The following is a 56,315-nucleotide window of genomic DNA, read 5'->3' as shown; positions in this document are numbered from 1 at the left end:
AAGGCGGCGATCAGCCAGTGGTGCCACCAGCACGGCGAGGCGGGCACCCAGCAGGCGGCGCCGGGGTACGGGAAGGCGCACACCAAGGCCGACGTGTCGGTGCAGTGGATCCCCGGTGACCACGCCTCCTGCGGCTCCGGCTCCGGCTGGGTTTCTACATGATCCTCTTCCTGGCCTCCGGCGCCCATGTCCGCGGCCGTCCCCGCGCAGTGAGCGGACGGGCCGGCATCGTCGCCCTCTGCACAGTCGCCGTCGTCGCGGCGCTGCTTCCTGGCCCCGTTCTACCTGCTGCTGATCCGCAACCGCCTGGCCACCGACACCGACATCACCGGGACGAACTGGGAGTTCTTCCTGTCCGAGCCGCTCTGGGAGAACATCCCCGAACCGTTCAACGACCCCGGGGTTCCCATGGCGGGCAGCGTGTGGAACTCCCTCGTCGTCGGGGTGCTCGGCAGCGCCGGGCAGCTGCCGGTCTGCTCCCTGGCCGCCCGGACCGAAGGTCTCGGCAGCTGGGGCACGCACTGGCGGATCGTCGTCCCCAACTCCCGTGGCTTCTTCCCGGCGATCGCGGTGATCACCTTCATCACCAACTGGAACGCCTTCCTGTGGCCGCTGGTCATCGGCCAGGACCAGTCGAGCTGGACCGTGCAGGTGGCCCTGTCGACCTTCACCACCGATCAGACCGTCAACATCCACGAGCTGTTCCTCACCGCCACCGTGTCGATCCTGCCGCTGGGGCTCGTCTTCCTCTTCCTGCAGCGATACCTGGCCGAAGGCGTCGCGCGCACCGGCATCAAGGCCTGACCGCAACGGCACCCGCCAGCCGTACAGAACGCCACTTCTCGCACCGATCCATCCCGGAGTGACCCATGCCCAGCCCCGACAGCCATCCGCCGCTTGCAGGTGCCATCCATCTGGACCCCAACTTCACCGTCGGCGAGGTGAATCCCCGGCTGTTCGGATCCTTCGTCGAGCACCTCGGCCGCTGCGTCTACACCGGCGTCTTCGAACCGGACCACCCGAGCGCCGACGAGGACGGACTGCGCACCGACGTCCTGGCCCTGGTCCGGGAACTGGGCGTCACCATGGTCCGCTACCCCGGCGGCAACTTCGTCTCCGGCTACCGCTGGGAAGACGGAGTCGGCCCGGTGGAGCAGCGGCCCCGCCGGCTCGACGGCGCCTGGCGGACCGTCGAGACGAACCGGTTCGGGCTGAACGAGTTCATGCGCTTCGCGGCCAAGGCCGACGTCGAGCCCATGCAGGCCGTCAACCTCGGCACCCGCGGCCTGCAGGAGGCACTCGACCTCCTGGAGTACACCAACCACCCCGCCGGCACGGCCTTCTCCGAGCTGCGCCGCTCGCACGGCGTGGACAAGCCGCACGGCATCCGGCTGTGGTGCCTGGGCAACGAGATGGACGGCCCCTGGCAGCTCGGCCACAAGAGCGCCGACGAGTACGGCCGCCTGGCCGCCGTCACCGCCAAGGCCATGCGCGACATCGACCCCGGCCTGGAACTGGTCGCCTGCGGAAGCTCCAACCGCTCCATGCCGACCTTCGGCGCCTGGGAGGCTACGGTCCTGGAGCACACGTACGACCTCGTCGACTTCATCTCCTGCCACGCCTACTACGAGGAGAGCGACGGCGACGTCGACAGCTTCCTCGCCTCGGCCGCCGACATGGAGGCATTCATCGACGGGGTGGTCGCCACCACCGACCACATCGGGGCCAAGCGCCGCTCAGGCAAGCGGATCAACCTCTCCTTCGACGAGTGGAACGTCTGGTACCAGAGCCGGCCGGTCAACAACACCGACACCCCGGACTGGAGCGTGGCCCCGCGCCAGCTCGAGGACGTCTACACCGTCACCGACGCCGTCGTGGTCGGTAGCCTGCTGATCACCCTGCTGCGCCACTGCGACCGCGTCACCGCGGCCTGCCTCGCACAGCTCGTGAACGTCATCGCCCCCATCATGACCGAGCCCGGCGGCCCGGCCTGGCGCCAGAGCATCTTCCACCCCTTCGCCGACGCGGCCCGCCACGGCCGCGGCCAGGTGCTCCGGCTCGCCCTGGACAGTCCCGTCCACGACACCGCCCGCTACGGCGAGGTGCCGCTGTTGCACGCGACCGCCGTCCAGCAGGAGGACGGGACGCTCACCGTCTTCGCCGTCAACCGGGGCACCACGAAGCCCCTCGAACTCACCGCCGACCTGCGGGCGTTCAACCCGGTCACCGGCCAGGTGACGCACACCGCCCTGGCCGACCCCGACCGCCACGCCGCCAACACACTCCAGCATCAGGACCGCGTGACGCCGAAGCCGGTGACCGGCACCGTCACGGACGGCGGACGGCTGAGCGCCCTGCTGCCGCCGATGTCCTGGAACACCATCACCATCCCGCTCGCCCCCTGAGCGGCCCCAGGATCCCACTGCTCGACCCGCACCCCCCGCACCATCCCCGAACCTCGACGGAGAGGTGACACCATGTCCGACACCACATCACACCGCACACCGCCACCGCGCACCATATGGCGGACCACCCTCGCCACGCTCCTGACCCTGCTCGGCAGCCTTGCCGCCCTGCTCGTGCCCGCCACGCAGGCACACGCGGCCACGGTGACCTTCACGACGGGCGCCGCGCGAACCGACCAGAACGGCAACGCCCTGCAGTTGCACGGGCTCGGCATCGTCAAGGTCGGCGACACCTGGTACGGCTTCGGCGAGGACAAGACCGGAAAGACGTCGGCGGACACGTCGTTCGAGGACATCACCTGCTACACCTCGACCGATCTGGCGAACTGGACCTACCAGCGTCAGGCCCTGAGCCGGCAGGCCAGCGGTGATCTGGGCCCCAGCCGCATCGTGGAGCGGCCGAAGGTCATCTACAACAAGTCGACGGGTACGTACGTGATGTACATGCACATCGACAGCACCAACTACGCCGAGGCCAGGGTCGGTGTGGCCACGAGCAGCACCCCGTGCGGGCCGTACTCCTACCGGGGCAGCTTCCGCCCGATGGGCAACCTCAGCCGTGACATCGGCCTGTTCCAGGACACCGACGGCACCGGCTACCTGCTGAGCGAGGACCGCAACAACGGCCTGCGCATCTACAAGCTCTCCGCCGACTACCTCTCCGTGGACAGCGCGGTGGCGGTGCTGGGCAGCAGCGGCAGCAGCGGCAGCGTCGAGTCGCCCGCCATGGTGAAGATCGACGGGATGTACTACGTCCTCGGCTCCCGCCTGACCGGCTGGAGCCTGAACGACAACGTCTACGCCACCGCCACCTCGCTGAGCGGCCCCTGGTCGGCGTTCCGGAACTTCGCCGCCCCCGGCACCAAGACCTACGGCAGCCAGACGGCGAACATCATCACGGTCCAGGGCACTTCCGGCACCACGTACATCTACGCGGGCGACCGCTGGGACACCTCCAACCTGGGCGCCTCGAAGCTGATCTGGCTGCCGCTCACCATCCGGGGCACGACGGTGAACCTCGGTCAGTACCCGACCTGGTCCCTCAACGTGGACGCGGGTACATGGACGGCCGGCAGCGGGATCCCGTCGGAAGGGGTCCACACGCTGAAGAACGTCGGCAGCTCGATGCTGATGGACGTCGCCAGCGGCTCCACCGCGACCGGCGCCAAGATCATCCAGTGGCCGTCCACCGGCGGTACCAACCAGCAGTGGACCCTCACCCGGGTGGCGGACAACATCTTCACGCTCAAGAGCGTGAAGAGCGGCCTGTGCCTGGACGTCCCGAGCCGGTCGACCACCGCCGGCGTCCAGTTGCAGCAGTGGACCTGCAACGGCGGGACGAACCAGCAGTGGGCCCTCGACCTGACCGGCAGCTACACCGGCAGCAACTACATGCTGGTGAACATCGGCAGCGGCCTGCACATCGGAGTCGCGGGCTCGACCACCCAGGGAGCGGCGGTGGACCAGGAGCTCGGCGGCAGCGCGAGCGTCAACAGCGAGACCTGGACTCTCTCCTGACCGCGTGCCCCGGCGACCCCGCCATCGAAGGGGGGCGCCGGGGCACTGCCCGTACACCGAAGTGATGCGGCGCCATTCGTGACAGGCAACGGGTGGGCAGCGGGTCGCCACGGGGTCGCCCGTTACGACCCGCCGCAGCCGGCCCCGCCGGGTACGAAGGCGCGGCCCGATTCGGACACCCCTACAGCTTTCCCGACACCTTCGAACGTCTACGACCGGTTGGTTCTATTCGATGTGTGGTCCGCTGTCATGCGGTCCTCAAGGAAGAGGCCCCACTCATGATGCGTAGTGCAGGCGAGCAGGAAGAGCCCGAAATGGGTTCCGTCGAGAACCCGGCGACCGTCTCCCGCAGGGGGATACTCAAGGGCGTGATCATCACCGCCGGAACGGCGGCGGCGGGGCTGGGGGCGACATGGCCCGCCTATGCCGCGGACGCCTCCGTCCGAGCGACCTCGCCGGACGGCAGGACGGTCCTCACCTTGTCCGTGGTGGGCGGAGCGCTCCGGTGGTCCGTCCTGCGCAGCGGCACCACGGTGATCGCCACCTCGCCCCTCGGACTCAGGCTGAGCAACGGGACGACCCTCGGCAGCAACGTGACGGTGACCCAGAACCAGCACTGGACCATCAACACCACCTGGAATCCGGTCTACGGCCGCAACTCGACCGTAACCGACCACTACCAGGAGCAGCGCTGGAACCTCCAGGACACCGTCTCCGGGGCCCGCTTCAGCGTCCAGGCCCGCGCCTACAACGCCGGCGTCGCCCTCCGCTACGTCCTGCTCGGCGCCGGGACCGCCACCATCTCCGACGAGCTGACGGCGTTCACCTTCCCGGACAAGACGCTGGTCTACAGCGCCCGTGACGAGGCCGACTACATCCCGCTCGCTCCCGGTTCCATCCCGGTCACCGGCACCTCCGGCACGGACAACGGCCCTCTGACCGACCTGCCGCTGACCGCGACTCTGCCCGGTGGGGTCATCGCGTGCGTCTGCGAGTCCTCCCGGGTGAACTTCCCCCGGATGATGCTCAGTTCCGTCTCCGGGCAGCCGGGCACCCTGTCCGCCTTCCTGATGGAGCACACCGCACGCGGCAGCGGCCCGGTCGCGACGACCTCCACCGTCACCACGCCGTTCGCGACGCCGTGGCGCGCGGTGGTGATCGGGTCGACCCACGCCGAGCTGGTCGACAACGCCGACCTGGTGCTCAACCTGGCCCCGCCCAACGCCCTCGCCGACACCTCGTGGATCAAGCCCGGCAAGGTCTTCCGCTGCGAGCTCACCACCGCCGCCGGCATCCAGGGCGTCGACTTCGCCGTCGCGCGCGGCTTGCAGTACATCGAGTACGACGGCGGATGGTACGGACCGGTCACCTCGCCCGCCAGGCAGCCGATTCCCGAGATCGATCTTCCTTCGGTCATCTCCTATGCCACCGACCGGGGCATCGGGGTCATCCTCTACGCGGACCGCGCCGCGCTGGGCGACGTGGACTCCCTGTTCGCGCTCTACAAGAGCTGGGGCGTGGCCGGCGTCAAGCTGGGTTTCGTCCTCGACGGCACCCAGGCCATGACCAACCAGATCACCGGCTGGGCGAAGACGGCCGCGAAGTACCAGCTGCTGATCGACATGCACGACAACATCCGCCCGTTCGGCTACGAGCGCACGTACCCGAACTTCCTCAGCATGGAAGGCGTCCGGGGCAACGAGCAGTTCCCGACCGCCACCCACAACGTGACCCTGCCCTTCGCCCGCAACATCGGCGGCCCGCTGGACTACACGATCTGCTACGGCCAGTCCCGCAACAAGACCACGAACGCCCACCAGATGGCGATGGCCGCGGTGTACTACCAGCCGCTGAACTTCCTCTTCTGGTATGACAAGCAGACGTCCAAGTACGCCAACACCGCCAACTGGCCGGGACTGCCCTGGTTCAACGCCGTCCCCACGACCTGGGACGCGAGCCGAACCCTGGCCGGATCGATCGGCCAGTTCGTCGCCGTGGCCCGCCGGCGGGGGAGCACCTGGTACCTGGGGGCGATGACCAACGAGACGGCGCGGACGCTGTCGCTCCCGCTGTCGTTCCTGGACAGCGGTGTCAGTTACACCGCCACCGTCTACGCCGACGGCACGCCGGGCACCAGCCCGTACCAGACGCCGGTCGTGGTCAGTACCCGGACGGTGACCTCGGCCGCCACGCTGGACGTGGCCATGGCCCCCGCGGGCGGCCAGGCGATCATCCTCAAGCCGAGCTGACAGACCGCCCCCTGAGGGAGTCGGCCTCGTCCCGCCCGCTGCCGGGCCCGGGCTTCTGCGCTCCGGCCCGGCACTTGCCTGAGGAGGTCCGCCAACTCGGGCGGTGATCGCCGGCCGGCCGCGCCTGCCGGGCACCGTGCGCCCCGATCGTGGACGGCATGCACCTGATGATCACCGTCCTCACCGGGGAGACCGCCCGAGGACACCCCTCAGCCGTCCTGTCGGGGACCGGCCTGTTCACGTCCTGAAAGTCCGCCCTGCCGCACTGCCTGGCCGGAATCGAACGACCCGACTCCGGTGAGGTCCTGCTGGACGGCGGCCTTGCTCGCGTCGCCTTGGCACTGCGGGTCGCCCGAGGGGGGAAGCGGAAGCCTTGGAGTGACGTCCGTCAGTACGCGACGGTGATACGGCGACGGATCGCCGTGCTCTTCTCGGCCTCATCGACCAGGGCGACCGCGTAGTCCTCGGCGCTGATGAAGCTGGTGCCGTCCTCGGCGATCAGCAGGTCGTCGCCCCCGAGGCGGAAGGTGCCGGTGCGCTCGCCGGGGGCGATCTCGTCGGCCGGGGAGACGTACGTCCAGTCCAGGTCGTCGCCCACCTCGGCGCGCAGCAGGCGCAGCACCTCCCGCTGGGCGAGCGACTCGGCCTTGTACATCGCGGGGAAGTCCGGGGTGTCGACCCGGTCCTGGCCGGAGGCGGTCTTCAGGCTGCCCGCCCCTCCGACCACCAGCAGGCGGTGTGCGCCCGCCGTGCGCAGCCCCTCGACCAGGGACTTGTACGCCGCCAGCAGCGGGGCGGTCGGGTCGGAGCCGTCGCGGGGCGGGGAGACGGCGGAGATGACGACGTCGTGTCCGGCGGCTGCCTGGGCGACCTTGCCCGGCGCGGTGGCGTCCAGGGCGAGGACGGTCAGCGCCTGGTGCTCCGGCAGAGCGTCCGCGCGGCCCGAGCGGGTGGCGGCGGTGACTTCGTGGCCGCGGCCGAGCGCTTCCGCGGTGATGCGGGAGCCGATCATGCCGGTGGCGCCGATCAGGAGGATCTTCACAGGTGACTCCGTTCGTCCGTGTCGTGCTTGTTCTCTGTGCGTGGGGTCAGCGCTGGATCTCGAAGGTGACCTTCGCCTGCTCCACCGTCTCCTGCAGGACGCGCACCTCTCCGGAGGCGTTCTGGTACTTGCCGGTGCCGCCGGTGATGGCGAACCGCTCATCGAAGACGGGTCCGGAAGGGGAGAGCTTCGCCGTGCCGGCCGTGGTGATCTTGCCATCGGGCAGTTCGTAGACGAAGGTCAGCAGCTCGGCGGTGCGCGGCTTGGCGTCGGTGGAGACGCCGACGAAGCTGCTGGTGCCCAGCTTGCGGCCGTCGCGGCCGGTGAGGTCGCCGGTGCCGATCAGCTGGTCGCCGAGGGCGGAGTCGGCCGGGGCGACGTCGACCATGTTGATCGCGGTGCCCTTCTCGACGGCCTCGATGGTGATCGTGCGGTGCCCGCGTGAGGCGGGGGCGGCGTCCGCCGAAGCGGGTGCCAGGGACAGGCCGAGGGTGAGGGCGCCGGCCGTGGCGGCGGCGACACCGAACGCGGGGAGGGTGCGGTTGCGCATGGTCGGGCTCCACATCTGTGAGGGCGTACAGAGCCAAGATATCTGCCGAAGCAGACAATATATCTGCGAATGCAGATATTGCAACGGCAGCTTCTTCCGCTCTCGCCTTCTGTCATCCTCATGGGGTGAACGAGCAACTGCTGAATGACGACGACGTGACGCTCTACGGACTGTTCGTGGAGGCGTTCGCTCGCCTCAAGCCCCTCGTGCACCGCGATCTGGGAGTTCCGGACACCTGGTTCGAGGTGCTGCTGCGGCTGGGCCGCACGCCCGGGCACCGGTTGCGCATGACGGACCTGGCGGAGGCCGTGTCCTTCAGCTCGGGCGGCTTCACACGTCTCGCCGACCGCATGGCGACGGAGGGGTTGATCCGCCGCGACCCCGACCCCTACGACCGACGAGCCGCACTCGCCGTACTGACCGACGAGGGCGCCGAAGCGCTCGACCGCGCTATGACCGCCCACGTCACCCATCTCCGCAGCCACGTCACCGGACTGCTCTCCTCCGAGGACCGTCGCCACCTGGAGCGCATCCTGCGCGCGCTCCGCGACGCGAACGAGTGAGATACGCGAGTGAGATACGGCGGGCGTACGGTCACGTCGGACACCGGCGGCAATTTCCGGCTGCGACTCCTCCTCGGAGGGCTGACAGCCTGCGCGGCTCACCCTCGGCGGAGGGAGGCGGGGGAGGGTCTCTCCGTCAGGGGAAGTGGTCACCGACGCCCAACTCGCCGTGCGCACCGCTGGCGATGCTGCCTCTGTGGCCTGTCTCCGTCCGCTCGCGAAGCCCATCCAGGTAGGTCACGCTCGAGCGAAGCCGGGAGTGGGTGAGCGCCTCCCATGCCATGCGCTGGGTGTCGTCCGGCGAGGAAGCCATGACCGTGGGGCGCCGGGAGTCGTCTTTGAATCGCGCCTGGCTCGGGGAGTGGGACCGCATCCTTGCAGGGTGGTGCTTGACCATGCCACGTGGTGTTGTTCTGGCTGATCAGCGCCTCGCGGCAGAGGCAGGGGCTGACGGGCGACGGCTCGTCTCACGTCGTCCGCTCGCGCGTCCGCTCAGGCGTCGTGCGCAGGTGGCCAGCGCCTCTGGCCGGAGCGGAGGTCGTGTACGAGTGCCGCGCCAGGTTCAGGCTGGTTCGGTGATGACGCGGGGCTTCCTCGTCCAGGGTGATGAGGCCATGACGTGCTGGCTGGCTGCTCGCGCGGTCACCCCGGTGTGCCGTCTTTGCGCAGGGTGACCGGTCTGCTGAGGGGGCCTGCCGGTTGCACCTCTTGTATCGCGTCGGTCACCTGATCGAGCAGCGCCTGGAGCTGGGTGGAGTCCTTGGCGCCGAGCTTCTCGGTGATCTGCTGTTCGATCTCCGCGATCACGGAGTCGGCCTTGCGCAGAGCGTCGCGGCCGGCGTCGGTGAGGTGGAGTTCCTGCACGTGACGGTGGCGCGGGTGCGGCCGGCGTTCCAGTTGGCCCCGGCCCTCCAGGCGGGCCACCAGGGAGGCCACTGCCTGCGGGGTGACGTTCAGGCGGCGGGCCAGTTCCGCTCCGGCCAGGCCGGGATCGACGTGGACGGCGATGAGCAGGGAATAGTGTGCCGCCGCCATGCCCAGCGAGCGCAGCCGTTGCTCCTTCAGGGCTGTCACGGCCAACTCGGCGCGCCGCAGTGCCCAGGTCACCCGGTCCAGTGCGTCGGCGCCGACCGGCCCTTCGTCATGCAGCGTCATACGGCGAGAATACGACACTGGTCGACTATCAAACGCTTGACATGATGCAGGCGCTTGAATCAAGCTGCCCTCATGTCTCGTACTCTTGCTCTCATCACCGGCGCTTCCTCCGGTATAGGCGCCGCCTACGCCCGCCTCCTCGCCGCCGACTACGACTTCGTCCTGGTGGCCCGAAGGGCCGACCGCCTTTCCGAGCTCGCGGACGAACTCCGCGCGGCCGGCGCCGCTGTGGAGGTCCTGCCCGCGGACCTCGCGGACCACGACGGCCTCACCGCCGTGACCAAGCGCCTGGCAACCGGCGATGTCCGGCTGCTGATCAGCAACGCGGGCGACGGCGGCTACGCTCCCCTCGCCGAGGTCGCCCCGGAGGAGATCGACCGCCTGCTCACCCTCAACGGCGTGGCGTCCGTCCAGCTCGCACGCGCCGCCCTGCCCGGCATGCTGACCGCGGGGGAGGGGACCATCGTCACGGTCGCCTCACTACTGGCCTTCAGCGCCGGGCAGAGCAACCCGCACATGCCGCCCCGCACCATCTACAACGCCGCCAAGGCCGCCACGGTCGCCTTCACCCGCACCCTCGCCCACGAACTCGCCGACACCCCCATCCGCACCCAGGTGGTCTGCCCGGGCGTGGTGGCGACGGAGTTCAGCGGCGGATACGGAAAGAACGTCCCCTCCGCCATGACCGCGGAAGGCGTGGCCCGAGCCAGCCTCGCCGGCCTGCGCCTGGGCGAGACGATCTGCGTACCGGGCCTGGAGGACCAGACCGCCGCACTGGACGCCCTCCTCGCCGCCGAGACCGCCCTGCTCATGGGCGGCAACGTCCCCCCCCCCGCCACCCGCTACAGCCAACCGCACCCCCAGCCCACACGCTGAGGACCGAGCCCCCAGGAGGCACCGCGCGCAGTATCGCTGTGACCTGCGGGGTCCCTCCTGCTCGCCGACGCCGCCAATGCTCATGAGCCAAGCGTCCGCGGCCACCAGGGCGGCCCGCTCATCCTGCGCCTGTCGCGAAGGTCTCGGGGCCCGCCCGACGGGCGGGCCCCGCAGTACCCGGTACAGGCGATCGCGCGGGTGGCGTGTCGTCCCCATGCCGGACGTCTGTGGACAGTCCTGAGGCCGCAGCGCGGGGGTCCTCGCTCGAGCGAAGCCGAGACGGTTGAGCGCCTCCTGCGCGCCGACCGCGAGCAGGTCAACCGAGACGGTTGAGCGCCTCCTGCGCGCCGACGGCGAGCAGGTCAACCACAAGCTCATGTGGTGAGCCGGCGGAAGCAGACAAGGGTGCAGGCGGCGGCAGCCGGTCAGCCGCGGCGGTGCGTTCGAGCGTCCAGCGGGACGGCCCCAGGCGGCTCAAGGACCCCATGCCCTCGCGGGTGACGCCGCGCTGCGGGGTCAACGACTCGGGTGGTCGTAGTCGTACCCCTTGGCGGAGTGGAGCTTGGCCGGCCGGTCGGCATCGGCGCGGACCGCGGCGGGAGCGGATAGGCAGGGATTCCGCAGACGCTCCAGTGCCTGGCTGTCGTGCAGGTCCGCCGGGCCGGTCATCGGTGCGCGTGTGGTGACCTTGCGCCTGTTGCCCGGGGAGGGACTCGCGCTGTGTCCGGGGGTCAACTGCGTTACGGGGTGGATGGGCTGGGGAGTTCAGCTACCGCCGATTCCGGAGATCCCCATGGTTCCTCCAGCGCGGCCCGAAGCGCGGTGACGGTATCCACACCGATGCGCCCCGCGAGTGCGGCTTCGAGTCCGGCCAGGATCTGCATCGTCTCGGCGCGGCGCCGGACACCGGCCGCCGTGAGGAGTACGAGTTTCGACCGGGCGGAGTGCGGATCGCTCTCCACGGTCACCACGCCCAGGGCGACGAGTTCATGGACCCACTGGTGTGCGGTCGGGGCGCTGACGCCCAGCCGCCGGGCCAGCTCGGCGATGCTCGCCCCCTCTGACGGGAGCTGACTGAGCAGGGTCACGTGTGCCGCGCTGATGGTCGCCCCGTCTTCCTGGGCCTCGAACGCAGTGGTCAGGGCGGCTCGGAACCAGTTGTGTGCGCGCCACAGCAGCCGGATGAGCGGCTCGGATTCCGACGGGGAGGAGGACATGTGGTTCTGCTTTCACGGTGGGGTGGTCGGTTTGGCGCGGTCTGCCGATCGTAAGCCGGTCAGGTCTGGTGGCCAACATCACCGGAGCTTCCGGGATCGCCCTTCATTAGGTAGCCTACGATTAGGTTACCTAATGCTGGACGGCGTCGGGCCCCAGTCCGACCCCATGTCCCAGAAAGGCATGACGATGACGACAGGTTCGTCTGATTCCCCCCTCGCCGCGGGCACCTCGCGGCGGCGTCTGCTGGCCGCCGCGGCCGGTGCCACCGCCGGCACAGCAGCCCTCGCGGCAGCGCCCGCCACCGCCGAGGCCGCCACCTCCACGTCGGCCGGGACCGCCGCCGACCGCCCGGGGCGCGGTATGAAGGTGATCGCGGTCGAAGAGGCGTTCTCCGTTCCGGAGCTGATCCCGTGGCCGGGCGAAGCCCGGATGCCTCCCGGCTGGGGGGAAGAGTGGGGGCGCAGGCTCGCCGACCTCACGGAGTTGCGGCTGGCGGACATGGACGAGCACGGCGTGGACATGCAGGTCCTGTCGCTCACCTCACCCGGCGTCGAGGCCATCAAGGCCCCCTCCGAGGCCGTGGCCACGGCCCGCCGGGTCAACGACCACCTGGCCGACGTGGTCGCCGCCCACCCGACACGGTTCGCCGGCTTTGCCACCCTGCCGTTGCAGGACCCGAAGGCCGCCGTGGCCGAGCTGCGCCGGGCGGTGGAACAACTGGGCCTCAAGGGAGTCCTGCACAACGACCACGTTCAGGGCCACTACCTCGACGAGCCGCAGTTCCGGCCGGTGTGGGCCGAGCTTGAACGGCTCGGGGTGACGCTCTACCTCCATCCCGCGCTCTTCCCCGCCGATCAGTGGCGGGTGTTCCAGGGCCATCCCGTGCTGAGCGGGCCGTCCTGGGGATGGACAGCGCAGGTCGGCGCCCACGCACTGCGCCTGATCTACGGCGGAGTGTTCGACGAGTTCCCCGGAGCCTCGGTGACGCTGGGGCACATGGGAGAACTGCTGCCTTTCCAGCTCGCCCGGCTCGACAGCCGCTACCACCAGGCCGACCCCAAGGGCAGGCCACGACACCTGCCCTCCCACTACCTGCGGCACAACCTCTACGCGACCACCAGCGGCGTCTTCTCCCACGCGGCCCTCCTCGGAGCCGTCCAGGCCATCGGCGCCGACCGGCTGCTGTTCGCCGTCGACTACCCCTACGAATCAACGGCAGAGGCAGTCGAGTTCCTCCGCACAGCACCGTTCTCCCGCGCCGACCTCACACGCATCGCACACCGCAACGCCGCACGCCTGCTGCACCTCTGATCAGGACAGCAGCAGGTGAGGAATAGGGCTGGGCCGACGGCACACGCAGATGCCGTCGGCCCAGCCCCGCGAGCAGCGGCACCGAATGCCCGGCCTGAGCCGACGGGACCCGTCCGCGCGTCGACGGCGTTGGTACGTCACTTGAGCAGACCTTCCAACGGTGATCCTCGTCCGGCTGGGCGCGACTTCCGTCGGGCAGGGCCTGGCCCACCACGCCGACAGCAAGAACGAATCCTCCGCACCTCGGGAAGACAGGCTCACGCCATGGCAGACGCACTCCTGACCGACACCACCACGGGAACCGTTCGCGGATGCGCCCTCCCAGACGGGGGTCGTCTCTTCGCCGGTATCCCCTTCGCCGCGCCCCCGGTGGGTGAGCTGCGGTTCCGCCCGCCCCAGCCGCCCCGGCCGTGGCAGGGGGTGCGCCGGGCCGACAGCTTCGCACCGGCGCCCGCGCAGGGCGCGTCCTCCCTGATGCCGGGGGCGAGCCAGAAGTCCTCCTTCCCCACCTTCCCCACGGCGGAGATCCGGGAGACGTCCGAGGACTGCCTGTATATCAACGTCTGGACACCCACGACGACGGCCGGGGAGGCTCTCCGCCCTGTCATCGTGTGGATCTACGGCGGCGGATACGACGCCGGCTCCGCCGCACCCCCCTACAGCGACGGGGCCGCGCTCGCCCGCCAGACCGGCGCGGTCGTCGTCACCGCCAACTACCGCCTGGGAGCCCTCGGTTTCCTGCACCTGGCCGACCTCGGCAGCCAGTGGGCCGGGTCCACCAATCTCGCCCTGCAGGACCAGATGGCCGCCCTGCGCTGGGTACGGGACAACATCGCCTCCTTCGGCGGCGACCCCGGCAACATCACCGTGGCGGGACAGTCCGCTGGCGCCTTCTCCATCGGAGCCCTCCTGGCCGCCCCCGCAGCCGCCGGCCTCTTCCACAAGGCGATCCTCCAGAGCGGCAGCACGTCCCGGATCTTCGACCGGGTCACCGCCACCACCATGGCCGAGGACCTGATCACCGCACTTGGCCTCGACGACCCAGAGGACCTGCTCACCGTCACCTGCCGGCGGATCCTGGACGCGCAGAGCACGGTCGTCACCGGCGACATCGGACAGCGCAACCTGCCCGGCGGCCGGTCCTGGGGTGCCGTACTCGACGGCAGCGTGCTGCCCGTCGCGCCGCAGCAGGCCGTCGCCGCGGGTGCCGCCGCCGGTATCCCCCTGCTCGTCGGCGCCACCCGCGACGAAGTCCGCGTCTTCCAGATGATCGGCGGCGACTCCTTTCGCCCCAAGGACGAAACAGCCCTGCACACCGAGATGCGGCGCGCCGGAGTCACGGAGCCGGAGAAGCTCCTCGACGCCTACCGCCGCCGCGCCGCCGACCCCGACGACCTCTCAGCCCTGCGCGGTGCCTTCCTCACCGACGCCCTCTACCGGATCCCGGCCACGCGTCTGGCCCGGGCCCAGGCAGAGGCGGGAGGCCGCGCCTACCACTACCTCCTCGTCGACGAACCGTGCGGACCGGCCATGAGCGCCTTCCACGGCGCCGACCTGCTCCACGTCTTCGACAAACTGTCCGACGTCGGCGCCGACACTCCCGAACACCTCGCCGCCCGCGACACCCTCGTCGGCGCCTGGGCCGCCTTCGCCGCCACCGGCTCCCCGGGCTGGCCGCCGTACGACCCGCAAGCCGAGGGCAACTCCCGGGCCATCAGCGGGTCCCCGGCCGACGCCGACCGCATGAGCACCGAACCCCCGGCCGACGACGTCACCGCCCTCTGGCCCACCCCGCCAACCTGACGCACCGGGATCCCGTGCGACCGGCCGCCTTCACGGAAGCGTCGTCGAGCCGCATGCCTCGCCGTAGGTGCACACCTATCCCGGCGGCCCCCGGCCGCGTGACGAGCTTGAAGGCGAGATGCCCGAGGTGCCGGGCGGCGGTCCGGGAGTTTCGTCGTTGATCTCAACGGAGCGATGATCGGCCAGATCCTGCCCAGGAGAGCAACGGAGCACCGTCGCCCGGCTGCCGCGGGGAAGGCCGATCTCAGCCATCTGTTCCTGCCGCGGGCGTGGGGATTCGGCATGCCGCCGAGGCGTTGCGCGGCGGCACTCGACTGGTTCGAAGGCGTCTCGAAGGCGTCTTTCCCAGCGAGCGGCGCTCAGGCGCGCCTGAGCGCTCCTGCAGGCGTGACGTGGCGGATCCCACGCATCCTTGCTGCAGCCCAGAAAGCCATGAGAGCCGCCATCCCTCAGGGTATGGGCCACTGCGGTGCCGAAGTGCCGACTGCCCCGCACCAGGGCGTGCCATCGGCTCCAGGCAGGGACCGACCCCCCGCTCTGCAGGTGCTTCCGGCGGTTCGAGGGCCACTCTCATGGGCTGTGCGGGGTCGTCCCTATGGGTGTCGCGGCTGCTCAGGCACCACAGCGACCGGACAGGCGGAATGGGTCAGCGCCGCGTGGACGACCCGGCCGAGGTGCAGCCCGAAGTGCGCAGGGCGGCGCCGCGCGCCCAGGACCAGCAGGTCGGCGTCGTGGGAGGCGTCCAGAAGCACCTGGCGGGCGGGACCCTCCACAGCACGCTTGTGCAGCCGCACACCCGCCGGGGCTTCACGGAGCGCGGCTTCCAGGGCTTGCACCGCCCGCTGCTCACGTACGTGTGCCGGTTCTCCGGCGAACAATGAGTGGTCCGTGGTCGTACGAGCCCCCGGCCCGTCCCCACGTCGACGTTCCGCCTCTCCGGGGCACCGGCCACGGCGCCACGGAGGCACCGCGCGGACTGCTCTGCCACCGCTACCGGCTGGACGCCGAGGGCACCGTCACGGACGCGTGCCTGCTGCCGCCCACCGCGCAGAACCAGGGCGCCATCGAGGACGACCTGGTCCGGATCGTCGAACGGACTGCCGCCGAGGGCGATCCGACCGACGAGGAGCTGACGCGCCTGTGCGAGCGGGCCAGCCTGACCGTGCCCGGCCTCGCCGACTGTCCGGTGATCGTGGTCCGCGGCGGCCACGAGGACGGGGACACGTCCGGCACGCATGGCCGTGTCGTGCTCGGCGTCGGCGAGGAGGCAGCAAGCGCGAGCGCCATCCGATTCGCCCTGGAGGAAGCAAAGCGGCGCGGCGCCGTACTGGAGGCCGTGCGCGCTTGGTGGCGCCCGGCGCACGAGGCGTCGATGATGTTCAGGGCCTCGTCGACCGCGTACACCACGTCCACGATCATGGCCTCGGGCCCGCGCACGTACGCCGTGGTGTTCCCCGGCACGAAACGCGCGCTGTTCAGCAGCGTGGTGACGAGACCGACGTGGCCCCACCAGGAGGGAGACGGACGATCGACCGTGACCCGGCGGTGCGGTGGGCCGTGCGACTCCGCCCAGGTGCGCATCCGGTCGGCGTGCACAAGGTCCTCCGCCGTGCGCGAGCCGACGAGCAGGTTCAGCTGCCCGCAGAACCGCCGAGCCGCCAGTGCGGCCAGGACGAGCGGGCGCAGCGGGGCGATGCCGATCCCGCCGGTCACCACCACGATGTCCTGTCCGGCCGCCCGCTCCAGCCCCCAGCCGGTACCGAAGGGGCCTCGTAGAGTCACCTGAGAGCCCGGCCGGAGCGCGCCCAGTGCGGCCGAGACCGCACGCACGGAGCGGATCGTGTGGACGAGTTCCCGGCCTCCGAGGCGGGACACCGAGACGGGGATGTCCCCGACCCCGAAGGCGTACACCATGGCGAACTGGCCCGGGGCGAAGGGCTCAGGAGCCTCCTCACCGGCGGGCGTCAGCGTGAGACTGACGGTGTCGGCCGTCTCACGCCGCACGCCGGTCACCTGGTAGGGGACGGGGACGTCGTTCATGCCGGGCTCCCGCTGCCGTAAGGGGCGTACAGGTCCAGCAGGCGGATCCGCGAGGCCTGGAGCCGGTGTGCCACGACCCGGCCGACCCAGGTCGCGACCGCCCGACCGAACTCCGGATCCTGCGCGCAAACGGCCCTCACGGCCTCCGCGTCGAACTCCCAGGCACGGACCGGGCTGAGCGTCTCGGCACCCAGTTGCCACGTGTACGGTGCGTAGTGCCAGGACCAGCCGAGCAGCTCGCCGTGGCTCAGGGACTCGATGACGGCGGCGCGACGGCCGGGCACGTGCAGGTCGAGGAGGACGGTTCCGGTCCGGATGATCCAGAACCGGTCGGCGCGGCGGCCCTCTTCGAAGAGGCGTGTTCCGGCTTCGAAGGAGACCTCACGGGCGAGGCGCATCAGCCCGTCGCGGTGCTCGACCGGAAGAGCCATGGAGAGAGTGGTCGTGGAGGTCATCGTTCCGTCTCCTTCTGCTTCTCGCGCCGCAGGCGGTCGGCACGTTCGTCGCGCAGCGCCGCGGCTTCCTCGGTGATGTCGATGCCGACCGGGCACAGGTGACAGAGCGCCCGCAGCCCACGCATCCGGAACTGCCGAACTGCTCGTACCAGGTGGAGAGTCTGTGGGTGAGCCACTGCCGGTAGCGGCTGCGCGCAGAAGCCCGTACGGGGCCGCCGTGGAGGTAGGAGAAGTCCACGTCGAAGCAGGAGTCCCAGCGCTGCCACCGCTCGGCGTGGTCGCCGGTGAGGTCGGTGACCTCCTCGGTGGTGGTCCAGAAGCAGGTGGGGCAGACCATGGTGCAGTTGCCGCACGTCAGGCAGCGGGCGGCCACGTCGTCCCAGCGGTCGGCATCCAGGCTCTCGCCCATCAGCGTCCGCAGGTCCACGGGCGGCATCTCCCGTCCCATCCGGTCCCGGGCGGCGTCGACCGCGGCGCGGGCCGCGTAGTCCGTCTGCGCGTCGACCGGGTGCCGTTCCCCGCTCCCGGTACCCCCGGTCCGAATACCGGCCGCCGGCCAGGACACGGTCCTGGACCGCGATGGCCGGCGTACTCCCAGGAAGGCGCACGACGGCTTCTCCATGTCGGCCTCGGTGACCGACAGCCGGCCGCCCGCCGCACGCTCGGCGCTCCAGTGGTTCTCCCGCTGCGGGCGCAGGAACGTCTTCCACGAGTGCGGGCCCGCCGTCTGAGCGAACACGGCACCGTCGGCACGCGGCACGAGGCGGTAACGGCCGGCCCCGACTTCTGTGCCCCAGCCGAAGGGGAGATCGTCGGCCGAGCCGATCTCGGCCAGGACGACGGCGCCGTCCCCAACCGTCGGTCCGATGACCGTGCGCCCCTGCGCGGCCAGGATCTGGACCAGGGCAGTCAGCCCGTCCTCGTCCAGGACGCCGGTTGCCGGGCTGTTCGTCATGATCGCCCTCCGCGTACCGATTCGGCCCTCTGCTGTCAGCCTGGTTCTCCAGGGGACGCGGCACCACGGGCCGCCCGGGCACCGTCATGGGGCCTTTAGGCCTTGACCGGGGCGGCACGCCGACGCGTGCTGCGGAAGCACACCACTCGAACGCGGGGCCCGGCAGGGCCGATCGGCCTCGGCCGACCCGGCTGCCCGACCCTGATGACGGGGGCCGGCTCGTCCACGTGGGCCGAACGTCCTCGGCCGGGGCCGAACCGCCCCTGCCGCCCGAGGTGCCGGGGTGCGACCGTGAAAGTAACACCCCCTGCTGCCCGAGGTGGCAGCCCGAAGGATTGGCGGTGGGGATCATGGAACTGCCCCTGGTTGTGGGCGTCGACGGGTCGGACGGCAGCATCCTGGCCGTCGACTGGGCGGTGGACGAGGCCGCCCGCCACAATCTGCCGTTGCGCCTGGTCTACGGCTCCCTGTGGGAGCAGTACGAGGGTGCGCTGCCGTCGCTGAGCCTGCAGCGACCGTCGGAGCGGGTGATGGCGCAGCACATCGTGGCCTCCGCCGAGGAACGCGTCCGGCGGCTCAACCCCGATGTCAAGGTGTCGGTCGAGGTGGTGGCCGCGGAAGCGGCGTCCGCTCTCCTGAGCGAGGGGGACAACGCCTCCGCTCTGGTGATCGGCTCGCGCGGCCGTGGAGAGCTCAAGGGAGCCCTCCTGGGCTCGGTGGGTCTCGCCGTCGCGGCCCGCGCGTACTGCCCGGTCATCGTGGTCCGGGGCGACAAGGCCGGTCTGGCCGGGACCCATCGGCGGATCCTGCTCGGTGCCGGAGACCCCGACACGAGCCATGAGGCCGTCCGGTTCGCCTTCCGGGAGGCCGAGGCGCGTGGATGCCTGCTCGACGTCGTGCGCTCCTGGCGCGTCCCCGCGCACGATAACGCAGACCAGCCTGCTCCGGTCGAGGGACCGGTGCGGCCCGAGGCACAGGCCGCCGACCTGGTCGACACGCTGGTCGCCGAGGCAACGGACGATCATCCGGCCGTGCGGGTGAACCGGGTGACGGTCGAGGGACCGGCCCGCAAGGTGCTCGTCAACCGTTCGGCCGCCGCCGACCTGGTGGTCGTCGGCGTACGGCGCCGGTCCGGTCACTTCGGCCTGCAGCTCGGCCGGGTGAGCCACACCCTGCTGCACCACGCGGCCTGCCCGGTGGCCGTCGTCCCGCAGCACGTCTGAGCGCTTGACGGCCCTGGACGCGCCGGATGAGCGCCCCGGTGTCCCACGACACGCCAGAAGCGGTGTCATGGGGACACCGGGGCGCTGTCCGCCCGGGGTGACACTGGTCAGGCAGGAGTCTCCTGCGGAGCACCCGACCTCAGCCGCGAAGGGGGCAGCCGCATGACGGCCTGGACCTGGGAGTACGAGGGATACGACCCCGCGGAGGAGCGGCTGCGGGAGTCGCTGTGCACGCTGGGCAGTGGCCGCTTCGCCACGCGCGGGGCGCTGCCCGAGTGCGCGGCCGACGACGTCCACTACCCGGGCACCTACGCGGCAGGCTGCTACAACCGGCTCACCTCCGTCGTCGCCGGCCGCCGGGTCGAGAACGAGGACATGGTCAACCTGCCGAACTGGCTGCCGCTCCGCTTCCGGCGCCCGGGCGGTGCGTGGCTCACGCCGGACACCGCGCCGGTGCTCGCCCACCGCCAGGCCCTGGACCTGGACGCGGGTCTCCTCGAACGCGTGACCAGGTACGGCCTGGATGACGGACGCGTGCTGCTGCTACGCCAGCAGCGGCTTGTACACATGGCCGATCCGCACCTGGCCGCCCTGCGCACCGAGTTCACCGTGGAGGGCGACCCGATGGAACTGGAGGTCGAGGCGGCGCTGGACGGGGGAGTGACGAACAGCGGTGTGCAGCGCTACCGCGGCCTGGAAGGACGCCATCTGACCCACGTGCATACCGACACCGCCGCCCCCGGCACGGTGTGGCTGCGCTGCCGCACCCGCACCTCGGACATCCGGATCGGCATGGCGGCCCGGCTGACCTGCGACGCACCGGTGACCGAGACGCACGAGCACCCCCGTGCCGTGCAGCGGGTGCTTCTGGTCCTGGAGCCGGGCCGCACCATCGCCGTCGACAAGACGGTGGCCCTGCACACCTCGCGCGATCCGGCGATCAGCGACCCGTTGCAGGCCGCCGTGGACCGGGTGAGCGCCGCGCCCGGTTTCGAGGCGCTCCTGAAGTCGCACCTGACGTCCTGGGGCCAGCTGTGGCGACGGGCCGAGATCGAGGTCCCGGGAGAGGCGGGGGCCATCCTGCGCCTGCACCTCTTCCACGTGCTCCAGACCCTGTCCCCGCACACCGCCGACCTGGACGTCGGCGTGCCGGCCCGCGGGCTGCACGGCGAGGCCTACCGCGGGCATGTCTTCTGGGACGAGCTCTTCGTCCTTCCCTACCTCAACCTGCACTTCCCCGAGGTGTCCCGAGCCCTGCTCCACTACCGCCACCGCCGCCTGGACCGGGCCCGTGCCGCGGCACGGGCCGTCGGCCGACGCGGCGCGCTGTACCCCTGGCAGAGCGGCAGCGACGGACGCGAGGAGACGCAGCGGCTGCATCTCAACCCGCGCTCGGGCCGCTGGCTGCCCGACCACTCCCACCTCCAGCACCACGTCGGTTCGGCGATCGCGTACAACGTCTGGGAGTACTGCGAGGCCAGCGGCGACGCCGAGTTCCTGCACACCAAGGGCGCCGAGATGCTGTTGCACATCGCGCGCTTCTGGGCCGACTCGGCGACCTGGGACGAACACCTGGGGCGGCACCGAATCCGGGGGGTGGTCGGCCCCGACGAGTACCACGAGGCCTACCCGGATGCGGAGCAGCCCGGACTGGACGACAACGCGTACACCAACGTGACGGCCGCCTGGGTGCTCGCCCGGACGCTGGACGTGCTGCGCGACCTGCCGGAGCCCCGCAGGCGCGAACTCGTGGAGCGTGCCGAGCTGGACGAGGACGAGCCGGCGAACTGGGAGGAAGTCTCCCGCACGCTTCACGTGCCCTTCCACGACCACCTCATCAGCCAGTTCGAGGGTTACGGCGAACTGGCCGAACTCGACTGGGACGGCTACCGGAAGCGCTACGACGACATCCGGCGCCTGGACCGGATCCTGGAGGCGGAGGGTGACAGCGTCAACCGCTACAAGGCGTCCAAACAGGCCGACGTGCTGATGCTCGGCTACCTCTTCTCGCCTGACGAACTCCGCGGGATCTTCCGGCGGTTGGGGTACCGGCTGGAAGAGGAGACCTGGCGGCGCACCGTCGATTACTACCTGGCCCGCACCAGCCACGGCTCCACCCTCAGCGGTCTCGTCCATGGCTGGATCCTCGCGCGCGCCCGGCGCAGCGAGGCCTGGCTCTTCTGCCAGGAGGCCCTCAGGGGTGACGTGGCCGACCTCCAGGGCGGAACCACCGGTGAGGGCATCCACCTCGGGGCGATGGCCGGCACCCTCGACCTGGTCCAGCGGGGCCTGACCGGGCTGGAGACGCGGGAAGGGGCGCTGTGGCTGGACCCCGTTCCGCTGCCGGAGCTCTCGTCGTACGGCTTCTCACTGCAGTACCAGGGCCACTGGGGTGTACGGCTGCGGCTGGAGAGCGGCCGGCTGGAGATCGCCGTCCCGTCGTCCGGCGGCCTGCCCATCGATGTGCGGCTGCCTGACCGGACCGTCTGCGTCGAGCCGGGGGAGACGAGCCGGCTGCTGCTGGCCGACGGGCACGCGTGAGTCCGTCGCAGCGGCGGACTCACGCGTGCTTGGGCTTCCATGGTGATCACTTCCGTACCCGAGCCGCTCCCTGCTCCGAACCTGCGCGCGAGCAGGTGCCCGCACCAGCGCCGAACGGCCTTGCCGATGGGCAGCGGAACCTCACGGAGCGGTCCGCGGCGTCGCGCACGGCAGCGAGCACGGCGATCAGGTCCACGCCCCGCGTCCGTGCCGCAGCGCCACCAGCACCCACCCCACCGCGGGTACGACCGCGGACGCGGTGCCGAACCCCAGAGGAAATGGTGCACCTGGACACACACCCCCGCCCCAGGGCCACCCGTCCCAAGCGAAGGCCACCACTCTGGTCAAGGATGGATCCATGGGGCATCTCCGATGCGCTCCGTGCCCGCCCCAGCGATTCATCGACGACGGAAGGGCCGGAGATCGAGGAGGAACAGCCATGAAGGGCTTCGTTTTCCACGGTCCCGGGCGGTCCGCCTGGGAGGACGTTCCGGACCCGGGTATCAAGGACCCCACCGACGCCATCGTCCGGGTCGATGCCGTCACCATCTGCGGAACGGACCTGCACATCCTCAAGGGCGACGTGCCGGAGGTGCCCTCCGGGACGGTGCTCGGTCATGAAGCGGTCGGCGAGATCGTCGAGACCGGCAGCGACGTGCGCACCGTCCGTCCGGGCGACCGGGTCCTCGCCTCCTGCATCAGCGCCTGCGGCCGCTGCCGCTTCTGCAAGGACGGGGCATACGGTCAGTGCCGGGGCGGCGGGGGCTGGATTCTCGGCCACCTGATCGACGGCACACAGGCGGAGTACGTCCGCGTGCCCCACGCCGACCTGTCCGTGCACCCGCTGCCGGGTGCGCTGGAGAGCCAGGACGCCGTGCTGTTCGCGGACATCTTCCCGACCGCCTACGAGGTGGGCGTGATCAACGGGGGAGTACGGCCCGGTGACACGGTCGTCGTCGTCGGAGCCGGGCCGATCGGACTCGCCGCGATCCTCACCGCCCGGCTGTACTCGCCTGAGCGGATCATCGCCGTGGACCTCGCCGACTCCCGGCTCGAGGCCGCCAGGCGGTTCGGTGCCGACGCCGTCGTCCCCGTGCGGGACGAGCCGGAGCAGCTCGTCGCCGATCTCACCGACGGTATCGGCGCCGACGTGGTCATCGAGGCGGTGGGAGTGCCGGAGAGCTTCGAGATGTGCACCCGCATGGTGCGGCCCGGCGGCCGGGTGGCCAATGTCGGCGTCCACGGCAAGCCCGCGACGCTGCACCTCGAAGACCTGTGGATCAAGAACGTGACCATCACCACCGGTCTGGTCGACACGTCCTCCACGCCCACGCTGCTGAGGATGGCGGCCTCCGGTCGTGTGCCGACCTCCGAACTGGTCACCCACACCTTCCCAATGGACCAGATGGAGGAGGCCTACGAGGTCTTCGCCCGTGCTGCCGACACCGGCGCGCTCAAAGTGGTGCTCGGCGAGCAGCGGCACGACGAACTGGCCGTCCCGGCGGCCTGACCCGGAGGCAAGCGCTGAAGCAGAGGGAGCGGAGGCTCTCAGGACTCCGCGGCCGTGGCCCGGCCACTGAGCAGCACACCGGTCACCAGATCCGGCCGGATGCGGACCGCGTGGTCCATGGTCCGCTCCACCCAGGGGCGAAGCATCGACTGGTAGCGCGCCAGCTCCCGCTGGTCGGTGACCAGACTGGCGTAGCCGGTGACGACGACACTCCAGCCGGCGTGTGTCTCGGGGTCGATGGCGTCGGCTTCGTACGCCACGACGACTGCGCGCTCGTCCGCGGGGTGGGTGTGCAGGGTCAGGGCGGCTTCCTCGTGGGTGCGGATGACGATGTCGCCTCCGTCCAGGACGTGGTTGACCGGACGGACCTGCGGCAGCGCGTGGCGAGTGAAGACGATCCGGCCCAGCGACACGCTGCCGAGCAGCCGCAGTGCCTCGGAGCGGTCCAGCTGCGTGCTCTGCATCGGTGCGGCCGGGGAAGGCCGGTTGTTCTCGATGGTCATGGTTGCTTCCGGATGATGAGTGCCGCGCCTACGGCTCACGATGATTACCGCGCCTACGGCTCACGTCGGCCGGTGGTCATTCCGATGGAACGCCCAGTGGCCGCTGCGGAACAGGGCCGAACGGCCCTGGAAAACCGTCTGGCTGTCCCGATGAGGTGACCCTGCTCGTATCAGGGCCGAACGGCCCTGGCCTTTCGGCCCGTGAGCGAGAAGGATCCGGTGGGAGAAGCCTGACCGCCCACTACGGACAGTGGTTTGACAACGCGGACGAGGAGTTCCTCATGGCGGACGGCGAACTGCGGCCCGGTCCGGACAACCCCATCCGGGTCTTCCTGCTGGACGACCACGAGGTCGTACGGCGGGGGGTGCACGACCTGCTGGACGACGAGCCGGACATCACCGTGGTCGGCGAGGCGGCCACCGCCGAGCAGGCTCTGGTGCGTGTCCCCGCCCTGCGGCCGCAGGTGGCGGTGCTGGACGTGCGCCTGCCGGACGGCGACGGCGTGAGTGTGTGCCGGGAGCTACGGTCACGCATGCCGGAGCTGGCCTGCCTCATGCTGACCTCCTTCGACGACGAGGAGGCGCTGCTCGACTCGATCATGGCCGGGGCATCGGGGTACGTGCTGAAACAGATCCAGGGCTCCGATCTGGTGTCGGCCGTGCGCACGGTGGCCCGCGGCCAGTCGCTGCTCGACCCGGCCGCCACGGCCAAGCTGATGGCACGGCTGCGCGAAGGCGGTGAGCAGCACGAGGACGAACCCGAGGCCCTGCCCGGTCTCACCGCGCGGGAGCGCGAGATCCTGGCCTTGATCGGTGAGGGTCTCACCAACCGCCAGATCGGCCAGCGGCTCTACCTCGCCGAGAAGACGGTGAAGAACCACATCTCCAGGCTCCTGGCCAAGCTGGGAGTGGAACGGCGCATCCAGGCCGCCGTCATCGCCACGCAGGTGCAGGACAGGCACAGGAGCGAAGGGCGCTGACTCCCGGCCGAGGGCCGCCGGGCGAGCTGGTCAACATGCACGGCCGGTACGAGAATGAAGGGTGGTGTGTCGTGGTCTCGGTCGGGCTCCCCCTGGTGGGATCGCCGCTGCGGCCTCCGGAATCATTGCCGTGGTGGACCTGGAGGATGTCCGGTGGCAAGCTCCGACGAGTCTCCCAAGGCCCGCGTCCGGCTGCCGCAGCTGAAACTGGACGAGCTGCTGGAGGAGCTCCAGGCCCGCCTGGACGCGGCTCGCGGCACCCGTGACCGCGTGCACAGCCTGCTGGAGGCGGTGCTGTCGGTCGGCCGCGAGCTCGATCTGGAGCAGGCCCTGCGCAGCATCGTGCAGGCCGCGGCGGTGCTCGTCGACGCCGAGTACGCCGCGCTGGGCGTGATCACGCCGGACGGCAAGAAACTGTCGGACTTCCTGACCGTGGGCGTCGACGACGGCAAGATCGCCGAGATCGGGCACTATCCGGAGGGCCACGGCATCCTGGGCGAGCTGATCCGCCATCCCGAACCACTGCGGCTGGCGAAGATCTCCGAGCACCCGGCATCGTACGGTTTCCCGGCCCATCACCCGCCCATGAACACCTTTCTGGGCGTCCCGATCCGGGTGCGCGACCAGGTGTTCGGCAATCTGTACCTGACCGAGAAGCGCGGCGGGGCGCAGTTCGACGAGGAGGACGAGTCGGTCCTGTCCACCCTGGCGGTCGCGGCCGGCGTCGCGATCGACAACGCCCGCCTGTACGAGGAGTCACGGCTGCGGGAGCGCTGGTTGCAGGTCAGCGCAGAGATCACCCAGAGTCTGATGTCCGGCAGCGAACGGGGCGACGTTCTGCGGCTGATCGCGGAGCGGGCCCGGGAGATCACCGCGGCGACTCTCGCCGTGGTCGCCGTGCCCGTGGACGACATCGGCGCGCTCACCGTGGAACTGGCCATCGGAGCGGGCGCCGACGCTCACCGCGGACGGGTGCTGCCGGTGGAGGGCAGCCTGATCGGCCGGGCCTTCTCCGGCGGGAGCCCCGTCACCAGTGCCGACCTTTCGAGCGACGAGAGGGTTGCGGCCGACCCGGCACGCGTCAGCGGCCTCGGCCCGGCCGTCGCCGTCCCCATCGGCACCGGCGCGGGCGTACGGGGTGTCGCGCTGCTGGTGCGTGAAGCGGGCCAGCCGGTGTTCACGGGGAAGGAGACCGCGCAGTTGCAGGCCTTCGCCGGGCAGGCGGCCGTCGCCATGGAGCTCGCCGACCGCCGCCGGGACACCGAGCAGATCGCCATGCTCCAGGACCGCGACCGCATCGCCCGCGACCTGCACGACCTCGCCATTCAAAGGCTCTTCGCCACCGGTATGACGCTGCAGAGCGCAGGCCGCTTCATCGAGCACCCCGAGGCGTCGGAACGTGTGGTGCGAGCGGTGGACGACCTCGACGAGACCATCAAGATCATCAGGTCGACGATCTTCGGCCTGCGCTCCCGCGAGAACGCCGGCGCCCCCGGCCTGCGCTCCCGCGTGGTGCGCGTGGTCGGGGAGACGGCGCCCCTGCTGGGCTTCGCGCCCAGCGTGCGGATGGAAGGGCTGCTCGACACCCAGGTGCCGAAGGGGATCGCCGACCATGTGATCGCCGTCCTCTCGGAAGCACTGACCAACGTCGCACGGCACGCCCACGCCGGACACACCGACGTGGTGCTGGAGACCGACGACAGCGAGGTGCGGCTGTCGGTGACCGACGACGGCGTGGGCATCGCGCCCGGTGGCCGCCGCAGCGGGCTGCGCAACATGGCCGAACGGGCCGAGCAGCTGAACGGAACACTGGAGGTGACCAGCCCGGCCGGCGGCGGTACGTCGCTGTTGTGGTGCGTACCGGTGAAGCAACCCTGAGCCTTGCTCCCGCCAGGGCAGATCGGCACATCTGCGAACTCACCCACACCTGTGCCGCGCGCGGCGGGCACCTGGGCCTGGGAACCGCGTCCACCATGCTCCTCCTGGTGGAGTTCGCCCTGCGCGGGGTGCGACCGGCCCTTCGGCGATGGGCCGAACGGTCCAAGGCCGGGACCTGCGCCCCCTGCACCGCGACCGCTCCTCGGGGCGAACCTGAAGACGGACGCAGGTGACTGCATGACTCCACGGTGGTGCCCGCCCGACCGCCGCTCCAGGGCCGAACGGCCCTCATCGGGGGTCTGGACCGCCCGCATGCGGCGGCGTCCGTGCCGACCGAGACTGGGCGTGGGGGCCGGTCGGCCCTCTGCGAGGACCTGGCGGCCCCTGCACGGTGTCGGCCTCGGTCCGTGGGGCCGGTGGTGAGGAGCACAACGGACTCAGGAGGTGCGCGTCAGGCCTGCGCCTGTCCTCGCCGGAGTCGACGGATCCGCGGCGCGCCTGGCCGCCGCCGAGTGGGGCGCCGGCCGTCCGCCGGGTCCGCACCCGGGCCCCGTCACCCACGTCGTCGTCCATCACGTCGGCCGCCCCGTAGCCGTCGTGCCGCACGAGTGAGAGACCCGATCCGAGATGAGCACACCCATCCGGTACGTGTACGAATTCGCCGAGGGCAGCCGGGACATGGCCACCCTGCTCGGGGGCAAGGGGGCAGGTCTGGCGGAGATGACCCGGCTCGGTCTGCCCGTGCCGCCCGGCTTCACCGTCACCACCGAGGCATGCCGCACGTATCTGGCGACCGGCCAGGAGCCGCCTGAGCTGGGCGTGCAGGTGGCCCATGCGCTGGCGAACCTGGAGCGTGCCATGGGTCGCGATCTCGGCCGGGCCGACGATCCGCTGCTGGTGTCCGTTCGTTCCGGAGCGCGCTTCTCGATGCCCGGGATGATGGAGACCATCCTCGACATCGGTCTCAACGACGACTCCGTGGCCGGGCTCGCCAAGGCCTCCGGGCAGGAGCGGTTCGCCTGGGACTCCTACCGCCGCCTGCTCCAGATGTTCGGCCACACCGTGATGGACGTGGACGCCGGCCTGTTCGAACAGGTCATGGGGGCACACAAGGCCGCGCTGTCCGCGACCGACGACCACGCCCTGGACGCCGAAGAACTGGGACGCGTCGTGGAGGAGTTCAAGGCCGTCATCCGCCGAGAGACGGGGGAGGACTTCCCGCAAGACCCCTTGGAACAGCTCTACCGCGCCGTCCGCGCGGTCTTCGGCTCCTGGAACAGCGAACGCGCCCGCGTCTACCGCCGCCGCGAGCACATCCCCGACGACCTCGGCACGGCGGTGAACATCCAGGCGATGGTCTTCGGCAACCTCGGTCCCGACTCCGGCACCGGCGTCGCCTTCACCCGCGACCCCGCCACCGGCGAGCGCGGCATGTACGGCGACTATCTGCCCGACGCCCAGGGCGAGGACGTCGTCTCGGGCGTGCGGAACGCCGTACCGCTGGCCGAGCTGGAGCATCTCGACCCCCGGGCCTACGGACAGCTCGGTGATCACCTGCGCACTCTGGAGGCCCACTACCGCGACCTGTGCGACGTCGAGTTCACAGTCGAGCGCGGACGGCTGTGGATCCTGCAGACACGGGTGGGCAAGCGCACTGCCGAGGCCGCATTCCGCATCGCGCACGAGCTCGGCACGGCGGGCACGATCACGCCCGACGAGGCTCTGGCCCGCGTCGACGGCACGGAGCTGACGCGGCTGATGTTCCCCCGCTTCGCCACCCGCGCCTCCGACGTGCCTCTCGCACACGGGGTTCCTGCCTCGCCGGGTGCTGCGGTGGGTGTCGTGGTGTTCGACTCGGACGCCGCCGTGCACCGTGCGGCCGCAGGACAGCAGACCGTCCTGGTCCGCCGCGAGACCACCCCGGAGGACCTGCCCGGCATGATCGCCGCGGAGGCGGTTCTGACCAGCCGGGGCGGCAAGACCAGCCACGCCGCCGTCGTCGCCCGCGGCATGGGCAAGGTCTGCGTCTGCGGCGCCGACGCGCTGGTCATCGACTCCGCCGCCCGTCAGTTCACGACGCCCGCCGGTGCGGTGGTGCGCGAGGGCGACACCGTCTCCGTCGACGGCACCGCCGGAACGGTGTACCCGGGCACCGTGCCGCTCACCGCCTCCGAGGTGAGCGGGACCCTGGAGACAGGCATGGCGACCGGACCCCTGACGCAGGCCGTTCTCAGCCTCCTCGACCACGCCGACTTCGTCCGGCGTCTCGAAGTCCGCGCCAACGCCGACACACCCGAGGACGCCGCACGCGCCCGAAGGCTGGGAGCCCAGGGCATCGGGCTGTGCCGCACCGAGCACATGTTCCTCGGCGACCGCAGGGCGCTGGTCGAGGCGATGATCCTGGCCCGCGACGACACCGCGCGCGAGGCGGCCCTGGCCGCCCTGCTGCCGCTCCAGCGCGAGGACTTCACCGGCATCCTGGCGGCCATGGACGGACTGCCGGTGACGATCCGGCTGCTCGACCCGCCGCTGCACGAGTTCCTGCCCGACCGCACGGACCTGGCCGTCCGCATCGCCTCCGCCGCCCGTCCCGATCCGCACGACCGCGAGCTCCTCACCGCCGTCGAGCGGATGCATGAACAGAACCCGATGCTCGGGCTGCGCGGGGTGCGCCTCGGGCTCGCCGTACCCGGTCTGGTCGCCATGCAGGTCCGGGCGGTTGCCGAAGCCGTCGCCAGGCGGCTGCGTGACGGCGGCCGGCCCCGCGCCGAGATCATGATCCCGCTGGTGGGGACGGTCGAGGAACTGCGGCTGGCGCGTGCGGAGGCGGAGCGCGTGCTCGCGGAGGTCGCGACGGAGACGGGGACCACCCCGGACTGTCCGATCGGCACCATGATCGAACTGCCCCGTGCGGCGCTCACCGCGGGCAGGATCGCCGAGGTGGCCGACTTCTTCTCGTTCGGCACCAACGACCTCACCCAGACGACCTGGGGCCTGTCCCGCGACGACGCCGAGGCGTCCTTCTTCCCCCTTTACCTGGAGAAGGGTGTCTTCGCCGCCTCCCCCTTCGAGACCCTCGACCAGGAGGGCGTGGGGCGCCTCGTGGAACTAGCCGTCAAGGCCGGCCGTGCGGTCAACTCCCGTCTGGAGACCGGCGTGTGCGGCGAGCACGGCGGTGATCCGGAGTCCATCCACTTCTTCCACCGGGCCGGGCTGGACTACGTCTCCTGCTCACCGTTCCGGATTCCGGCGGCGAGGCTGGAGGCGGGGCGCGCGGCACTCACCGGTGCCGCCGGCGGCGACAGCAGATGACATCGCGGCGTGCTCGCTCCGGACCACGCCGCCCTATACCGGTTCACCTCCAGGTTCACGCGGGCTACGGTCCGGGCGCGAGGGCCGCCCGGTGATCAAACGGCCACAGGCACGTCAGTCGCCCAGCGCGGCGAGAGTGGCGTCGAGGTCGGTCGCCCTGGGCCGGTTGTGCGGGAGTTTGGCGAGCAGGCGGGCCATGCCACAGGTGTCGGTGACGGCGGAGAAGACCAGGCCGCCGGCGACGCCCGCGGAGATCCACCGCGCCCCGGGACGGAGCCGTCCGGCCAGCAGGCCTGCCAGGACGAGGGCCCCGGCGGTGAGGCGTACCTGGCGTTCCATCGGCCAGGGCGCGCGGATGCCGGCGGGGCGGTGGACGTCGTGGCCGAGCTGCGTCCAGGTGCTGGTGCCTCCGGTGAGGGTGGCAGCCGGTACGCCCGCCTCCGCCAGCCGTCGGCAGGCCTCGGCGGAACGGGTGCCCGAGGCGCACACGACCAGGAGGTCGCCACGCTCGGCGGCCGCCTTGAGGGTGGTCAGGGCCGCGTCGAGGTGGTCGAGCGGGACGTTGTGGGCGCCGGGCAGGTGGCCGGTCGCGTATTCGCCGGGGGTGCGTACGTCGATGACGGTCAGCTCGTGAAGACGGGCGCTGGCCTGGTCGGGGGTGAGGGCGTCGTGTGCCATGGGAATTTCCTCTGCTCTCTGTGCGTCACCCCTTCGGTACGATACCCATGGGGGTATCCGAAGGAGTGTGGGTCATGGAACTGGCGATGGCGGCTGAGGAACTGAAGACGGTGGTCAACAGGTTGCGTCGGGCTCAGGGCCAGATCGCCGGTGTGATCAAGATGATCGAGGAGGGGCGGGACTGCGAGGACGTGGTCACCCAGCTCGCGGCGGCGTCCCGGGCGCTGGACAAGGCGGGCTTCGCGATCATCGCCACCGGTCTCCAGCAGTGCCTGACCGACGGGGACATGGCGGCCTCGGAGGATCGTGAGGAGATGCGGGCGCGGCTGGAGAAGCTCTTCCTGTCGCTCGCCTGACGCCAGGCGCACCGGTCCGGCCTGCCACGGTTGCCCGTTCATATCAGGGCGTCGACGAGCATGAACACGGCCACAGCCAGCAGCACGCCGGCGAACACGCGTTGCAGCAGGGTGCCGGAGACCTTGGTGGCCAGCCGCTTGCCGTCCCAGGCGCCCAGGATCGCGGCCCCGGTGAACGGCGCGATGACCGCCCAGTCGACGCCCGTCGTAGTGGCGCCCCTGGTGGCCAGAGATGCGAGCGAGTTCGCCGAGATGACCAGCAGGCTCGTGCCGATCGCGGCCTGCATCTCGAACGCCAGCACCGTGACGAGGGCCGGGACAGCCAGAAAGCCTCCGCCGACGCCGAGCAGCCCGGTCAGCGCCCCCAGCCCCGCGCCGGCTCCGGCGGCCCGGGCCGGCCGTGCGCTCTGGGGCCCTGCGGGAAGGTCCTGGGCGGGGCGGAGCATGCGGACGGCCGCGGCTGCGGCGACGGCGGCGAACGCGGCGGTCAGCAGCGGCTGCGGCAGCCGCCCCGCCAGGGCTCCGGCCACGGCGGCGGGCAGCAGCCCCGCCGCCGCGAACAGGGCACCGGTCCGCCACCGCACGTTCCCGGCGCGGGCGTGGCCGTACAGGGCGGTCAGCGAGGTGGCGACGACGATGATCAGGGCGGTCGTGGTGGCCGCCGCCGGGGTGAATCCCAGCAGATAGATCAGCGCGGGCACCGCCAGGACGCTGCCGCCGCCACCGAGCGCGCCGAGCGCCAGCCCCACCACCCCTCCGGCGATCAGGGCGAGGATCAGCTCGCTCACGCTATGACACCGCCGCTGCCGTTCACACCGGTGACCGGCAGGCCCTGCCGGGCCCAGGCGGTCATGCCCCCGGTGACGTCGGTGGCCTCCAGGCCGGCGGCGGTCAGCAGGTCCGCGGCCGTGCGGGAGCGGTTCCCGGAGCGGCAGACGGCCACCACCCGCTTGCCCTCCGCGGCGGTGGGGAGGGGGGCTCCCGCCATCAGCCGGGTGAGAGGAAGGTGCAGCGCCCCGGGCGCGTGCCCGGCGTTCCACTCCTGCGTCTCGCGGACGTCGAGGAGGACGGCCTGCCCGTCGGCGACCAGCCGGTGGGCCTGTTCCGGGGTGACGCGGCCGGAGCCGCGTCGGAAGAAGGGCGACATGGTGCGTCTCTCCGTACGGAAGGTGCGATGTGGTTCAGTCGGCGGCGACGGGCCCGGTGACCGGCAGCCCGGCTTCGCCGGCGGCGGTGAAGGCGTCGTCGACGGCGACCACCTCACGGCCGGCGGCGTCCAGCAGGGAGGCGGCGATCGCCGCGCGCATCCCGCCGGCGCAGTGCACCCACACCACACCCGCGGGCACCTCACCGAGTCGGCCGTGCAGCTCGTGGACGGGGATGTGCACCGAGCCGTCGACGAACCCGTCGGCCCGCTCGGAAGCGCGGCGCACATCCAGCACCACCACCTGGTCGTCCTTCTCGCGGGCCTCGGCGAGATCGGCGAAGCGGGCGCGACGGAACGAGGCCGGCCGCTCGCCTTCGCGAACCCAGGCGTGTGGCTCTCCGGTGGCGGCGGCCGCCGGACGGTCGATGCCCACGCGGGCCAGTTCCCGCTGCGCCGCGCTGATCTCCTCCCGCGTGGAGGCAAGCAGGGTGACGGGCTTGCCCCAGGGGATCAGCCACGCCAGGTAGGTGGCCAGTTTGCCCTCGCCCTCGAAGTTGAACGAGCCGGCCACATGGCCCTCGGCGAACGCGACACGGTTGCGCAGGTCCACCACCCACTCTCCGGCCGCCAGCCGGGAGGCGATCTCCTCGGCGTCGGCCGACCGTGGCGGGGTGAGGTCGACGGGCGTAGGGCCGGAGACGTTGGCCGGCCCCATGTGCGCGTAGTACGCGGGCACGTCGTCCAGGCCGGTGAGCAGCTGTGCGACGAAGGTGTCGACGTCCATGGTGAGGGCGTCGTTGTTCTTGCGCTCCGCGCCGATCGTCGTCGCGTCTCCCTCGGCCTGTGACGAGGAGCAGAAGCTGCCGAAGCCGTGTGTGGGCAGCACCCGCACGTCGTCGTCGAGGGTGTCGGCCAGTCGATGTGCGGAGGCGTGCTGGGCGCGGGCCAGCCGCTCGGTCAGCCGCGGCTCCACCAGGTCCGGGCGCCCGACGCTGCCGATCAGCAGTGATCCGCCGGTGAAGGCCGCCACGGGCCTGCCGTCCTCCTCAAGGACATAGGACGTGTGGTGCGGCGTGTGGCCAGGAGTGGCCATGGAGCGCAGGAGCAGACTCTCGTCCACCGCGATCGAGTCGCCGTCGGCGACGGGTGTGCGGTCGAAGGACACCGAGGCCCCGGCCGGCACCAGGTAGCGGGCCCCGGTCGTGCGGGCCAGCTCCAGGCCGCCGGTGACGTAGTCGTTGTGCACATGGGTCTCGGCCACGTACGCGATGCGTACCCCGCGGCGGGCGGCTGCCGCGATGACCTGATCGATGTCGCGCGGGGGATCCACCACGACTGCGGCCTCGGGACCTCCGGCCAGGTAGCTGCGGTTGCCCAGGCCCTCGATTTCCAGGGTGTCGACGAAGAACACGGCTACGACTCCTCTAGGGACGGTGTACCCCGGGGGGTATCTGTTCTTCACCGTAACAGAAATACCCCCGGGGGTATTTCCGGAGGGTGGCGTTCGTCAGTGGCCTCGCGAGGAGGTACCCGCCGCGCCGACCAGCGTCAGCCACCGGAGCAGCCCGCCTGGGTCGGCGGCCCCGCACTGGAAGCCGACATGCCCGTCCGGACGGACCGCCACCAGACCTCGGCCCGGACTGTTCGCCAGTCGGAGGACGGTGACCCGGGCGCCGGTCGCCGCCTGCGGCGGGGGATCGGCGTCGCGCTGCACGAGCAGGTGCACACCCGGGCCGGCCAGCAGCTGGTGCAGCCGCTGCGGGCCCCCTCCGATGCCGACGGCCGCGTCCGGCACGCGGTCGCCCGGGCGGGGGGCGCCCCGCAAGGGAGGTGTTCCCTGCACGGACAGGGGGCTGTGCCGGTAGTTCACCCGTAGCTGGGAGACGACACGGACGACCTCGGCGACCAGCCGACGCCGCTCCAGCAGGGCGGGCACGAACGGGGCCGCGTGCGGGGCGGCCACCCCGCGCAGCCAGGAGGGGATCCGCCCCGTCGACGCCTCCGCCCAGAACGCCGTGTGCGTGAGGAGGAGCCGGCGGTGGGCAGCCGGCCTGCGCTCCCCTTCGTAGGAGTCCAGCAGCACGTCGTCACCGGGCCCGGCCGCGGACCCGACCCCGGCACGTCCTGCCGCGAAGGCGAGCTTCCAGCCGAGGTTCACCGCGTCCTGGATGCCGGCGTTCATGCCCTGACCGGTGGCTGGTGAGTAGTTGTGTGCCGCGTCACCGGCGAGGAAGAGCCGTCCCCGGCGGAACCGCCGAGCGAGGCCGCAGCGCAGCGGCACCCGCGCGGACCACGCCAGGCGCTCGATCAGCGCCCGCGTCCCCGCGTCGTTCAGCAGGCGCTGGAGCTCGGCCTGCGGGACGGCGGGGCCGGGCTGGCCGAAGTCCCGCCCGGCCCCGCCACCGGCCGCCCGTGTGGCCAGCAGCCGCCAGGAGGCCTGCTCTCCGAGCCGGAAGAGGAACACCAGTCCGTCCCGCCCGGCGAACACCTGAGCACCGGAAGGACCGGGATGACCGGAGGCACTCGCCAGGTCGAGATCGGCGAGGATCACCTCCACGGCGTACGGCCTGCTGTGCCACCCGATACCGGCGCAGGCACGCACGGTACTGGCCGGGCCGTCGCAGCCCGCGACGAAGAGGCAGTCGATCTCCTCCGTGCCGTGCGGGGAGCGCAGGACGGCCGACGCGTTCTCGCCGCCGTCGCGGGCGGCGATCAGCTCGGTTCCCCGCTCCACGCGCACTCCGCGCTCGGCGAGCGCCCGCGTCAGCACGTCTTCGACGTCCGTCTGCCGCACGAGGGACAGGTGCGGAAACGCCGTCTCGGGCAGTGCGAAGCCGGCCAGCCTGGTTTCGACTGCGCGGGAGCCGAGCCGGAGAACTGCCGCCGGGGCGGTGTCCGACCGTTCCAGCACGGCGTCGGTGACCCCGAGGGGGCGCAGCACCTCCAGGGTGCGTGGATGCAGGATCAGGGCGCGGGAGGGCCGGAAGAGATCGGGCCGCCGCTCCACGAGCCGGACCCGTGCCCCGTGGTCGTGGGCCTCCAGCGCCAGGGCGAGGCCGGTCGGACCGGCCCCGACGACCAGGATGTCCACCGTCATGGCCGCGTCCCGGCCGTCACGCGCCACCAGCCCGGGGCGTCGTCCCGCGCCGCGCCCTCGACCGGTCCGGGGTCCGCGAGGACATCGTCGCGGCGCAGCCCGGGCAGCACGGTGTAGCCGATGGAGCCGGGCACACTGACCAGGGCCAGGACCCGCCACAGAGAACGGGCGTAGTGTTCGGCGCGCTGCGGGCCGTCCCACTCGTACAGGCCGCGGTACCGGCCGTCCTCGTCGTGGGCCAGCCACAACTTCGAGGTGAAGCCGGGGAAACCGACGAACAGCGGAGTGTTCAGCAGGCTCTCCGCCCGGAACAGCGCGTGCCCGGGACCGTGGACCAGGCGCAGCCGGAAGACGACCACCAGCGTGCACGGATGCCGCGCCAGTCCGCTGCCGAGTCGGGTCTCCCGGTACACCCGGGCGGAGGTGCCGTCGGCGAAGCGGAAGCGCGTGCCCACCCGTTGCGTCGGCAGGTGGACCCGGCGCCGGGCGAGCAGCGCCCAGGAGGAGAGGAAACATGCGGCCACGGCCCGCCAGGCCTCACCGGGGGCGAGCGGCTTCTGTTCGCTCATGACGGCCTCCTTGCTCTGCCGGCGCTCGCGGCCACCGGTGACACCGAGATGCCGGGCCGTGGCCGGGATCAGTGGTGAGGGACAACGGCGATCGGGCGGCGTCCGTGATGGACGGCCGTCTGCACGAGGGGACGTAGCTCTCGGCGGGTTCCGGTCCCTGTCGGACTCCGAGGCCGCTTGGAGCTGGGCGTTCTCGGCGTTGTCGGGGACCAGCGGGCCGGTGGCGCGACGTTCCGGTGAGCCGTCGGGGCCCACGGTGACGACGTGTCGCATGGCGGCCGCCTTCCTCCCGGAAGAAGCTGGGGATGCGGCGGGCGATCAACGATCTGAAAGGCGAACGATCAGAACCTCATGGCACGCCGATCGTGGTGTGTTCTCTCTTTCGAGGATCGCCCGACAGCCGCCACCGCGCATGGGCCGAGCGGCTCGCACCGGGGCCCGCTGCCGGGGACGGAAGTCCGGTCGCGCCGGGACCTTCGGCCCTGTGACCGAGACCGTCGCCGTTCGATGGTGGGACCAAGTGGTGGAGAACGATCGCCGGCAAGCGCCTCGGCCATCTCTCCGATTCCCGGCCCCAACTTCTGAATTCGGTTGGCATCAGCGGCGACCGCATGCTCTGCCGGGGGCAACCGGCCCAGGCGCGTCCGGCCGATCCGCGCCAAGCTGGAACTGCGGTGCACAACCCGCACATCGCCAGCGCCGTGAGGAGGCATCGCCATGAAGGCCTACGTCCTTCACGGTCCCGGACGCTCCGCAGGGCAGGACGTGCCGGACCCGGACGTCCAGGAGTCCTGGGCCATGATCGACGGCACCCAGGCCCAGTACGCCTGCCCACCGGGCAGCTGGTCACGCGCACCTTCCCGCTGAACCACATGGAGGAGGCGTACGACGTCTTCGCCCGGGCCGCCGACACCGGCGCGCTCAAGGCCGTGCTGGGCGAGGAGCCGCACGAGGAAGTCGTCCCCCACCGGGCGGCCTGACGAACGAGAGAGATGAGACGTCATGACCGAACGGCCTTCGTCGCACGCCGTGGAAGGCCGCCCGATGGGCGACCTCGGCCGGCGGATCGCCCAGCGGCGTACGGAACTCGGCCTGAGCCGGCAGGAGACGGCCGCACGGGCGGGCATGTCGCCGGCCTACCTCCAGTACCTGGAGGAGCGGCCCCCCGCCGACCCGGGCGCCGGTACCCTCCTCCGGCTGGCGGGAGCACTGAAGACCACGGTGTGGCACCTGACCGGCGGCGACACCGAGCTGCCGCCGGGCCTCGGCCGGGCCGCCCGCACACCCCGGTTCACGGAGCTGACCGAGGCGGAGTGCCGCTCCCTGCTCTCCACGCACGGAGTGGGGCGCCTCGCCGTGCCCGCGGATGCCGGGCCGGTCGTCATCCCGGTCAACTACAGCGTCGTCGAGGGCGGGATCGTTTTCCGCACCGCACCCGGCACGACCCCGGCCCAGGCGGACGGCCACCAGGTCGCCTTCGAGGCCGACCGCATCGACGAGGCGTTCAGCGAGGGCTGGAGTGTCCTGGTGCGGGGCCCCGCGACGACCGTGACGGAACCGGACGAGGTTGCCCTCCTCGAAGAGCAGGCGTACAGCACCCCCTGGGCGGGAGGCCGCCGGGACCTGTGGCTGCGTATCGAGCCCGTCTCCGTCACCGGACGGCGGATCACGGTGGCCTGAACGCGTTCACACCCGGCCGCTCACAGCGCGCTGCCGCTGCCGTAGGGGGGCGTACAGGTTGTGCGCGGCTGGTCCCGCGCGACAGCCGGCACGCTCGTCATGCGCCGGGCGCAGCCGCTCCCCGGGCGTCCATGACCAGAACCGCGACGTGCAGGGACGTGCGTTGCAGGCCTGATTCGAGGTCGCAGCCGAGGAGTCGTTCGATGGTGTGGAGGCGCTGGTAGTAGGCCTGCCGGGACATGCCGGCGAGCTTCGCCGCGACCGACTTGTTCCCGGCGGCCGTCAGATAGGCACGCAGCGCGGGCAGCAGATCGCCGCCGTTGCGGTCGTCGTGCTCGATGAGGCGGGTCAGCTGGCGTTCCGCGTACCGCTGGAGGCGGGTGTCCTCGCGCAGGACACCCAGGAGTTCCGGCAGTTCGACGTCGGCGGGGACGTAGAACCACCGCTCGGGGGTGGCCGGCGTGATGGCCTCGGCCGTCTGCTCGGCCTCCTGCCAGGACCGGGCGATGCCGGAGAGGTCGGTCACCCCCGGGCCGACGGCGACGACGGCCTCCGGGCCGAGTTCCTCGCGGGTGAGACGGCCGATCCGCTCGGCGACCGGCTGCCAGGCGCTGGCCTGCGCCAGCGCGAGGAGCACGCCGATCCGGCCCGGAGCCGTCTCGCCGACCAGTGCGCGGACGCCGGTCTGCGTCAGAGCCTTCGCGATCCGCTCGTCGAGCTGTTCGCCCTCGCCGCTGTGACAGGTGTGGCGGATGACCATGGCGAAGAGGCGGTGCCCGAACGCCGGCAGCCCCAGCGCCTCGGCGCGGGCGCGGGCGTCGGCGGGGGAGCGGAAGCGTCGTTCGTACAGGTCACGCAGTACGGAACGGTGGGCGCGGCGTTCCCACCAGGCCGGCCCGGCCAGACGGGCCATGGTCAGCGCGACCGCCGCGCGCTCCAGGATCAGAAGGTGCTCCGGGTCGGGCTCCGCGTTCAGCCGGTCCTCCAGCAGGACCAGCCGTCCCCACAGCCCGTGATGGTCCTGGACCGGGGCGATCAGCCACCCCTCCGGACCGCTCGGCGCGAGCTTCTCCAGGGTCGGCGCGGCCCGCGAGCGCCGGGACCAGGCGGACACGACCGGCTCGTAGGGCCGGCCGAGCAGCTCGCACATCAGGACCCGGTGGGTGAGGTCCTCCAGCACCACCGGCGCTCCGGCGAGCTCCGCGGTGGTGTGCACCAGTTCCTCGGGGCTCGCCCCCCGCAGCGTCAGAGCGGTGAAAATGTCCTGGATGTCCCGCCCGCGGCGGAGCAGTGCCCCCTGGGCGTCCAGGATGAGCGCGTGCACCGTCTGTGTGACGTCGATGAAGCGGACACCGCGGGCCAGCTCGACCAGCGGCACCTCACGGGCGCGGCAGGCCGTCACCAGCTCGTCGGGCACCTTCCGGTAGCGGTGACCGAGCTCCACGATCAGGCCGGCCGCGCCGACGTCGGCCAGCTGGTCGACGTAACCCCGCAGCCTGGAGGCGTCCTCCGGGTACGGCATGCCGGTCGTCAGCACCAGCTCACCGCCCTCCAGGAAGTCGGCCGGATTGAGCAGCTCGGTGACGTGCACCCAGCGCACCGCACGGTTCAGCTGTGACTCACCGGCCAGAACGCGCGGCATCCCTTCGGTGAGCACCGGCAGGCGCAGAACCTCCGCGATGGTGAGGAAGTGCCCGCTTACGGGGGGTCTGGGCGGCATAGGGGGTGCTTTCCTCCTGGGGGTGGGGGGTCACCTTCGCACCGGCCCACCACGGTGACAAGAGGGGGGATGGCACTTTCCGAAGCGTGGACGCATGCCGTGACAGACCGTCTCGAGAAGGCCGTGAGGTGGAACAGAGTGTGGGTTGACCTGCGTGTTCGCCCGGGTCGAAAGTGAACGCCATCCCCAGCAGGACACGGACCGCAAGAGTCCGCACGGTGTCGGCTCGGTGCTGGGGACATCACCGTCAGCCATGCCACCCCCGGCGAAAGGAGCGACCTCATGCGCCGCACCCCGAAGCGCGTCGCCGTCATCGGCGCCGGCAGCATGGGAAGCCAGACCATGTGGCGACTGGCCGCCCGCGGAGCCGAGGTCATCGGCTACGACCGGTACGCGCCGGGGCACGACCGCGGCGCGGCCGGGGGCGAGACCCGCATCTTCCGCGCCGTGCACCTCGGTGACCCCGGGTACATCCCGCTGCTGGGGCTCGCCGACCGGATGTGGGACCGGCTCCAGCGCGAGAGCGGCTTCTCGCTGCGCCGCCGCAGCGGATGCCTGGTGATGGGCGAGACCGAGGCCCCGTCCATGCGCCTCCTCCTCTCCGCCAGCACCGCCCACAAGCTGGACCACGAGGTGCTGGACCGGGAGGAACTCGCCCGTCGCTACCCGCAGCACCGCCTCCCGGACGGGCACACGGCCGTACTCGACCGGATGGGCTCCATCATCAGGCCCGAGGCGTCGGTCCAGGCCGCCGCCGCCCGCGCCGAGCAACTGGGCGCACGGCTGCGCCGCTACACCCCGGTGCGGGAGATCGCCCCCGCGGCGGGCGGCGGGGTGCACATCGTCACCGACCACGGCACGGACCACGTGGACGCCGCCGTGGTGACCGTGGGCCCCTGGGTCAACACCCTGCTCCCGGATCTACCGCGGGCCGTCGACATCCGCCGGCTGGTCAGCTCCTGGCACATCCCCACCCGCCACGACTGGTTCGCGGGCGGCGCCCCCGCCTTCGTCCGCAGCACACCCCACGACTGCTACGGTCTCCCGTCGCCCGACGGCATCTCCGTCAAGCTGGGCCTCTCCTTGGCCCGCTATCTGCCCGTCCCCGACCCCGAGCGGCTCGACCGCACGGTCCGCCCCGAGGAACTCGGCACCTTCCGCGAGCTCATCGGCGAGCTGATGCCCGACCTGAACCCCGACCCCATCCGGCTGTCGGTCTACATGGAGGGCTACACCGCCTCCGGGAACCCGCTCGTCGGTCATCTCCCCGGCGAGGACGACATCGTCGTCATGGCCGGATTCTCCGGCAGCGGCTTCAAACTCTCGCCCGCCATGGGCGAGATCGCCGCCGACCTGGCACTCGACGGCACGACGGAGCACCCCGTCGGCTTCCTCGCACCGGCCTGTGCCGTCTGAACACGCACAGGGCCGACTTCCGTCCCCCTCGACCGCACTCTCCTAGAACCCATGTGGAGCCCTTCATGAGCGAGCCCTCGTTCCGGCCGAAGTACGTCTCCTTCGACTGCTACGGCACGTTGATCGAGTACCCGATCACCCCCATCACGCGTGAGCTGGTCGGCGACCAGATCCCCGCCGAGCAGTGGGACCAGTTCGTGCGGGAATTCCGCGGTTACCGCTACGACCAGGTCCGCGGCGAGTACTACGCCTACGAGCAGGTGCTGCAGGACTCCTTCGAGCGGGTCTGCCGCAAGTGGGGCATCAAGGCCGCCCCGGAGGCGGGCCGGCGGTTCGCGGACGGCGTGCGCAGCTGGGGCCCGCACGCTGATGTGCCGGAGCCGCTGAAGACGATGGGCGAGAACTACAAGCTGGTCATCCTGTCCAACGCGGACGACTCCTTCCTTCAGGAGAGCGTGCCCCGGCTCGGCGCGGACTTCCACGCGGTGTACACCGCTGAGCAGGCCGGCTACTACAAGCCCCGCTACGCCGCCTTCGAGTACATGCTCGACCAGCTCGACGCGTCCCCCGAGGACTTCGTGCACGTCTCCTCGCACACCCGCTACGACCTGATGCCGATGCACGACATGGGCTTTCGCAACCTCATCCTCCTGGACCGCGGCTACGACCCCGTGACCCACGGCTACGACTACCTGCCGGTCAAGTCCCTGGACGAGCTCAACCGCATGCTCGGCATCTGAACTCCCCCCCGTACGGGATCCGCACGTCCCCGCATCACGGATCCCCCGTACCCCCAGCGATCTCCAGGAGGCTCTGCCATGGAAGACAACCGGATAGGACGCAGAACCGTACTCCGCACCGCAGGCGCACTGGCCGCCGCCACGGCAGTGACAGGATGCGGCACCCTCATGGGCAGCGGCGAGAGCCGCGGCTCCTCGGGCGGTGGCAGCAAGAAGGGGCTCGTCGTCAGCAACAGCGGTGGCGCCTACAACGACGCGCTCACCAAAGCGGTCTACGAGCCGTTCACCAAGGAGACCGGCATCCAGGTCACCACGGTCAACTACCAGTCCGCGCAGATCATCGCCCAGGTCAGGCAGGGCCGTCCGCAGGTCGACCTGATGGACAACACCCTGCTGATCTTCCAGAAGATGGCCCGCCTGGAGTGTCTGGAGGCGGTCGACCACGACCGGCTGAAGAACGTCAAGGGCGCCGGTATCGCCGAACACAACCTGCCGGAGCACGCGGTCGGCAAGAACGTCTGGGCGAGCCTGATGGCCTACCGCACGGACAGCCTGAAGCGCGCGCCCAAGGGCTGGGCCGACTTCTGGAACACCCACTCCTTCGCCGGTCAGCGCTCCCTGCAGAGTGCTGAAGCGGACTACCCTGAGCTGGAGTTCGCGCTGCTGGCCGACGGTGTGCCGCTGGACAAGCTGTACCCGCTCGACCTGGACCGGGCGTTCGCCTCGATGTCGCGGATCCGCGGTGAGGTGAAGAAGTTCTGGAACACCGGCGCCCTTCCCGCAGTGCTGCTGGGCCGCAAGGAGGTCGTCATGACCAGCCTGTGGAGTGGCCGCGCGGACGAGCTGATCAAGCAGGGCCAGCCGATCGCCTACCAGTGGAACGGCGCCCGGCGGCTCACCAACGGCTGGGGCATCCCCAAGGGCGCGGACAACACGGACGCCGCCTACAAACTGATCGACTTCTCCCTGCGTCCTGAGGTGCAGGCGGCCTTCGCCAAGGTCTTCCCGCAGGGCCCGGTCGTCCCGGCTGCCACCAAGCTGCTGTCGGACGACGTCCTCGCCACGCTGCCGACCTCGCCCGAGAACCTGAAGAGCGGGTTCGACACCGACGTGGCCTGGTGGGACGAGAATCTTGAGGCGGTCACCAAGCGCTGGCGGGAGTGGGCCGATGCCTGAGCGGATCAAGCTCCTCGCCTCGGCCCTGGCCCCGGCGTCCAACGCACCGACCGGCAAGTCTCTGTCGGTGGCGGGGTTGCGGAAGTCCTACAGCGGGACGACGGTGGTCGACGGTGTGGACATGGAGATCGCGGCAGGTGAGTTCGTCACCTTCCTCGGCTCTTCCGGGTCGGGCAAGACGACCACGCTGATGATGCTGGCCGGGTTCACCGAGCCCGACTCCGGCACCATCGAGGTTGACGGCCGCGACATCACCAAGCTCAACCCCGGCAAGCGTGACTTCGGTTTCGTCTTCCAGCAGTACCTGCTCTTCCCTCACATGACGGTCGAGGAGAACGTCGCCTTCCCGCTGCAACTGCGCGGTGTGTCGAAGGCGGAGATCCGCCGCCGGGTGGGGGAGACCCTGGAGGCGGCCGGCCTGTCGAAGTTCGCCGGCCGCAAACCGCGTGAACTGTCCGGCGGCCAGCAGCAGCGCGTCGCCCTGTGCCGGGTCCTGGTCTACCGCCCGCCGATCGTGCTGATGGACGAGCCGCTGGGCGCGCTGGACAAGAAGCTGCGTGACCAGATGCAGACCGAGATCAAGACCATCCAGCGTGAACTCGGCCTGACCGTCATCTACGTGACGCATGATCAGGAGGAGGCGCTGGTCCTGTCGGACCGGATCGCCATCATGAAGGACGGGTGTATCGAGCAGTTCGACACCCCGCGCGGCCTGTTCGAACGCCCCCGCACCCCGTTCGTGGCCGACTTCCTGGGCGCGGCGAACTTCCTGTCGGGCACGGTCGAGGAGTCGACGGCGGACGGCTGCACCCCGGTGCGGCTGGACTCCGGTGGCCTGCTCAAGGCCCGCGCGCATGCCTGGCCGCCGGGGCAGCGGGTGCGGGCCGCGGTGCGGCCGGGCAAGCTGCGCCTGGCCGGCGCCGAGGAAAGCTGCTGTACCGGCACGGTCGAGACGGCCGTCTACGTCGGCTCGCTCACCCGGATCACCGTCCGCCCGGACGGTGCTTCGCCCGGGACGGCGCCGCTGCGGATCGAGACCGCCGCGATTCCGCCGCGCGTCGGGGAGCGGGTCTGCGTCACCGCCGACCCCGAGGACGTCAGTGTCTTCGACGCGACGGACGGGGGGTGAACCTGTGGCCGGCACCGCTGTCGCACCCGGCAAGGTGCGCGTGAAAACATCCGCGATGCGCGGACACCGCTCCCGCATCGCCCTGGTCAACGCCGTCCCCGTCACGGTGTTCCTGCTGCTGCTGTTCGTCTACCCGATCATCGGGGTCCTCTCCCTCAGCCTCAAGGGCGACAGCGGCGGCTTCACCCTGCACTGGTACACCGACGCCCTCAGCGGCGTGAACCTGTCCGTGCTGCTCTCCACGCTGAGGATCTCCGCGGAGACCGCGGTGCTGAGCCTGCTGGTCGGTTTCGTCCTGGCGCATGCCATCGCCCGCATGCGGCCGGTCTTCGCCGCCCTTGCGATGCTGATCGTGGTGGTGCCGCACTTCATCAGTGCCCTGGTGCGCACCTACGGCTGGATCATCATGCTCGGCGAACACGGCCTGATCAACAGCCTGTTGACCTCCCTGCACGCACCCGGCGCACCCTACTCGCTGCTCTACAACGAGACCGGTGTCGTGATCGGCACCACCTCCGTCATGCTCCCCTACACCGTCCTGGTGCTACAGGGCGTGATGCGAGGTGTCGACGGCCGGCTGCTGGCCGCGGCGGCCGGGTTCGGCGCCTCCCGGATGACGGTCTTCCGCCGGATCTACCTGCCGCTGGTCGCGCCGGGGATCGGCACCGCGGGTCTGCTCAGCTTCATCCTGTGCCTGGGCTACTACATCACCCCCGCGTTGATGGGCGGTGACAAGCAGACCGTCGTCGCGGCCCTGATCGACCAGCAGGTGATGAAGCAGGACCAGTGGAACTCCGCCGCCGCCTTCGGCGTCATCCTGCTCCTGCTCACCTTCGCCGGACTCGGCGTGCTGGGCCTGGCCAAGCTCCGCCGCAAGAAGACCCACGAGCGAAGGAGCAGCTCATGATGGAACTGCCTCCCACCCGGGCCGGACACATCGGCCGCGCCCTGAGCGCCACCGCGATCCTGCTGTTCCTGGCCATGCCCATCGTGATCATCCTGGTCACGTCCTTCGGCGCGGACGGTATCGGCACCTTCCCGCCCAAGGAGTACAGCACCCGCTGGTATGAGCAGATGGCCGCGCCCGGCGGGAACTGGGCCACCTCCATCGCCCTGTCCAGCCTGGTCGCCGCCCTGACCACCGTGTTCTCCCTCATCCTGGGCGTGACCGCGGCCACCGCACTGGCGCGCGGCCGTCTCCCCCTGCACGCGGCCGTCTACGGACTGGTCCTGGCCCCCATGCTCATCCCCCAAGTGGTCATCGCGCTCGGCCTGTTCCTGTTCTTCGAACCGGCCGGCATGCTCGGCAGCCCCCTGGCCATCGCCCTCGGCCACACCGTGCTCGCCGCACCCATCGCGATCCTCATCATGATCTCCACCCTGCGCGGCATCGACGAACGCCTCGAAGACGCCGCCGCCAGCATGGGCGCCAGCCGCATCACCATCGCCCGCCGCATCACCTTCCCCCTGGCGACCCCGGGCCTCATCGCCGCAGCGGTGTTCTCCTTCATCACCAGCTTCGACGAGTTCTTCATCGCCCAGTTCCTGTCCACCCCCGACACCCGCACCCTGCCGGTCCTGGTCTTCAACGCCCTCCAGTTCGACGTCGACCCGACCGTCACCGCCGTCAGCGCCGTCCTCATCGCCCTGGCCATCCTCGCCCTCGCCCTGGTCGCCCTCGTCCGCAAACTCGGCGGCCACCGCAACACCCAAGGCGGCGTCCTGCCCGTCGAACCCCTCAGCTGAGCCACGCGCCGGCACGGGCCGCGCAACCGCCGTCAGCGCCGTAGGCCGGGCCCCCTGGTGGTGCCCGGCCGCGGGCCCCCCTTTCGAAAACTCCCCCGCAGAGGACCCGAAATGAAGACGATTCCATACTGGACAGAAACCGCCGGGGCGTTCCCCGACCGGTCCGGCAAGCCACTGACCGAGGACGCCGACGTGGTGGTCGTCGGCGCCGGCCTGACGGGTCTGTCCACCGCTCTGCACTCCGCGCGCAAGGGCGCCCGCGTCACCCTCGTCGAGAAGGGCCAGATCGGCTCCGGTGCCTCCGCACGCAACGGCGGCATGGCCAACCTCGGCTTCACCATCGGCGTACGCCAGGCCATCCGCCGGTACGGACTCGACCGGGCCCGCGAGATCTACAACTCCTACGGCGAGGCCGTGGACACCGTCGAGCGGCTCGTGAACGAGGAGTCCATCGACTGCCAGTTCCGCCGCGTCGGTCGCCTGGGCGTCGCCTCCCGCCCCGCCCACTTCGAGAGCAAGAAGGCCCAACAGCGCGATCTGGCCCAGTACTTCGGACACGAGACCACACTGATCAGCAAGGCCGAGCTGCGGTCCGAAATCGGCTCCGACGCCTACCACGGCGGCCTGCTCGACCCGCTCAGTGCCGCACTGCACGTCGGTCGCTTCGTACGCGGCATGGCCGAGGCGTGCGAGCGCACCGGCGTGCAGATCCACGAGCGCAACGCGGCGATCGGCGTGCGGCGTACCGCCGCCGGCCGTTTCGAGGTCAGCACCGAGCGCGGTGTCATCCGCGCCGGGCAGGTCATGATGGCCACCGACGCCTACACCGACAAGAACTTCCCCTGGCTGCGCCGCCAGCAGGTCTGCCTGGGCAGCTTCATCATCGTGACCGAGCCGCTCGGCGAGCAGCTCGCCCGGGACATCATCCCCAAGGCCCGCCTCATCGTCGACTCCAACCAGGTCTGCCACTACTTCCGGCTCACCCCGGACAACCGGCTGCTGTTCGGTGGCCGCGCCCGCTTCGCACCGTCCGACCCCACCTCGGACAAGAAGAGCGGAGCCGTCCTCTTCCGGGAGATGTGTGAGATCTTCCCCCAGCTCTCCCGGACGAAGGTCGAGTACGTGTGGGGCGGTTCCGTCGGCTTCGCGATGGACCGGATCGTGCACGCCGGGCAGACCCAGGACGGCGTCTACTACTCCATGGGGTACGCGGGCCACGGCGTGCAGATGGCCACGCACATGGGCCAGGTCATGGCCGAGGTGATGGACGGTCACCCCGAGGTCAGCCCCGTCCGCGACATCGCCCCGCCCCGCATCCCCCTCTACAACGGCACCGCCTGGTTCCTGCCCTTCGCCGGCGCCTACTACAAGACGCTGGACCGCATCCGCTGACCGGTCGGCAGCACCTCTCACGCTTACAAGGAGATACCCACGATGACTGTCGTCCGTGATGTTCCCAAGCAGTTGTTCATCGGCGGTGGCTGGCAGGACGCGGAGTCCGGCCGGACCCTGTCGGTCGACAATCCGGCCACCGGTGAGGAGTTGTGCCGGGTGGCCGACGCCTCTCCGGCCGACGGGCAGCGCGCCGTCGATGCGGCGGTCGCCGCGCAGGCCGCCTGGGCCGCCACCGCGCCCCGGGTGCGCAGCGAGATCCTGCGCCGCGCCTACGACCTCATCATCGCGCGCACCGAAGGTCTCGCGCTGCTGATGACGCTGGAGATGGGCAAGCCCCTGGCCGAGGCGCGTGCCGAGGTCGCTTACGGCGCCGAGTTCTTCCGCTGGTTCTCCGAGGAAGCCGTCCGTATCGAGGGCGGGTTGACGACCGCGCCGGACGGCAGGAACCGGCTTCTGGTCTCCCGTCAGCCCGTCGGGCCCTGCCTGCTCGTCACCCCGTGGAACTTCCCCCTGGCGATGGGCACCCGCAAGATCGGCCCGGCCATCGCCGCGGGCTGCACCATCGTCCTCAAGCCCGCCCCCCAGACCCCCCTGACCAGCCTCGCGCTGGCCGCGATCCTGAAGGAAGCCGGCCTGCCCGACGGTGTCCTCAACATCGTCACCACCACCGACGCCCCCGGCGTCATCGAGCCCCTCCTGCGCGGCGGGCAGATCCGCAAACTCTCCTTCACCGGCTCCACCCAGGTCGGCCGTATCCTGCTGGCGCAGTGCGCCGATACGGTCATCCGCACCTCCATGGAACTGGGCGGCAACGCCCCCCTCATCGTCTTCGACGACGCCGACCTCGACGTGGCCGTCGAAGGCACCATGGTCGCCAAGATGCGCAACATGGGCGAGTCCTGCTGCGCCGCCAACCGCATCTTCGTCCACACCTCCGTCGCCGAGGAGTTCGCCGCCCGCCTGGCCGCCCGCATGGCCGCCCTCACCGTCGGCGACGGCACCGAACCCGGCACCGACGTCGGCCCCCTCATCGACGCCGCCGGCCGCAGCAAGGCCCACGACCTCGTCCAGGACGCGGTCAAGCGCGGCGCCACCGTCCTGACCGGCGGTGAACTGCTCGAAGGCCCCGGCTGCTTCTACCCGCCCACCGTCCTGACCGGCATCGCCCCCGAGTCGGAGATCATCGACACGGAGATCTTCGGCCCGGTCGCCGCGATCCGTACCTTCGAGACCGAGGAGGAGGCCGTCGCCGCCGCCAACGACACCGAATTCGGCCTAGCCTCCTACCTGTTCACCCAGAACCTCGACCGTGCCCTGCGCGTCGCCGAACGCCTCGAAAGCGGCATGATCGGCCTCAACACCGGCCTCGTCTCCAACCCCGCCGCCCCCTTCGGCGGCGTCAAGCAGTCCGGCCTGGGTCGCGAAGGCGGCCGTGTCGGCATCGACGAGTTCCTCGAGTACAAGTACATCGCCGTCCCCGTCGGAGCCTGACATGCCCGACCGCCTCGTCGTCCTCTACCGCGGCAACCGGCCCCCCGCCACCGCCCTCATCGAACGCCTCGCGGACACCGTCTACGCCACCGAGGAGGAACTGCCCTACCTCCTCCCCGGCGCGGACATCCTCATGGCGTGGGTCACCATCACCCCCGCCATCCGCGAAGCCTGGCCCGACAACCCGGAGAAGGCGCCCCGCTGGGTCCACGCGTCCTCCGCGGGCGTGGACTCCTTCCTCTTCCCCGCCCTGGTCGAGGATCCCGGCGTCATGCTCACCAACGCGCGCGGTGTCTACGACCAGCCCGCCGCCGAGTACGTCCTCGGACTGATCCTCGCCCTCGCCAAGGACTTCCCCGGCACCTGGGAGCACCAGCGGCGCCGCGAGTGGCGTCCGCGCCCCAGCGACGGCATCACCGGACGCACCGTGCTGGTGTGGGGGACGGGTCCCATCGGCCGGGCCATCGCCCGGCTGTTGCGCGCCGTCGGGATGCGCGTGTGCGGAGCCGGTCGCACGGCCCGCACGGACGACCCCGACTTCGGCACGGTCCACGGTTCGGCCACCGTCCCCGCGGCCCTGGCGAAGTCGGACTACGTCGTCCTGGCCGCACCCCTCACCCAGGACACCCGGGGCATGGTCGACGCCCCCGTGCTGGCCGCGATGAAGCCGGGGGCGCGACTGATCAACGTCGGCCGGGGCGGCCTGGTCGACGAGGAGGCACTCATTGACCACCTCGCCGCCGGACGGCTCGCCGGCGCCGCCCTGGACGTCTTCGGCCAGGAACCGCTGCCGGTGGAATCACCGTTGTGGGACATGCCCGGCGTGATGGTCTCCCCGCACACAGCGGGGGAGACCACCAACGAGCGGGAGGCGCTCGTCGAGGTGTTCCTCGACAACCTCACCCGGCACGCCGAGGGCCGCCCCCTGCGCAACGTCGTGGACAAGCGGCGCGGATACGTGACCCACGGGACGCACTCCGCCTGACAGCGAGGAGCGAACGCCCCGGCCGGTGACGTCCACCGGCCGGGGCGTTCGCTATGCGCCCTTCCTTCGTCCCAGGACGCTGCCCGTCACCGCCAGCACGGACAGCACCACGAGCGCGGCGGCCGGGCCAAGCACGGTCCAGGGGGCCAGTTCGGCGTACGGCTGGTTCTCCGAGAGCAGGCGGCCCCACTCGGGGGTGGGCGGCTGTTCGCCCAGGCCCAGGAAGCCGAGGGAGGCCAGGACCAGGACGGTCGTGGGTAGCCGGAGCAGGGCGTTGCGCAGGAGGGCCGGGACCACCGAGGGGAGCAGGTGGCGGCGCAGCAGGTGCAGCCGCCCCGCGCCGAGCGCGACGGACGCGGCGATGTGGCCGCTCGCGCGTTCCTGTTCGAGCAGAGCTGCGGTCTGGGCGGCGTACGGACCCCAGGCGACCACGCAGACCGCGCACGCCGCGCCCCACACGGACGGTCCGGTCACGCCCGCGATCAGCAGGCCCGCGAGGACGGCGGGCAGGGTGGACACGACCTCCGTCGGGCCCGCGCTCGCCCTCGGTGCCATGCCCAGCAGCAGCCCGGCGACGGCGCTGACCGCCGTCACGAGGAGGGCGACCCCGGCTGTGCGCAGCGCCCCGTGGCCCAGCCGGGCCAGGAGGTCACGGCCCAAAGCGTCCGTGCCCAGTGGGTGTTCGAGCGTCGGGGACAGCAGCCGTGCCGCCGTGTCGACCTGGAGCGGGTCGCGCAGGAGGCCCGCGGTCACGAGGGCGAGCAGGAGCAGTGCACTGGCCGCGGTGATCCAGCCCAGGGAACGCGGCACGGTGAGCGGGGGCCGGTGCAGGGCGGGCAGCGCGCCGTCGCGCAGGGGCCGGCCGAGGAGGGTGTGACGCAGGGCGCGGATCGCCATGCCCGCGGCGACGCCCAGCAGGACCAGGGCCAGGGTCGCCGTCTGCAGCACCGGGAGGTCCTGCGCGACGGCGGCTTCCAGGGCGAGCCGGCCGAGCCCGGGGATGTTGAAGATCTTCTCCACGGCGACCGCACCACCGACCAGGCCCACGACGGTCGGCAGCAGCTGCGGCAGTATGCCGGGCAGGGTGCGGCGCAGCCCGTTGCGGCCGATGCGGCCGGGCGGGAGCCCGACGGCGTACGCCGTGCGCGCCCAGGGTTCGTGGAAGGCGGCGGGCAGCGCCTGGTCGAGCATGCCGCCGAGCATCGCGCCCGACGGGATGCCGAGGGCGAGCGAGGGCAGCAGCATCGACTGCGGCCCCTGCCACCCGCTGGACGGGAACCATCCCCACCACACCCCGCACACGGTGGCCAGCACCGAGGCCAGCAGGAACTTCGGCAGCGACGCCAGGACGGCGGCGGTGGTGCCCGCCCGGTCCTGTCGCAGCCGGCGCCGCGAACCGAGGAAGACCGTACGGGCGCACACCAGGCCGGCGACCAGCGACGTGACCGCGAACGCGCCCAGCATCAGCGTCAGGGAGACCGACAGGGCCGTCCCCACCTGGGGCATGACCGGTGCGCCGGAGACCCATGAGACGCCCGCGTCCCCGCGCGGCAGGCCGCCCAGCCAGTGCGTGAGGTGGACCAGGGGGCCCTCGTCCAGACCCAGCTGGCCGCGCACGGCGGCCAGCTCCGCCGGTGTGGGGTTCTGGTCGGCCGAGCGCGCGCGCAGCACCGTCCGGGCCGGGTCGGCTCCGGACAGCCAGGGGAGCAGGGCCACGGCGCCGAGCAGTGCACCACCGGCGAGCACACGGCCGGCCGCCGCCGGCCAGGGGGACGGGCGGGCGGCGGGGGCGTGCGCGAGGCTCATGCGGGTTACTTCAGGTGCGTGTCGACGTCGATCAGGGACCGCTCGCGCGGGTCGAGGATCACGCCCTCGACGTCGTCGGCGATGCCCTGCAGGACCTGCTCGTGGACCAGCGGCACCACCGCGTCGGTGCGCAGGATCTCCGCCTCTGCGCGCATGATCTTCTCCCGTCGGCTCTCGGTGTCCCGCTCTGCGGCGGCGGCCCGGATGGCCTTGTCCACCGCGGCGTTCTTCAGGCCGGCGATGTTGTAGACGCCCTCGCTGGTGAAGTCGCTGGCGAGGTAGTCGACCGCGTCACCGGTGTCGAGGAGCGTCACCCGCGAGAAGACGAGGGCGTCGTACTTCCCGGCGAGCAGGTCGGCCTCCATCTGGGTGTACTCGCGCACGTCCTGCTTCACGGTGAACCCGGCCTTCTCCAGCTGCTGCTGGAGCACGGACGCCGCCTCGGGAAACTCGGCCCGGTTGGTGTAGGTGGCCAGCCGCAGTGTCCTGCCCTTGGTGCCGGCCTTCACCTCGGCGGCGGGCGTGGCCTTGGTGCGGCCCGTCACCTCGACGCGCTTGCCGGCCGCCCAGGGGACGGCGGGCCCGAACAGGCCCTGCGCGGGGTCGGCGTAGCCGCCGAAGACGGAGTCGACCAGCGCGGAGCCGTCGACGGCCTCGCGGGCGGCGGCGCGCAGACCGGCGTCGGTGAACAGGCCGCTGCCGGTGTTCAGGACCAGACTGTCGGTGCGCACCGAGGAGACCTCGTGCCGGGTCTTCGCGTCGAGCAGTTTCGCCTGGGCGGTCGGGATCCACTCGGCGATGTCGGTCTCGCCGCCGCGCAGGGCGTTCGCGCGGGCCGTCCCGTCCGCGATCCAGCTGACGTCGATGCCGGGCGCCTTCGCCTTGCCGCCCCAGTAGCCGTCGAAGCGGTCGAGGGTGGCCTTGGTCTTGCCGCTCAGCCGGGTGATCTCGAACGGACCGGTGCCGGTGCCGAGGGGGCTCACGGCGCCGTCCTTCCCGTACGCCTTCGACGACAGGATCGCCAGCGCGGGGCTGGCCAGCCGCAATGGCAGCACCGGGTCGGGCGACTTGGTGGTGAGGGTGACGGTGTCGGCGTCGTCGGCCTTGGCGGTCAGTGACACGTCGCTCAGGACGCGGGGCTTGGGCTTGGCCGCGCTCGCGTGATCGAGTGCGTCGACGACGGCCTGGGCGGTCAGCCCGGTGCCGTCCTGGAACTCGGCCTTGCGCAGCTCGAAGGTCCAGGTGGTGGCGCCGTTCTGCTTCCAGGACTTCGCCAGAGCGGGCTTGGCCGTGCCGTTCTTGTCGAGGGCGGTGAGGCCCTCGGCGACGGAGAGCTTGCTCAGCACGGTGGCGTCGTTGCTGTACGGGGACAGCGCCTGTACCGGCGGCACGGCCAGCGCGACCCGCAGCCGACCGCCCGATGCCGTCCCGGCGTCGCTGTCGCCGGGCGCGAAGCAGCCGGTCAGCACGGGGGTGAGAGCGAGCGCCGCTATGAGGCCGCGAGAGGTGGTGCGCATGTCGGATCCTGTCGTGCGGGAGGTCTCGGGCAGGCAACTGCGGCCCGGTCCGGGGCTTGATCGGCGACGTCAGCATATAAGGGGAGCCTTACCAAACCCTCAACCGGGTAGGTGAAATCTCAACGATTGGACGGGCGTGGTTCGAATGATGGCCTCTCGACCTGCTGTTCGACCTGTGCCATCGTGTGCGCCGGGCGGAGGTGAGGCGCATGACCGGCGCGGACCCGGGGCTGTTCGGTCCCGAATCGGTGACCTGGCAGCTCCACAGCGACCCCGTGATGTGGATCGCGGGCGTCCGGGCGCTCTACCTCCAGGCCCTGCATCCGCGCGCGGTCCGCGGGGTCACGCAGAACTCCGACTTCCGTCGGGACGCCTGGGGCCGGCTGATGCGTACCGCGAGCTTCGTCGGAACGACGACGTACGGCACCACCGACGCCGCCGAGCGCGCCGGTGCCCGCGTCCGCAGGATCCACCGCATGCTGACGGCGACCGACCCGGACACGGGCGAGCGCTACGGCGTCGACGAACCCGCCCTGCTGATGTGGGTGCACTGCGCCGAGGTCGACTCGTACCTTCACGTCGCCCGCAGATCCGGCATCCGGCTCACCGACGCCGAGGCCGACCGCTACCTCGCCGAACACCTGCAGAGCGCCCGCCTCGTGGGCCTCGACCCCGGCGCCGTACCGGGCAACCGGGCCGAGATGGCCGCGTACTTCGACAAGGTGCGCCCAAGCCTCGCCTGCGGATCCGAGGCACGCGAGGTGGACGGCTTCCTGCTCCGCCCGCCGACGCACCCCCTCCTCGTACCGGCGCGCGAGGTGTTGTGGCGGCGCGTGGCACATCTGGCGTACGCCTCCCTGCCGCCGTACGCCCACGAGTTGTACGGCAGACCGGCCCCCGCACCCGCCACCGTCACCCGCCAACTGCGCCTCGCGGGCCTCCTGCTGCGCCGTGTTCCCGCACGTGTGCGGTGGCAACTCCCGCCCAAACACATCCTGCGGGCCATGGCGAGGCTCGGCCCCGGCGCCCGCCCGGCACCGTACAAACTCGGACGATAGGCCGCCATACTGGGTGGGCCAGGGGGCGGGCGAACAGCTACCGGGGGGAGCGTCGCGCGACATGGGGGACAGCAGGCTCATCCAGGGCCGGTACCGGCTGCTCGATCTGATCGGGCGCGGCGGCATGGGCGAGGTGTGGCGGGCACGGGACGAGTCCCTGGGCCGGCACGTCGCCGTCAAGTGCCTCAAACCGCTGGGCCCGAACCACGACCACGCCTTCACCCGCGTGCTGCGGGAGCGGTTCCGCCGCGAGGCCCGGGTGGCCGCCGCGCTGCAGCACCGGGGCATCACCGTCGTGCACGACTTCGGCGAAGCCGACGGCGTCCTCTACCTCGTCATGGAACTGCTGGACGGCCGCAACCTCAGCCAGCTCCTGGAGGACAACAAACAGCATCCGCTGCCGGTCGCGGACGTCATGGAGATCGCCGAGCAGGTCGCCGCCGCCCTCGCCTACTGCCACGAACAGGGCATCGTCCACCGGGATCTGAAGCCCGCCAACATCGTGCGGCTCGGCGACGGCACGGTGAAGATCTGCGACTTCGGCATCGCCCGCCTCGGCCACGACATCGGCTTCACCTCCCGGCTGACCGGCACCGGCATCGCCATGGGCACCCCGCACTACATGTCCCCGGAGCAGATCGGCGGCGACGGCGTCGACCACCGCAGCGACCTCTACTCCTTCGGGTGCGTCCTGTACGAGATCGCCACCGGCGTACCGCCGTTCGACCTCGACGACGCCTGGGCCGTTCTCGTCGGCCACCGCGACACCCCGCCCCGCCCGCCGCGCGAGCACCGCGCCGAACTGCCCGAGCACTTGGAGCGGGTCGTCCTCGACCTGCTCGCCAAGGACCCCGGGCAACGACCCGACGACGCCCGCGAGCTGGCCCGCAGGATCAGCGCCCACCGGGCCGCTCCGGCGTACGTGCAGGCCGTCGCGGCGGCCCGCCCGGCCTCCGGCGGGCCGGCGGGCGCGGGCCGGCTGCCGTCCTGGACCCGCGGCATGACCACCGGCCACAAGGCGACCGGCACCGGGCTGCGCACCACGCCGCCGGACCCGTCGGCGGGACTGTCCGGCGAGTGGATCGCACGGCCCGCCACCGGCCCCGTCATCGAAAGACCCGCCGCGGTGGAACGGCCCACCCCGCCCACGGAGGTCCTGACCGCCCTGGCCGGCCGGCACAACGCCGGCCTGAGCCTGGGCAGGCTCGGCCGCTGGGCGGAGGCGGGCGAGGTGCACCGGGCGGTCGCCGCCGAACGCGAGCACCTCCTCGGGCCCGACCACCCCGACACCCTCTCCAGCCGCTACGAGGTCGCCTTCACCCTCAGCCGCACCGGCCGCGCCGCGGACGCCCTGCGCGAGTACAAGCACGTGGCCGAGGCCAGGATCCGCACCCTCGGCGCCGACCACCCCGACACCCTGGCCGCCCGCCAGGAGATGGCCTACGTGCTCGGCCAGCTCGGCCGTCCCTTCGACGCCCACCGCGTCTACACCTCGGTGCTCACCGCCCGCGAGCACACGATGGGCCCCGACCACCCCGACACCCTGCGCTGCCGCCACAACCTCGCCTTCAACCTCAGCCGCCTCGGCCGCCTGGAGGACTCGTACCGCATGGCCCGCGAGGTGGCCACCGCCCGCGCCCGGGTCCTCGGCCCGGACCACCCCGACACCCTCGTCACCCGCTACGAAGTCGCCTACGCCCTCGGCCAGCTGGGCCGCTGGGCCGAGGCCCTGGAGACCTACCGCGAGGTCGCCGAGGCCCGCGGCCGCGCCCTCGGTGCCGACCACCCCGACACCCTCGCCGCCCGGCACGAGATCGGCATCAGCCTGGGCCGCCTCGGCCGCAGCGCGGAGGCCCTGGACCTCTACCGCGGCCTGGCCGAGGACCGCAGCCGCAGCCAGGGCCCCACCCACCCCGAAACCCTGCGCGCCCGCCACGGCCGCTGCGTCAACCTCGGGCGGCTCGGCCGCTGGGAGGAGGCCCTCACCGCATCCCGGGAGGTCGCCGCCCTCCGCGAGCAGGTCCTCGGCCCCGACCACCCGGACACCCTGGTCAGCCTGCGCGAGGTCGCCGTCGGCCTCGGCTGGCTGGGCCGCTGGGCCGACGCGCTCACCGTGTACCGGCGCGTGGCCACCGCCCGCGAACGCGTCCTCGGCCCGGACCACCCCGACACCCTCGCCAGCCGCAACGACGAGGCCCACTGCCTGGAACAGCTCGGCCGCAGCGCCGAGGCCGTGGCCCTGTACCGAAGAGTGGCGGCCCTGCGGGAGCAGCGGGCCGCGGCGGCGCGCTGACCCCGAGCGAGCGGGCAGGCGCCGTCTGGCCGACCCGGATCACCCCGTGTTACCAAGAACCATGACCGCACCCGAGGGACCCCGCGCACACCGGACGTACGACGCCGTCATCGTCGGCGGCGGCCACAACGGTCTGGTGGCCGCCGCGTATCTGGCCCGGGCCGGCCGC

Annotated in this window: 48 protein-coding genes and 4 pseudogenes (2 of these 52 only partly in view); 33 read left to right on the top strand and 19 right to left on the bottom strand. The window is 71.4% G+C overall.

Annotated elements, in window-relative coordinates; all coding sequences use genetic code 11:
• The 5 genes and pseudogenes from A4E84_RS02980 to A4E84_RS02960 form a co-directional block, all read left to right on the top strand.
• A protein-coding gene (locus A4E84_RS02980) for a hypothetical protein (protein WP_062925043.1) crosses the window boundary here: on the top strand, nucleotides 1–162 show its 3' portion. Its footprint begins 132 nt before the window's first position; only the last 162 of its 294 coding nucleotides appear in the window; its start codon lies beyond the left edge, outside the window; it ends in the stop codon at nucleotides 160–162.
• Nucleotides 163–267: 105 nt separating this feature from the next.
• Nucleotides 268–804 (top strand): annotated as a pseudogene (locus A4E84_RS39860) (ABC transporter permease subunit); the annotation flags it as partial.
• A 65-nt stretch (nucleotides 805–869) separates the two neighbouring features.
• Nucleotides 870–2,405 carry an arabinosylfuranosidase ArfA gene (gene arfA / locus A4E84_RS02970; RefSeq protein WP_062925041.1) on the top strand — a complete coding sequence of 512 codons (1,536 nt, stop codon included), beginning with the start codon at nucleotides 870–872 and terminating at the stop codon, nucleotides 2,403–2,405.
• A gap of 72 nt (nucleotides 2,406–2,477) precedes the next feature.
• The gene (locus tag A4E84_RS02965) at nucleotides 2,478–3,983 is read left to right on the top strand and encodes an RICIN domain-containing protein (RefSeq protein WP_062925040.1); all 1,506 of its coding nucleotides are present in this window, start codon (nucleotides 2,478–2,480) and stop codon (nucleotides 3,981–3,983) included.
• A gap of 278 nt (nucleotides 3,984–4,261) precedes the next feature.
• On the top strand, nucleotides 4,262–6,232 hold the full coding sequence (locus tag A4E84_RS02960; RefSeq protein ID WP_237304796.1) for a glycoside hydrolase family 97 protein: 1,971 nt from the start codon (nucleotides 4,262–4,264) through the stop codon (nucleotides 6,230–6,232).
• A 388-nt stretch (nucleotides 6,233–6,620) separates the two neighbouring features.
• Here the strand turns inward: A4E84_RS02960 and A4E84_RS02955 are convergent, their stop codons facing one another.
• Together A4E84_RS02955 and A4E84_RS02950 are read right to left on the bottom strand one after the other, a co-directional pair.
• The gene (locus A4E84_RS02955) at nucleotides 6,621–7,274 is read right to left on the bottom strand and encodes an NAD(P)-dependent oxidoreductase (RefSeq protein ID WP_062925039.1); all 654 of its coding nucleotides are present in this window, start codon (nucleotides 7,272–7,274) and stop codon (nucleotides 6,621–6,623) included.
• A gap of 46 nt (nucleotides 7,275–7,320) precedes the next feature.
• Nucleotides 7,321–7,824: an allene oxide cyclase barrel-like domain-containing protein gene (locus A4E84_RS02950; protein ID WP_062925038.1), complete on the bottom strand. Its 504-nt coding sequence runs from the start codon at nucleotides 7,822–7,824 to the stop codon at nucleotides 7,321–7,323.
• A gap of 125 nt (nucleotides 7,825–7,949) precedes the next feature.
• On the opposite strand from A4E84_RS02950, the gene A4E84_RS02945 reads away from it, so the two are divergent.
• Entirely contained in the window at nucleotides 7,950–8,387 is a 438-nt protein-coding gene (locus tag A4E84_RS02945; protein ID WP_062925037.1) for a MarR family winged helix-turn-helix transcriptional regulator, read from the top strand.
• A gap of 642 nt (nucleotides 8,388–9,029) precedes the next feature.
• Here the strand turns inward: A4E84_RS02945 and A4E84_RS02935 are convergent.
• Nucleotides 9,030–9,542: a MarR family winged helix-turn-helix transcriptional regulator gene (locus tag A4E84_RS02935; protein ID WP_062925035.1), complete on the bottom strand. Its 513-nt coding sequence runs from the start codon at nucleotides 9,540–9,542 to the stop codon at nucleotides 9,030–9,032.
• Between the two features lie 72 nt (nucleotides 9,543–9,614).
• Here A4E84_RS02935 and A4E84_RS02930 point away from each other — a divergent pair, with 72 nt between their 5' ends.
• A complete protein-coding gene (locus A4E84_RS02930; protein WP_062925034.1) occupies nucleotides 9,615–10,418 on the top strand; it encodes an SDR family NAD(P)-dependent oxidoreductase in 804 nt (267 codons plus the stop codon).
• Nucleotides 10,419–10,823: 405 nt separating this feature from the next.
• Here A4E84_RS02930 and A4E84_RS45640 read toward each other — a convergent pair.
• A pseudogene (locus tag A4E84_RS45640) lies at nucleotides 10,824–11,075 on the bottom strand (IS5/IS1182 family transposase); the annotation flags it as partial.
• Between the two features lie 83 nt (nucleotides 11,076–11,158).
• The gene (locus A4E84_RS02925; protein ID WP_062925033.1) at nucleotides 11,159–11,635 is read right to left on the bottom strand and encodes a MarR family winged helix-turn-helix transcriptional regulator; all 477 of its coding nucleotides are present in this window, start codon (nucleotides 11,633–11,635) and stop codon (nucleotides 11,159–11,161) included.
• A gap of 181 nt (nucleotides 11,636–11,816) precedes the next feature.
• On the opposite strand from A4E84_RS02925, the gene A4E84_RS02920 reads away from it, so the two are divergent.
• The 3 genes and pseudogenes from A4E84_RS02920 to A4E84_RS44225 all read left to right on the top strand — a co-directional run.
• Complete coding sequence (locus A4E84_RS02920; protein WP_237304794.1) at nucleotides 11,817–12,947, top strand: amidohydrolase family protein; 1,131 nt, start codon at nucleotides 11,817–11,819, stop codon at nucleotides 12,945–12,947.
• 264 nt (nucleotides 12,948–13,211) lie between these two features.
• Nucleotides 13,212–14,750 (top strand): carboxylesterase/lipase family protein, encoded by a 1,539-nt coding sequence (locus A4E84_RS02915; RefSeq protein WP_062925032.1) that lies wholly within the window; start codon nucleotides 13,212–13,214, stop codon nucleotides 14,748–14,750.
• Nucleotides 14,751–14,817: 67 nt separating this feature from the next.
• Nucleotides 14,818–15,080, top strand: a pseudogene (locus A4E84_RS44225) (GNAT family N-acetyltransferase); the annotation flags it as partial.
• Nucleotides 15,081–15,343: 263 nt separating this feature from the next.
• Here A4E84_RS44225 and A4E84_RS40295 read toward each other — a convergent pair.
• The 4 genes from A4E84_RS40295 to A4E84_RS02895 form a co-directional block, all read right to left on the bottom strand.
• The gene (locus A4E84_RS40295; protein WP_418082167.1) at nucleotides 15,344–15,586 is read right to left on the bottom strand and encodes a universal stress protein; all 243 of its coding nucleotides are present in this window, start codon (nucleotides 15,584–15,586) and stop codon (nucleotides 15,344–15,346) included.
• 154 nt (nucleotides 15,587–15,740) lie between these two features.
• Nucleotides 15,741–16,790, bottom strand: a complete 1,050-nt coding sequence (locus A4E84_RS45635; protein WP_418082166.1) for a ferredoxin reductase domain-containing protein — start codon at nucleotides 16,788–16,790, stop codon at nucleotides 15,741–15,743.
• Nucleotides 16,787–17,245, bottom strand: coding sequence for a Crp/Fnr family transcriptional regulator (locus tag A4E84_RS02900; protein WP_062925030.1), 459 nt, complete (start codon nucleotides 17,243–17,245; stop codon nucleotides 16,787–16,789). The genes A4E84_RS45635 and A4E84_RS02900 overlap by 4 nt, the downstream gene beginning before the upstream one ends.
• Nucleotides 17,172–18,200: a 4Fe-4S dicluster domain-containing protein gene (locus A4E84_RS02895; RefSeq protein ID WP_335340817.1), complete on the bottom strand. Its 1,029-nt coding sequence runs from the start codon at nucleotides 18,198–18,200 to the stop codon at nucleotides 17,172–17,174. The genes A4E84_RS02900 and A4E84_RS02895 overlap by 74 nt, the downstream gene beginning before the upstream one ends.
• A gap of 350 nt (nucleotides 18,201–18,550) precedes the next feature.
• On the opposite strand from A4E84_RS02895, the gene A4E84_RS02890 reads away from it, so the two are divergent.
• From A4E84_RS02890 to A4E84_RS02880, 3 genes are all read left to right on the top strand, one after another.
• Complete coding sequence (locus A4E84_RS02890) at nucleotides 18,551–19,423, top strand: universal stress protein (RefSeq protein ID WP_174569400.1); 873 nt, start codon at nucleotides 18,551–18,553, stop codon at nucleotides 19,421–19,423.
• Nucleotides 19,424–19,585: 162 nt separating this feature from the next.
• On the top strand, nucleotides 19,586–21,964 hold the full coding sequence (locus tag A4E84_RS02885; protein ID WP_062925028.1) for a glycoside hydrolase family 65 protein: 2,379 nt from the start codon (nucleotides 19,586–19,588) through the stop codon (nucleotides 21,962–21,964).
• 439 nt (nucleotides 21,965–22,403) lie between these two features.
• Nucleotides 22,404–23,474, top strand: coding sequence for a zinc-dependent alcohol dehydrogenase family protein (locus tag A4E84_RS02880; RefSeq protein WP_062925027.1), 1,071 nt, complete (start codon nucleotides 22,404–22,406; stop codon nucleotides 23,472–23,474).
• Nucleotides 23,475–23,512: 38 nt separating this feature from the next.
• Here A4E84_RS02880 and A4E84_RS02875 read toward each other — a convergent pair whose 3' ends face one another.
• Nucleotides 23,513–23,977: a pyridoxamine 5'-phosphate oxidase family protein gene (locus A4E84_RS02875; RefSeq protein ID WP_062925026.1), complete on the bottom strand. Its 465-nt coding sequence runs from the start codon at nucleotides 23,975–23,977 to the stop codon at nucleotides 23,513–23,515.
• 281 nt (nucleotides 23,978–24,258) lie between these two features.
• On the opposite strand from A4E84_RS02875, the gene A4E84_RS02870 reads away from it, so the two are divergent.
• The 4 genes from A4E84_RS02870 (at nucleotide 24,259) to ppdK (ending at nucleotide 30,147) form a co-directional block, all read left to right on the top strand.
• Complete coding sequence (locus A4E84_RS02870) at nucleotides 24,259–24,957, top strand: response regulator (RefSeq protein ID WP_062925025.1); 699 nt, start codon at nucleotides 24,259–24,261, stop codon at nucleotides 24,955–24,957.
• 153 nt (nucleotides 24,958–25,110) lie between these two features.
• Entirely contained in the window at nucleotides 25,111–26,835 is a 1,725-nt protein-coding gene (locus A4E84_RS02865) for a sensor histidine kinase (RefSeq protein ID WP_062925024.1), read from the top strand.
• A gap of 444 nt (nucleotides 26,836–27,279) precedes the next feature.
• Nucleotides 27,280–27,447 (top strand): hypothetical protein, encoded by a 168-nt coding sequence (locus tag A4E84_RS42800; protein ID WP_159029546.1) that lies wholly within the window; start codon nucleotides 27,280–27,282, stop codon nucleotides 27,445–27,447.
• A 15-nt stretch (nucleotides 27,448–27,462) separates the two neighbouring features.
• Nucleotides 27,463–30,147, top strand: coding sequence for a pyruvate, phosphate dikinase (ppdK, locus tag A4E84_RS02860; RefSeq protein ID WP_062925023.1), 2,685 nt, complete (start codon nucleotides 27,463–27,465; stop codon nucleotides 30,145–30,147).
• Between the two features lie 114 nt (nucleotides 30,148–30,261).
• On the opposite strand, the gene A4E84_RS02855 is transcribed toward ppdK, so the two are convergent.
• Nucleotides 30,262–30,825 (bottom strand): rhodanese-like domain-containing protein, encoded by a 564-nt coding sequence (locus A4E84_RS02855; RefSeq protein ID WP_062925022.1) that lies wholly within the window; start codon nucleotides 30,823–30,825, stop codon nucleotides 30,262–30,264.
• Between the two features lie 74 nt (nucleotides 30,826–30,899).
• On the opposite strand from A4E84_RS02855, the gene A4E84_RS02850 reads away from it, so the two are divergent.
• Nucleotides 30,900–31,181, top strand: a complete 282-nt coding sequence (locus A4E84_RS02850; RefSeq protein WP_062925021.1) for a metal-sensitive transcriptional regulator — start codon at nucleotides 30,900–30,902, stop codon at nucleotides 31,179–31,181.
• A gap of 38 nt (nucleotides 31,182–31,219) precedes the next feature.
• On the opposite strand, the gene A4E84_RS02845 is transcribed toward A4E84_RS02850, so the two are convergent.
• The 5 genes from A4E84_RS02845 to A4E84_RS02825 all read right to left on the bottom strand — a co-directional run bounded on the left by A4E84_RS02845 (nucleotide 31,220) and on the right by A4E84_RS02825 (nucleotide 35,994).
• On the bottom strand, nucleotides 31,220–31,969 hold the full coding sequence (locus A4E84_RS02845) for a sulfite exporter TauE/SafE family protein (protein ID WP_062925020.1): 750 nt from the start codon (nucleotides 31,967–31,969) through the stop codon (nucleotides 31,220–31,222).
• Complete coding sequence (locus A4E84_RS02840; protein WP_062925019.1) at nucleotides 31,966–32,328, bottom strand: rhodanese-like domain-containing protein; 363 nt, start codon at nucleotides 32,326–32,328, stop codon at nucleotides 31,966–31,968. The genes A4E84_RS02845 and A4E84_RS02840 overlap by 4 nt, the downstream gene beginning before the upstream one ends.
• A gap of 34 nt (nucleotides 32,329–32,362) precedes the next feature.
• Nucleotides 32,363–33,739: an MBL fold metallo-hydrolase gene (locus tag A4E84_RS02835; RefSeq protein ID WP_062925018.1), complete on the bottom strand. Its 1,377-nt coding sequence runs from the start codon at nucleotides 33,737–33,739 to the stop codon at nucleotides 32,363–32,365.
• Between the two features lie 96 nt (nucleotides 33,740–33,835).
• Complete coding sequence (locus A4E84_RS02830) at nucleotides 33,836–35,425, bottom strand: FAD-dependent monooxygenase (protein WP_062925017.1); 1,590 nt, start codon at nucleotides 35,423–35,425, stop codon at nucleotides 33,836–33,838.
• Entirely contained in the window at nucleotides 35,422–35,994 is a 573-nt protein-coding gene (locus A4E84_RS02825; protein ID WP_062925016.1) for a hypothetical protein, read from the bottom strand. Before A4E84_RS02825 ends, A4E84_RS02830 begins: the two co-directional genes overlap by 4 nt.
• A 717-nt stretch (nucleotides 35,995–36,711) precedes the next feature.
• Between A4E84_RS02825 and A4E84_RS43200 the strand changes: the two genes are divergently transcribed.
• The 3 genes and pseudogenes from A4E84_RS43200 to A4E84_RS02820 all read left to right on the top strand — a co-directional run bounded on the left by A4E84_RS43200 (nucleotide 36,712) and on the right by A4E84_RS02820 (nucleotide 37,674).
• Entirely contained in the window at nucleotides 36,712–36,861 is a 150-nt protein-coding gene (locus tag A4E84_RS43200; protein WP_162494361.1) for a hypothetical protein, read from the top strand.
• Nucleotides 36,819–36,974: pseudogene (locus A4E84_RS41960) on the top strand (alcohol dehydrogenase); the annotation flags it as partial. The gene A4E84_RS43200 and the pseudogene A4E84_RS41960, both read left to right, overlap by 43 nt.
• A gap of 22 nt (nucleotides 36,975–36,996) precedes the next feature.
• Nucleotides 36,997–37,674, top strand: a complete 678-nt coding sequence (locus tag A4E84_RS02820; protein ID WP_062925015.1) for a helix-turn-helix domain-containing protein — start codon at nucleotides 36,997–36,999, stop codon at nucleotides 37,672–37,674.
• A gap of 97 nt (nucleotides 37,675–37,771) precedes the next feature.
• Here A4E84_RS02820 and A4E84_RS02815 read toward each other — a convergent pair whose 3' ends face one another.
• Nucleotides 37,772–39,394, bottom strand: a complete 1,623-nt coding sequence (locus A4E84_RS02815; protein WP_079128830.1) for a PucR family transcriptional regulator — start codon at nucleotides 39,392–39,394, stop codon at nucleotides 37,772–37,774.
• 282 nt (nucleotides 39,395–39,676) lie between these two features.
• Here A4E84_RS02815 and solA point away from each other — a divergent pair, with 282 nt between their 5' ends.
• The 9 genes from solA to A4E84_RS02770 all read left to right on the top strand — a co-directional run bounded on the left by solA (nucleotide 39,677) and on the right by A4E84_RS02770 (nucleotide 49,472).
• Nucleotides 39,677–40,810 (top strand): N-methyl-L-tryptophan oxidase, encoded by a 1,134-nt coding sequence (gene solA, locus A4E84_RS02810; RefSeq protein ID WP_062925014.1) that lies wholly within the window; start codon nucleotides 39,677–39,679, stop codon nucleotides 40,808–40,810.
• Nucleotides 40,811–40,875: 65 nt separating this feature from the next.
• A complete protein-coding gene (locus tag A4E84_RS02805; protein WP_062925013.1) occupies nucleotides 40,876–41,550 on the top strand; it encodes a haloacid dehalogenase type II in 675 nt (224 codons plus the stop codon).
• Between the two features lie 78 nt (nucleotides 41,551–41,628).
• The gene (locus tag A4E84_RS02800) at nucleotides 41,629–42,726 is read left to right on the top strand and encodes an ABC transporter substrate-binding protein (protein WP_062925012.1); all 1,098 of its coding nucleotides are present in this window, start codon (nucleotides 41,629–41,631) and stop codon (nucleotides 42,724–42,726) included.
• Complete coding sequence (locus A4E84_RS02795; protein ID WP_062925011.1) at nucleotides 42,719–43,855, top strand: ABC transporter ATP-binding protein; 1,137 nt, start codon at nucleotides 42,719–42,721, stop codon at nucleotides 43,853–43,855. The genes A4E84_RS02800 and A4E84_RS02795 overlap by 8 nt, the downstream gene beginning before the upstream one ends.
• A gap of 4 nt (nucleotides 43,856–43,859) precedes the next feature.
• A complete protein-coding gene (locus A4E84_RS02790; protein ID WP_237304792.1) occupies nucleotides 43,860–44,762 on the top strand; it encodes an ABC transporter permease in 903 nt (300 codons plus the stop codon).
• Complete coding sequence (locus A4E84_RS02785; RefSeq protein WP_062925009.1) at nucleotides 44,759–45,601, top strand: ABC transporter permease; 843 nt, start codon at nucleotides 44,759–44,761, stop codon at nucleotides 45,599–45,601. Before A4E84_RS02790 ends, A4E84_RS02785 begins: the two co-directional genes overlap by 4 nt.
• 111 nt (nucleotides 45,602–45,712) lie before the next feature.
• Complete coding sequence (locus tag A4E84_RS02780; protein ID WP_062925008.1) at nucleotides 45,713–46,993, top strand: NAD(P)/FAD-dependent oxidoreductase; 1,281 nt, start codon at nucleotides 45,713–45,715, stop codon at nucleotides 46,991–46,993.
• A gap of 42 nt (nucleotides 46,994–47,035) precedes the next feature.
• Nucleotides 47,036–48,487 carry an NAD-dependent succinate-semialdehyde dehydrogenase gene (locus A4E84_RS02775; RefSeq protein ID WP_062925007.1) on the top strand — a complete coding sequence of 484 codons (1,452 nt, stop codon included), beginning with the start codon at nucleotides 47,036–47,038 and terminating at the stop codon, nucleotides 48,485–48,487.
• Between the two features lies 1 nt (nucleotide 48,488).
• Nucleotides 48,489–49,472: a D-2-hydroxyacid dehydrogenase gene (locus A4E84_RS02770; protein WP_062925006.1), complete on the top strand. Its 984-nt coding sequence runs from the start codon at nucleotides 48,489–48,491 to the stop codon at nucleotides 49,470–49,472.
• 51 nt (nucleotides 49,473–49,523) lie between these two features.
• Here A4E84_RS02770 and A4E84_RS02765 read toward each other — a convergent pair whose 3' ends face one another.
• Nucleotides 49,524–51,278, bottom strand: a complete 1,755-nt coding sequence (locus A4E84_RS02765) for an ABC transporter permease subunit (protein ID WP_062925005.1) — start codon at nucleotides 51,276–51,278, stop codon at nucleotides 49,524–49,526.
• 5 nt (nucleotides 51,279–51,283) lie between these two features.
• Nucleotides 51,284–52,795, bottom strand: coding sequence for an ABC transporter substrate-binding protein (locus A4E84_RS02760; RefSeq protein ID WP_062925004.1), 1,512 nt, complete (start codon nucleotides 52,793–52,795; stop codon nucleotides 51,284–51,286).
• Between the two features lie 209 nt (nucleotides 52,796–53,004).
• On the opposite strand from A4E84_RS02760, the gene A4E84_RS02755 reads away from it, so the two are divergent.
• The 3 genes from A4E84_RS02755 to A4E84_RS02745 form a co-directional block, all read left to right on the top strand.
• The gene (locus A4E84_RS02755) at nucleotides 53,005–53,853 is read left to right on the top strand and encodes an oxygenase MpaB family protein (RefSeq protein ID WP_062925003.1); all 849 of its coding nucleotides are present in this window, start codon (nucleotides 53,005–53,007) and stop codon (nucleotides 53,851–53,853) included.
• 61 nt (nucleotides 53,854–53,914) lie between these two features.
• Nucleotides 53,915–56,146 carry a serine/threonine-protein kinase gene (locus tag A4E84_RS02750; RefSeq protein ID WP_062925002.1) on the top strand — a complete coding sequence of 744 codons (2,232 nt, stop codon included), beginning with the start codon at nucleotides 53,915–53,917 and terminating at the stop codon, nucleotides 56,144–56,146.
• 61 nt (nucleotides 56,147–56,207) lie between these two features.
• Nucleotides 56,208–56,315: the 5' end (the start) of a phytoene desaturase family protein gene (locus tag A4E84_RS02745; RefSeq protein ID WP_107308255.1), read on the top strand. 1,470 nt of this gene lie beyond the right edge of the window; 108 of the gene's 1,578 nt are visible here — the first part of the coding sequence; its start codon is at nucleotides 56,208–56,210; its stop codon lies off the right edge, out of view.

Origin of the sequence: Streptomyces qaidamensis, from assembly GCF_001611795.1 — a bacterium.
GTDB classification, from domain to species: domain Bacteria; phylum Actinomycetota; class Actinomycetes; order Streptomycetales; family Streptomycetaceae; genus Streptomyces; species Streptomyces qaidamensis.
This window is presented reverse-complemented; position numbering and strand designations above follow the sequence as displayed.

Bases quoted from the DNA above. Each gene is read 5' to 3' on its own strand.
- A4E84_RS02950 (WP_062925038.1), bottom strand. From the start codon at position 7,824: ATGCGCAACCGCACCCTCCCCGCGTTCGGTGTCGCCGCCGCCACGGCC.
- A4E84_RS02760 (WP_062925004.1), bottom strand. From the start codon at position 52,795: ATGCGCACCACCTCTCGCGGCCTCATAGCGGCGCTCGCTCTCACCCCC.
- A4E84_RS02890 (WP_174569400.1), top strand. From the start codon at position 18,551: ATGGAACTGCCCCTGGTTGTGGGCGTCGACGGGTCGGACGGCAGCATC.
- A4E84_RS02925 (WP_062925033.1), bottom strand. From the start codon at position 11,635: ATGTCCTCCTCCCCGTCGGAATCCGAGCCGCTCATCCGGCTGCTGTGG.
- A4E84_RS02935 (WP_062925035.1), bottom strand. From the start codon at position 9,542: ATGACGCTGCATGACGAAGGGCCGGTCGGCGCCGACGCACTGGACCGG.
- arfA (WP_062925041.1), top strand. From the start codon at position 870: ATGCCCAGCCCCGACAGCCATCCGCCGCTTGCAGGTGCCATCCATCTG.
- A4E84_RS43200 (WP_162494361.1), top strand. From the start codon at position 36,712: ATGAAGGCCTACGTCCTTCACGGTCCCGGACGCTCCGCAGGGCAGGAC.
- A4E84_RS02770 (WP_062925006.1), top strand. From the start codon at position 48,489: ATGCCCGACCGCCTCGTCGTCCTCTACCGCGGCAACCGGCCCCCCGCC.
- A4E84_RS02960 (WP_237304796.1), top strand. From the start codon at position 4,262: ATGATGCGTAGTGCAGGCGAGCAGGAAGAGCCCGAAATGGGTTCCGTC.
- A4E84_RS02785 (WP_062925009.1), top strand. From the start codon at position 44,759: ATGATGGAACTGCCTCCCACCCGGGCCGGACACATCGGCCGCGCCCTG.
- A4E84_RS02800 (WP_062925012.1), top strand. From the start codon at position 41,629: ATGGAAGACAACCGGATAGGACGCAGAACCGTACTCCGCACCGCAGGC.
- A4E84_RS02880 (WP_062925027.1), top strand. From the start codon at position 22,404: ATGAAGGGCTTCGTTTTCCACGGTCCCGGGCGGTCCGCCTGGGAGGAC.
- A4E84_RS02795 (WP_062925011.1), top strand. From the start codon at position 42,719: ATGCCTGAGCGGATCAAGCTCCTCGCCTCGGCCCTGGCCCCGGCGTCC.
- A4E84_RS02815 (WP_079128830.1), bottom strand. From the start codon at position 39,394: ATGCCGCCCAGACCCCCCGTAAGCGGGCACTTCCTCACCATCGCGGAG.
- A4E84_RS45635 (WP_418082166.1), bottom strand. From the start codon at position 16,790: ATGAACGACGTCCCCGTCCCCTACCAGGTGACCGGCGTGCGGCGTGAG.
- A4E84_RS02750 (WP_062925002.1), top strand. From the start codon at position 53,915: ATGGGGGACAGCAGGCTCATCCAGGGCCGGTACCGGCTGCTCGATCTG.
- A4E84_RS02885 (WP_062925028.1), top strand. From the start codon at position 19,586: ATGACGGCCTGGACCTGGGAGTACGAGGGATACGACCCCGCGGAGGAG.
- A4E84_RS02920 (WP_237304794.1), top strand. From the start codon at position 11,817: ATGACGATGACGACAGGTTCGTCTGATTCCCCCCTCGCCGCGGGCACC.
- A4E84_RS02895 (WP_335340817.1), bottom strand. From the start codon at position 18,200: ATGACGAACAGCCCGGCAACCGGCGTCCTGGACGAGGACGGGCTGACT.
- A4E84_RS02965 (WP_062925040.1), top strand. From the start codon at position 2,478: ATGTCCGACACCACATCACACCGCACACCGCCACCGCGCACCATATGG.
- A4E84_RS02855 (WP_062925022.1), bottom strand. From the start codon at position 30,825: ATGGCACACGACGCCCTCACCCCCGACCAGGCCAGCGCCCGTCTTCAC.
- A4E84_RS02825 (WP_062925016.1), bottom strand. From the start codon at position 35,994: ATGAGCGAACAGAAGCCGCTCGCCCCCGGTGAGGCCTGGCGGGCCGTG.
- A4E84_RS02900 (WP_062925030.1), bottom strand. From the start codon at position 17,245: ATGACCTCCACGACCACTCTCTCCATGGCTCTTCCGGTCGAGCACCGC.
- A4E84_RS02820 (WP_062925015.1), top strand. From the start codon at position 36,997: ATGACCGAACGGCCTTCGTCGCACGCCGTGGAAGGCCGCCCGATGGGC.
- A4E84_RS02775 (WP_062925007.1), top strand. From the start codon at position 47,036: ATGACTGTCGTCCGTGATGTTCCCAAGCAGTTGTTCATCGGCGGTGGC.
- ppdK (WP_062925023.1), top strand. From the start codon at position 27,463: ATGAGCACACCCATCCGGTACGTGTACGAATTCGCCGAGGGCAGCCGG.
- A4E84_RS02805 (WP_062925013.1), top strand. From the start codon at position 40,876: ATGAGCGAGCCCTCGTTCCGGCCGAAGTACGTCTCCTTCGACTGCTAC.
- solA (WP_062925014.1), top strand. From the start codon at position 39,677: ATGCGCCGCACCCCGAAGCGCGTCGCCGTCATCGGCGCCGGCAGCATG.
- A4E84_RS02755 (WP_062925003.1), top strand. From the start codon at position 53,005: ATGACCGGCGCGGACCCGGGGCTGTTCGGTCCCGAATCGGTGACCTGG.
- A4E84_RS02780 (WP_062925008.1), top strand. From the start codon at position 45,713: ATGAAGACGATTCCATACTGGACAGAAACCGCCGGGGCGTTCCCCGAC.
- A4E84_RS02915 (WP_062925032.1), top strand. From the start codon at position 13,212: ATGGCAGACGCACTCCTGACCGACACCACCACGGGAACCGTTCGCGGA.
- A4E84_RS02830 (WP_062925017.1), bottom strand. From the start codon at position 35,425: ATGACGGTGGACATCCTGGTCGTCGGGGCCGGTCCGACCGGCCTCGCC.
- A4E84_RS02875 (WP_062925026.1), bottom strand. From the start codon at position 23,977: ATGACCATCGAGAACAACCGGCCTTCCCCGGCCGCACCGATGCAGAGC.
- A4E84_RS02850 (WP_062925021.1), top strand. From the start codon at position 30,900: ATGGAACTGGCGATGGCGGCTGAGGAACTGAAGACGGTGGTCAACAGG.
- A4E84_RS02870 (WP_062925025.1), top strand. From the start codon at position 24,259: ATGGCGGACGGCGAACTGCGGCCCGGTCCGGACAACCCCATCCGGGTC.
- A4E84_RS02765 (WP_062925005.1), bottom strand. From the start codon at position 51,278: ATGAGCCTCGCGCACGCCCCCGCCGCCCGCCCGTCCCCCTGGCCGGCG.
- A4E84_RS02840 (WP_062925019.1), bottom strand. From the start codon at position 32,328: ATGTCGCCCTTCTTCCGACGCGGCTCCGGCCGCGTCACCCCGGAACAG.
- A4E84_RS02930 (WP_062925034.1), top strand. From the start codon at position 9,615: ATGTCTCGTACTCTTGCTCTCATCACCGGCGCTTCCTCCGGTATAGGC.